Source organism: Pseudomonas sp. Irchel 3A5, assembly GCF_900187575.1.
GTDB classification, from domain to species: Bacteria; Pseudomonadota; Gammaproteobacteria; order Pseudomonadales; family Pseudomonadaceae; genus Aquipseudomonas; species Aquipseudomonas folii.
The window spans coordinates 1-57,355 of record NZ_FYDU01000013.1 but is presented as its reverse complement, the minus strand read 5'-3'; the positions used below and the strand labels follow the sequence as shown (position 1 = coordinate 57,355).

Below are 57,355 nucleotides of genomic sequence, written 5' to 3'. Positions count from 1 at the left end.
CCGTTGCTGCGGATTTCGGCGAGGCTGCGCATGTTGCGGGCGATGACGCTGGCCAGTTGTTCGGGGGCCATGTTCTGCGCCAGCAACTGCTGCTTGAGCGTGGTGACGTCGGTTTGCAGACGCTGCGCCACCGGGAGCAGGCCTTCAACGCTGTGCTGGTCGAACAGTCCATATTCAAGGCGATGGAAGCCGCTGAATCCTGGGTCCTGCTCGCGTTTTTCGTAGTAGTCGGCGCGGGCGTTGATTGCGTTATCCAGCTCTGCCAGACGCTGGGCAGCGGGGGCGATACGCTGATAAGCCGCCCGGGCCGGAAGATAGGCCGCCTGTGCCGCGCTCAAGTCGCCCGCTGCGATAGCATCCTGAAGGGCGTTCACCGCCTTGATCAGCGCCGAACCCTGGGTGCTCAGGTAAACCCGGTATTCCGACAACGGACCGATGAAAGCAACCATCGAAGGGCGCGCCTTGGCATTGGCTTCCGACTCGGCGGTCGGCGTCACGTGTAGGGTGCCGCGCGGATTGCTCAACAGTCCGCAGGTGATCGCGTAGTCGCCGGGTTGCAGGTTGGCATTGATCACCTGACTCAAACCTGGCGCAATGTTTTCCCGTTCTTCAATCACCAGCACGCCATCGAGAATCTCCCATTCAACGGCCCGCTCGGAACGGTTGACGATTCGGAAGGCGTTCTTGCCCGCTGGCACAGTTAGCGCATTGGGCTCACAGGCATGGGCATGAATGGTGACCACGGTCTCGGCGCTGTTGTTGGCGGCGCGCTTTTTGGTCGCGCTTTGCGAGGCGTAATAAAACAGCCCGCCCGCAGCGATCATGAGCACCACGGAACCGGCGACAGCCAATTTCAAGGCGCGAGGTGGCTTGGCTTTATCTGAAAGCCCTGTAGGACGATTCGACATGGATTGCCTTATTCGTTTGTAGCGGAAGAGGGATGCGAATGCGCCGGTCGGGTGGGCAAATTCACTACCCGAGCGTGGGGCATAAAAAACAGCACCAGCGCGAAGATCAGATAAATCAGGTAAGCGCTGAGGGTGCTGATAGTCGGCGCGTCCTGATAACCGAACATGCCCGCCAGTACCGAGCCTGTTGGGCCATCCATCGGCAACGTTGCGCTGATATCGAAGACCACGGTTTGCAAGTGGTTCCAGACCCCGGCTTCATGCAGCGCCTGCACCGAGTTGGCGAGAATCCCGGCCGCCACCACGAGGATGAACAGCCCGGTCCAGCGGAAGAACAGGCTCAGGTTCAAACGCATGCTGCCGCTGTAGATGGCGAAACCGATCACCACTGCGAGGATCAGGCCGAGCAGGGCGCCCAGTGGTGCGCTGGCTCCCTCACTCTGCTGGAAGACGGCAAGCAGGAAAAACACCGTTTCCAGCCCTTCGCGGGCCACGGCAAAGAACACCATGGCAATCAACGCGTAGGTCTGGTTTTTCGAACCCGCGAGGGCGGCGTCGAGAGATTCATGCAGAGCGTGCTTGATCGAACGCGCCACTTTGCGCATCCAGAACACCATGGAGCTGAGGATCACCACAGCCACCAGGCCGACGACGCCTTCAAACAATTCCTGCTGCTTCTGCGGGAATTCGGCACTGACCAGTTCCAGTCCGCCGCCGACAAACAGCGCCAGGGCGACGGCCAGGAATACGCCAATCCACACGGCCGGCATCCACTCGCCACGGCCGGTCTGCTTCAGGTAACTGGCAATGATGCCAACGATAAGCGCGGCTTCAATCCCTTCGCGCAGCATGATCAAAAAAGGAACGAGCATGTTTCACCAGGGTTAATGCATTAGGCTGATCTGCTTCAGGGCGATAAAAGACACACGCCTGAAACAATGCGTAACATAATGATACTCATTATTGAATGCGCATAGTTGTTTTTTCGCGCTGGATCGTATTTGGATTTTTTATTCAGGTGGGGTTCAGGTGGGGAGAGATGCCTGTAGGAGCTGCCGAAGGCTGCGAATCGGTGTGTCAGGTAAAATCAATCGCAGCCTTCGGCAGCTCCTACAGGGATAGAGTGGTTATTTCAGTTCCCGCAAAATCTCATGCGCCAACTTCACCCGCGCTTCATTGGGGTAATTCTTGTTGGCCAGAATCACGATGCCGACTTTCTTCTCCGGAACAAATGCCACATAGCCGCCGTAGCCAGTGGTAGATCCGGTCTTGTTGATCCAGGCATTTTGCTGCGGTTCGAGCGGCGGATTGATCGGGCTGGCAGGCTGGGTTTCGAAAGCCATCTTGTACGAGTTGCCCTCCTGCAGCGTCTCAACAGTGACCGGGTAGGGGTACTGCTCCCAGATCAGGTCCTGAGTCATTTTCCCCACTTTGAAATAACCCACATGCGTATCAGTAATCGCCTTGGCTAACGCACTGTCTGTCTTGCCAGCGTTGATGTTCAGCTCAACGAAACGCAATAAATCCTTGCTGCTGGATTTCATCCCGTAGGCTTCATTGCCGAGCACACCGCTCTGCAAACGGACCGGTGCGTCCTGTTTGTTATAGCCCTGCGCGTACAAGCTCATCTTGTCGGCAGGCACATTCAGATAGCTGTTGGTCAGTCCGAGTTTTGGGAACAGTTGCTGTTCCATTGCCTGCTCGAACGGGGTGTTCATCGCCTTGGCGGTGATCATCCCCAGCATGCCGATGCTCGGGTTGGCGTAGGTGCGTTTGCTGCCTGCCGGGTATTGCGGTTGCCAGGCCTGCAAGTACGTCATCAGTTGCTCGTTGTTCTGCACCTCGTTGGGCACCTGCAGGGGAAAGCCGCCTGCCGTATGAGTGGCCAGATTGATCAGGCTAACGTTGCCGAAAGCACTACCCTTGAGTTGCGGCAGGTATTTGCCCGGATGATCGCCAAGGGATAATTGGCCGTTGGCCTGGGCGTACGTCGCCAGGGTCGCCGTGAAGGTTTTACTGATTGATCCGAGCTCGAACAGCGTGTCACTGCTGACAGCCTGGGCTGTTTCTCTTGAAGCAACGCCATAGTTGTAGAAATGCTGTTGCCCATTGGACGTTACGGCGATGCTCATGCCGGGAATGTTGTATTGCTGCATGACCTGCGAGGCGGCGTCGCGCACTTTGGCATCAAATTCCGGCTCAGCCTGGGCAGCCCCTGCCAGGTGAGTGAACGAGAGGCTGAAGGCGAGCATCAGCAAAGTGGGGAGTGAATGCATCGGGGTTTCCTTGGATTCCATTCAGGGGAGGGCAAATAAACAGTTGGAGGATCGGCCTTCAGTAAACGTTCTGTCGCAAGGTGTTTCTCAGAAGCTCGATAAACTGCCGTGCCGCCGGGCTCAAGCCCCGGCCGCTTCGGGTGATCAAACCGATGTCTCGATTGACACCAGGATGGTCCACCGGGACGCAAACCATATCATCCCGGCCTTCATCAGCTGACTCCGGCAACAGCGTCATCCCCAGGCCCTGACGAACCAGCGCCAGCACTGTGGACATGTAATTGGCTTCCAGCCCGGGCACCAGTGTCAGTTGCTCATCGGCGAACAATTGCTCCACTCGCTCGCGCACGCTGCTGTCCCGACCGGTCAGAATAATCGGTTGATCGGCCAGCTCTTCAAGTTTTATTGACGTGTGTCTGGCCAGCGGATGATTGGCCGGCAGGAACAGACACAAACGGTCGGTCAGTACCACTTCGAAGTCCAGGCCGTGGCCCATTCGCGCGCGGACTCCCAAACCGAAATCTACTTCACCTTCCCGGACCAGCGCGTCGATGCGTTGCGCCACCACATCGCGCAAGCGTACTTCGACGCCCGGGAACTGATCACGAAACAGGCGCAGTACGGGCGGCAAGGTGCTGGAGCACATGGAGGGCAGGGCGGCGATGGTGACTACGCCACGGCGCAATGCCGCCAGATCGCGAGCGCCGCTGACGATGTTGTCCAGGTCCAGCAGCAATTTCTCCATGGGCAGTAAGTTGCTTTGCCCCGCCGCGGTGAGGCTCACATGGCGCGGGCTGCGCTCCAGCAACGGTACGCCGAGCCATTCTTCGAGTTGCTGGATCTGCACGGTCAGTGCCGAAGGGCTCAGATTCAGTTTTAGCGCGGCCTTGGCAAAGCTACCGCTGTGGGCGACCGCAAGAAAGGCGCGGATGTGCTGGATGGAGTTCTTCGCATTCGAGTTATTCATTTTGTTTTTCCGAATACAGGGTGCTGAACATTTCAATTTACAAAGCTTACCTGTGTTTTCAATACTCGTTGAAAACAACAACAGCTCATTCGCCGCGCCAGCGGACAGGATGACGAACAGGAAGTACCTATGCTCGCCACGCTCGGTGTCATTACCATTCTCTGTCTGCTCGCTGCCGTCATGAGCAAACGCCTCTCACCCCTCGTCGCACTGATTGCCTTACCGATTATTGCTGCCCTCATCGGCGGTTTCGGTCTGCAAACCAGCGGCTTCATCATCACCGGCATCAAGAACGTCGCCCCTGTGGTGGGTATGTTCGTGTTTGCCATTCTGTTCTTCGGGGTGATGACCGACGCGGGCATGCTCGACCCGATCATCGACCGCATTTTGCGCACCGTCGGTACTCGGCCGACACGCATTGTGATGGGCACCGCACTGTTGGCGCTGCTGGTGCATCTGGACGGCTCCGGGGCCGTGACTTTTCTGGTGACCATCCCGGCGATGCTGCCGCTGTACACACGACTCGGCATGGATAAACGCATTCTGGCCTGCGTGACGGCCATGGCCGCCGGGGTCAACTTTTTACCGTGGACCGGCCCTGTTTTGCGTTCTTCTGCGGCCTTGCATGTGCCGGTGGCGGACCTGTTCCAGCCGCTGATCCCGGTGCAACTGGTGGGGCTGGCATTCGTATTCTTCTGTGCCTTCATGCTCGGTCGTCGGGAAGAAAAACGCCTCGGCCTGGGGGCTGGCACCAACGTGGACGTAGTGCCAAAGCGGGTGTTGGCTGATCACGAAGAGATCCTGCGTCGCCCGCGCCTGTTCGGGCTCAATCTGATCCTGACCATCGCAGTGATGGGCGTGATGATTTCCGGCCTGGTGGATCCGGTGGTGATGTTCATGCTCGGCACGGTCGTCGCGTTGTGCATCAACTATCCGAACGTCGACGCCCAGCGGGCTCGTATCGATGCGCATGCCAAAACCGCGCTGACCATGGCCAGCATCCTGCTCGCGGCCGGGGTGTTCACCGGCATCATGCAAGGCACCGGCATGCTCAAGGCCATGGCCGAAGTGGCGGTGGCGCAGATTCCTGCGGGTCACGGCAAGCTGATCCCGATGGTCGTGGGCTTTATCTCCATGCCGCTGAGCATGCTGTTTGATCCGGACTCGTTCTATTTCGGCGTCATGCCGGTGATTGCCGAAGTCGGCAAGGCGCTGGGCGTCGATCCGCTGCAAGTGGCCCAGGCCTCATTGCTTGGCGTACACACCACCGGCTTCCCGGTCAGCCCGCTGACCCCGGCAACGTTCCTGCTGGTGGGCCTGTGCAAGATCGAATTGGCTGACCACCAGCGTTTCACCATTCCGTTCCTGTTCGCCGCCTCGGTATTGATGACCCTGACGGCGCTGCTGCTGGGTGTGTTCTGACCGGAGCCCCCCGAAGTCGCGCTGCATACACGGGGCCTATGTGGGAGCGGTGCTTGCCCGCGATAAGAGCACCACGATTTATCCTGAACCGCGTCGCCCTTATCGCGGGCAAGCACCGCTCCCACATGAAAACCGCATTTATTCAGTGATTTATATTTTGTTTGTCAGGAGTACCAACATGAAAACCTTACGCATCGGTTCCGGCGCCGGCTATTCCGGCGACCGTATCGAGCCTGCCGTCGAGTTGGCTGAACACGGTGATCTGGATTATCTGGTCTTCGAATGCCTCGCCGAGCGCACCATCGCGTTGGCGCAACAGGCTCGACTGGACAACCCCGAAACCGGCTACGACCCATTGCTGAGTGAGCGCATGCGCCGAGTGCTGCCGTTTGTAGGCGCAGGGTCGAAGCGGCGCTTGCGGGTCATTACCAACATGGGCGCGGCCAATCCGTTGGCGGCGGCACGGGAGGTGCGGCGCCTTGCTGCCGAGTTGGGTCTACATGGCCTGAAAGTCGCTGCTGTGACCGGCGATGACGTGCTGGCTGCCTTGCAGGTGAACCCGCAACAGTTTCTGGATAACGGCGCAACCTTGGGTTCGCTGGGCGAGCGGCTGATCTCTGCCAACGCTTACATGGGCGCCGAAGGGATTGTCGAGGCACTGCGGGCCGATGCCGATGTCGTGATCACCGGGCGGGTTGCTGATCCGTCGTTGTTCCTTGCACCTCAGCTGTTTGAGTTCGGCTGGGCGGCGGATGATTGGACGTTGCTGGGCCGTGGCACCCTCATCGGTCACTTGCTTGAATGCGCGGGGCAGATCAGTGGCGGTTATTTTGCCGACCCTGGCTACAAGGACGTGCCGGACCTGGCGCGCCTGGGCTTTCCTTTGGCTGAAGTGGATGCATCCGGTTCTGCAGTGATCAGCAAAGTCGCAGGTTCAGGTGGGCGTATCGACACCGCGACCTGCACCGAGCAGCTTGTCTATGAAGTACACGATCCAGCGGCGTACCTGACGCCGGATGTCTGTGCAGATTTTTCGACCGTCGGGTTTGAGGTTGAGGGGCTGGACCGGGTTCGGGTCAGTGGCGCGCAGGGCAAGCCAAGGCCCGAAACCTTGAAAGTCTCGGTGGGTTTTCTCGATGGCTGGATTGGCGAAGGGCAGATTTCCTATGGCGGGCCGGGTGCGTTGGCGCGGGGCAGGCTGGCCCGGGATGTGGTGCTGGAACGTCTGAAACTGACCGGCGTCATCTATGAAGACATCCGTGCCGAGTTGCTTGGCGTGGACTCGTTGCACGGTGACGATCTGGGTTCGCGCACCGCGGGTGAGCCTTGGGAAGTGCGTCTACGCGTGGCCGCCCGTTGTGCCGACAAGGCCCAGGCGATACGCATCGGCAATGAAGTCGAAACCCTGTACACCAACGGTCCCTATGGCGGCGCCGGGGCAACTAAAGGCCTGCGTCAGGTGGTGGCGGTCGCGTCGTTATTCGTGCCGCGTTCTGCGGTCAAAGCGCAGGTACACTTGGAGGATGCATCATGAGCAAGCCGGTAAAACTCCGCGAGCTGGCCCATTCCCGAACCGGCGACAAGGGTGACACCTCGAATATCTCGGTGATTGCCTATCGTGCTGAAGACTATTCACGTTTGTGTGAGGCACTGAGTCCAGAGCGGGTGGCTGAATATTTCGCCGAGCTGCTGGACCCGAACTCAGGCTCCGTGCGCCGTTATGAGCTACCCAACGTTCACGCTCTGAACTTTGTCCTGCCCGGCATCCTGCGCGGCGGCGTAACTCGCTCACTGGCGCTGGATGCACACGGCAAGGCGCTGGGCGCGGCGTTGCTGGATATCGAGGTATAACGGATTGCTTGTCGACAACACGAATGACTGGAATGCCCAAAGTGCTGGCGCAATGTCGTGGGACCGGCTTTAGCCGGGAAGAGGTCGTCACAGGCGCTAAAAATGAGCCGTTAGAAATACCGCTTTCCCGGCTAAAGCCGGTCCCACGTCACACATCAGCTTGCGGATCCAAAATAGCATCCGCCACAGAGGCTGCATTCAACCAGCCTCACCCATGCTGCACATCGGTCCGCTTGAGCAACTGCTTGCAACGATTCGACAAATGCACCACGCGCAGGTGCTTGCCTGCCTTGGTGTAGCGCTCGCGCAAAGTCTGCAAAGCCGACACCGCCGAGTAATCGACAAAGCTCAGGTGGCGGCAATCCAGAGTGACCTGGGCAGGGTCTTCAGCCGTGTCGAACTGGTTGAGAAAGCGCGTCGTGGAGGCAAAGAATAGCGTGCCGTGCAGGGTGTACACCTTGCTGCCGTCAGCCTCCAGATGCGTATCCGCGTATAACTCCCGCGCCTGTTGCCAGGCAAAGTTGAGCGCCGCGATCACGATCCCGAACATCACCGCCGTGGCCAGATCGGTCAATACCGTCACCACGGTCACGGCGATGATCGCCAGCACGTCGTTGACCGGAACCTTGTGCAGCACGCGCAACGACGCCCAGGCGAAGGTCTGCTGGGCCACCACGAACATCACCCCGACCAGCGCGGCCAGCGGGATTTCTTCGATCAGCGGCGACAAAAACAATACGAACATCAGGATCATCAACCCCGCGACCACGCCGGACAAACGACCCCGGCCACCGGAGCTGAGATTGATCACAGTCTGGCCGATCATCGCGCAACCGCCCATGCCTCCGCACACGCCTGAAGCCATGTTGGCCACGCCCAGCGCCACGCATTCACGGTCAGGGAAGCCACGGCTCTCGGTGATTTCATCGGTCAGGTTGAGGGTCAGCAGGGTTTCCAGCAGACCCACCAGCGCCATCAGAATCGCGTAAGGCGCGATGATGCGCAGGGTTTCCAGATCCCACGGCACTTCCGGCAAGGCCAGGCTCGGCAGGCCGCCGGCGATATGCGCCATGTCGCCCAGGGTATGGGTCGGAAGATCAAGCAGGTAGACCAGCAGACCGACGCCCAGAATCGCGATCAGCGCAGGCGGTATCGCCTTGGTCAGGCGTGGCAGCAGGTAGACGATGGCCATGGTCAGCGCCACCAGACCGATCATCAGGTACAACGGTTTTCCAGTCAGCCAGGCGTCGCCCACCTTGAAGTGTTCGAGCTGAGCCATGGCGATCACAATTGCCAGGCCGTTGACGAATCCGAGCATCACCGAATACGGCACCATCCGTACCAGCTTGCCCAGGCGCAGCACGCCAAACAGGATCATGATCAATCCGCCCAGCAGCACCGTCGCCAGCAAATACTGCACACCGTGTTGCACTACCAGCGCGACGATCACCACTGCCATGGAACCTGCCGCGCCGGAAATCATCCCCGGCCGCCCACCGAACAGTGCGGTCAGCGTGCAGATGATGAACGCGCCATAAAGGCCCATCAGTGGGTTGAGGTGAGCGACCAAGGCAAAGGCGATGCACTCGGGCACCAGAGCGAAGGATGTGGTGAGTCCGGCCAGGACATCGGCGCGTATACGGGCTGGTTTCATGAGTTACCTGAAGGGGAAATGCCGGAAAGCAAAAAGAGGGGATGTTACTGAATGTGGCTGGTGGGTGCTAACGAATGCGACAGAAAACTTGTAGGAGCTGCCGAAGGCTGCGAACCGCGGTGTGTCAGATATGACGCTTTCGCAGCCTTCGGCAGCTCCTACAGGTTGTGTCAGCGTTCGTATATGCTTTGCACCCCCTCCCTCAACCGAGCGATGCACCACCCATGAATGTCGTGTCCCCTTTGCAGGCCTATGAGCGGGCCGTCGAGCAGTTGGGCTTCCAGCCGGACGCTGCGCAGTTGCAGGCGGTTCAACAGCTGCAGGCCTGTTTTCAGGCACTGAACGACAACCCGAAAACGGCTCAGGGCGTATACCTGTGGGGGCCGGTGGGGCGGGGTAAAACCTGGTTGATGGATCGTTTTTTCGAAAGCCTCAGCGTTCCGGCCCGGCGTCAGCATTTCCATCACTTCATGCGCTGGGTTCACAAGCGCATGTTCGAACTGATCGGCACCTCCAACCCGCTGAAAGTAGTGGCTCATGAGCTGGGGCGTGATGTGCGGGTGATGTGTTTTGACGAGTTATTTGTCACTGACATCGGCGACGCGGTGATCCTCGGCGGTTTGCTGCAAGCGATGTTCGAAGCAGGCGTGGTGCTGGTCTGCACCTCCAACCAGCCACCCGAGCAGTTGTACAGCCATGGTCATAACCGGGAGCGATTCCTGCCCGCTATTGCAGCGATTCAGCGTTACATGCAGGTCGTCACGGTGGATGGCGGCGAAGACCATCGCCTGCATCCGGGGCTGCTGCATCAGCGGTATTTCGTTACCACGCCGGGGCAGAGCAGTGCGCTGGCATCTGTATTGGAAACGCTCAAAGGTAATGAAGCCGTGTCCAGTGGCGCAGTACCTGTGGGCCATCGCAGCATCAACAGCATTCAGCACAGCGACTCAGTGTTGTGGTGCCGCTATGGCGACTTGTGTGAGCAGCCGCTGGCCGCCATGGACTTCATCGAGCTGTGCGACCGCTTCTCGACGATATTGCTCAGTGAAGTTCCGGCCCTCAGTGCGCCACAGCGCGAAGCGAAAATTGCCCGTGGCACTGAGGACGCAGTCGAGCAAGTGGTCGCCGGTGATCGCGAACTGCCGCAGCTGTCGCCCCACGATGACGGAGTCCGACGTTTCATCGCGTTGGTCGACGAATGCTACGACCGTCGCGTGCCTTTATATGTCGAGGCGGCAGTGCCCATGCACGAGCTCTACACCCAGGGTTATCTGTCGTTCGCGTTTCGTCGCACCCTGAGCCGTTTGCAGGAAATGCAACTGGAGCGCTTTATCCAGTAATCAGCTCCGACGCTGCGCCAGTACGTGTTTGCAGCCTTCTAAAATCAGCACCAGCACCGCCAGCCAGATCGGAATGTAAGTCATCCATTCGTCGCGGCCGATGCTCTCGCCCAACAGCAATGCTACGCCGACCAGCAACACCGGCTCGACATAACTGAGCAGGCCAAACAGGCTGAATGGCAGCAGGCGGCTGGCGACGATATAGCTGACCAGTGCCGAGGCGCTGATCAGCCCCAGCACTGGAATCAGCAGATACAGCATCGGGAATTGTTCAACCACGGAGGCATCGCCGTTGACGATGAACCATACGCTGATGGGCAGCATGAAGGCCATGTCGAACCACAAGCCGCCCAGGTTATCGGTGGCCAATTTACGGCGCAGCACGAAGTACAGTGGATAGCCGACTGCTACCAGCAAGGTTTCCCAAGCGAAACTGCCATGATTGAGCAACTCGTTGGCGACACCCACCATGGCGCAGAAGGCGGCGATTTTCTGCAACCGCGACAGCCGCTCGCCATAGACGATGCGCCCGGTGACGACCATCGTCAGTGGCAGCAGGAAATAACCCATGGACACCTGCAGGCTGCGGCCATGCAGCGGCGCCCACATGAACACCAGCAACTGCGCGCCCAACAGCAGTGAGCACAAAGCGATACCAATCAGCAGTGCCGGTTGCTGGCGGATACGTCCGGCGATCTTTCTGACCAGATGCCAGTCGCCGCTGAACAACAGAAAGACGGTCACACACGGCACCGTCAGCAACATCCGCCAGCCGAAGATCTCTTCCCCACCCAGTGGCTTGAGCAGCGACGTATAGAAATACATCACCCCAAACAGCACTGAAGCCAGGACCGACAGCACCACACCTTTATACACAGCAGCCTCTTCACGTCGCGGGCAATTGCAGGGCGGCCCGGTTCAAAATGGTGCGTAGTTTAGCTGCGCAAACCTATTGGAGCGAGCGTGATCCCGGCGGGAAATTTGCGAATGGGATTTCCAGGCTGATGCATTTTCCTTGTGGGAGCGGTGCTTGCCCGCGATAAGGCTGGACGCGATCTAAAGTGAATCGCGTCCAGCCTTATCGCGGGCAAGCACCGCTCCCACAGGGAAATGCGCCAACCTAAGATACCCACTCCTCCATACCCATTTGGTTAACCCCCAACCTTTGTTAGTCTGCACTCCATTTCCGGACCTCTTGGTCCGCCGTTTTTCAAGGAGCCTGCATGACTTCCATCAGCACCTCGGCACCGGTTGTGCCGGGTCGACTGGAGCAATTCTCCACCCGTGTGGCCTTTTTTATTGCCGGTTTTGCCATTGCCGCCTGGGCACCGTTGGTGCCGTATGCCAAAGCCCGGGTCGGGCTGGATGAGGGCACTTTGGGCCTGTTGCTGCTGTGTCTGGGTGTCGGTTCTATCATCGCAATGCCCTTGGCCGGTGCGCTGGCAGCGCGAATTGGCTGTCGCCGGGTGTTGCTGATTTCTTCGGCGATCATCTGTCTGTGCCTGCCGCTGTTGGCCACGGTTTCGCATCTGCCGTCGTTGATTGCCGTGCTGTTTATCTTCGGCGCCGCCATGGGGGCGCTGGATTGTGCGGTGAATATCCAGGCGATCATCGTCGAGCGTGCCAGTGGCAAAACCATGATGTCCGGTTTTCATGGCCTGTTCAGCCTGGGTGGCATCGCCGGTGCAGCGGGAGTCGCCGGTTTGTTGAGCGTGGGCGCGTCGCCTCTGGTGTCGATGTTTGCCGTTGTCGCCGTTTTACTGATCGCGCTGCTCAAGGCCGCACCGCATTTCCTGACTTACGGCAGCGAAACCGATGGCCCGCCATTCGCCATCCCACGGGGCGTGGTGCTGTTCCTCGGCCTGCTGTGTTTCACGGTGTTCCTGTCCGAAGGCGCAATGCTGGACTGGAGCGCGGTGTTCCTCAGCGAGTTGCGCGGTGTTGAAACCTCCTACGCGGGGCTGGGGTACGCGGTATTTGCCTTCACCATGACCCTGGGCCGATTGTTCGGCGATGCCGTGGTGCGGCGTGTCGGGCCACGGCACATCGTCATTCTTGGTGGCTTGTGTGCGGCGGCGGGGCTGGCGTTGGCGACCCTCATACCGTCATGGCAAGCCGCACTGCTCGGTTACGCGTTGGTGGGCGCGGGCTGTTCGAACATCGTGCCGGTGTGCTACAGCGCGCTGGGCCGACAAAAGAGCATGCCCGAGAATGTCGCAGTCCCGGCGTTGACCACCCTGGGTTACGCCGGGATTCTGATCGGCCCGGCAGCGATTGGCTTCATCGCCCACGCCAGCAGCCTGGAAGTCGCGTTCATGGTCGTCGCCGTGATGCTGGTGGGCGTAGCCATTGGCGGTTCACGGCTCAAGGTCTGACTTACAGCTTGCGAGCCATGCCGGAAACCCGGATCGAACTGCCTTCCTGCTCCGGGCTGCCTTGTTCCGGAATCTGCGCCCGCAGTATCGAGCGACTGCCCATGTCCTCGCCCTGCACAATGTCGATATGCCCGCCGTGGGGCCATTCAAGATCGCGCAGATAACCGGCGAACGCCGCGGTTGCAGCGCCAGTGGCGGGATCTTCGTACACGCCGCCCCACGCGAACGGATTGCGGGTGTGGAACAGCTGCAGGTTTTCCGCATACGCTAGCAATACCGTGACCCATCCGGCTCGGGTCATCAGCTCGTGTCCGGCCTGTTGGTCATATTCCATGGCCCGCAGTTTTTCCCGGCTGTTCAACACCAGCACCAGATGCTGCGCGCCACCGTTGATCAATGCCGGTGGAATGCGCGCATCCAGATCGTGTTGCGCATAGCCGAACATCGCCAGTGCTTCGTGCAGCAAGGCATCATCAACAGGGCCGCTGTGAGTCGGTGGTGATTGCAGAGCGGCTGAAATCAAATCGCCCTGGGCGTGGCCTTCGACGCTGATCTGCGCCTGATTCAGCGTCAGATTAAACACCCCATCGCCATGCTGCCCGGCCAGTGCCGCACCGAGGGCAATCGTCGCGTGACCGCAGAACGGTACCTCGGCTTCAGGCGAGAAATACCGCACCCGAAAGCCCTCGGCGATGGGTGCTGCAAACGCAGTCTCGGAAAACCCTACCTCGGCAGCAATCCGCTGCATCGTTGCCTCATCCGGCAAAAAATCACCGAGCCATACACCGGCGGGGTTGCCGCCCTGGTCGCCGTCGCTGAAAGCAGCCAGTTTTAGAACGTTGTTGGTCATGTTGGTAAGGGCCTGTAATAAGAGTGCCGGCGAGTTTCCTCACAGCCGGGGCTGTACTCCAACCAATAGTCCTTATGTGAAGCATCTGCAAATTTGATCGATAGATGAGCAGCGCACAATTCCTGTAGGAGCTGCCGAAGGCTGCGAAGCGGTGTGGCATATAAACCGCGATTCGCAGTCTTCGGCAGCTCCTACAGGAGATTGCATTGAATCAGGCGCCGAGCTTGTCGAGCCGGACTTCCATAATCTCAAGCACCTCGCAGCTGTCCTGCAGCAGCAGGTGAGCGGCATTGGCAAGGCTGGCTGTGTCGGGTTCTTTGGCGTCGCTGAGGCTGTTCATCAGGTCTTTGACGGCACGCAGGCGTTGCACGGCGAAGTGGTGCAGGTCGGGCAGCGGGGCGTCGGGGTTGATGAACAGGACGGTATTGGGGGATTGGGAGAGCGGGGTGTATTGAGGCATTCGGTTATTCCATCTATGTGATTTCAAACCTGCCCCGGTTTCGTCGCCAAACAAAATCAGGTGGCAGCTGTACGCAGGTTGGCGAACCGGTCACATATACCCGGCAGACCCGAAGGTCTCCCACGCACAGCCGCCATAACTGTTGCCCACACAAGTGAAGACAACCAAGCATTGGAGCTGTTGCGTATATGTAGTCCGGATCGCCAAATCCGATCGCTGATGTGCAGCGACGGGGCGAATCATAGGGGGGAGGGCTGTCGGGTGCAACCGATGGCGGGGTGATGCGCAGAGTTAGCAGGCGCTGCTTTCTGTAGGAACGGTGAGATTGAAATATTGGAGAGAATGACGTGGGACCGGCTTTAGCCGGGAAGGCGGAGTTTCTGACGACACGAATGCATCGTCTGGAGTAGCCTCTTCCCGGCTAAAGCCGGTCCCACGACATCACATTCCCACAGGCAGGCAGCATTCCAGCTTGGGCTTTACGCTGGCACCATCGCAAACCCGACGCCAAAACGGTTCCAGGCATTGATCGTCGCAATCGCGAGGGTGAGGTTGACCACTTCGCTGTCGCTGAAATGCTCCTGTAATGCCAGGTATTGTTCCTGCGAGGCTTGCTGATTGGGCAACAGCGTCATGGCTTCGACCCACGCCAGCGCCGCTTTTTCCCGAGGAGTGAAGAACGCGGTTTCACGCCAGACGCTAAGGGTTTGCAGGCGGGATTCTTTTTCCCCGGCGCGGCGGGCGTCGTTGGCGTGCTTGTTGATGCAGAAGGCACAGCCGTTGATTTGCGAGGCGCGCAACCGGACCAATTCCAGCAGCGAGCTTTCCAGTCCGGATTTGACGACGGCCCCTTCAAGGGCCGCCATGGCGCGGTAGGCTTCGGGGGCCACGGTGGCCCATTGGATGCGTTCGTTCATGGTTGATCTCTCGTAGGTTCACTGCCCAATCGGGCGATGGCGCCAACCTTAACGTCGGGGGTGAGCGATGTGGATAGCCAATCCCCGGCGTTTCGAAGAGACCAATTCCCTCAGTAAGCTTCACCCACCGCCAGAATGGTCGCCACCAATGCCTGAGCGCGGGGCACGAGGGTGTCCAGTTCCAGGTATTCGCGGTCGGTATGCACCTTGCCGCCCACCGGACCAAGGCCGCACAGGGTCGGAATGCCGAGGCTTGCGGTGAAGCCGGAATCGGCACAACCACCGGTGAATTCGCCTTCGACACTGAAGCCCAATGTCTGCGCCTGCTGCTGATACAGCGCCAGCAAGCGAGTGCTGTGTTGCGCTTCCATGGGCAGGAAGGTTGTGGCTTCTTTTAAAACGGCAGTGGTGCCGGGCAATTCTTCTTCGGCGACGATCTTCTGAATCGCTTCGAATATCTGGTCCCAATGCTTGAGCTCAATGAAGCGCACGTCCAGCTTGGCCGTGGCGCTGGGCGCGACAGTGTTGCTGGAGGTGCCGCCGGAAACCAGACCCACGTTGGTGGTGATGCCTGCCGGGTAATCTGTCAGGGCATGCAGTTTGACGATCTTGCGCGCCAGGGCTTCGATGGCGCTGGCACCGTCGGCATGGTTGACCCCTGAGTGCGCCGCGCGGCCGGTGACTTCGATGATCAAGGTCGCACCGCCTTTGCGGGCGCTGACCACGTTGCCGCTGGCTCTGCCGGGTTCAGTGTTGAGCACGGCGCGGGCCGCACGCGCCGCGGTTTCGATATGGCCGCGAGCACTACCGGAGCCGATCTCTTCGTCACCGGTATACAACACCTGAACCGGGTAGGGCAGTTGACCGGCGCGCTTCAGCGCTTTGAGGGCAAAGCAGTTGAGGACCAGACCGCCTTTCATGTCCGCCACGCCCGGCCCGTAAGCGAGGGAGGCGTCGCGGCTATAGCCCCGCGTCGTGGTGGTGCTTTTGGGGAAAACCGTGTCGCGATGACCCAGCAGCAATACCGGCTTGCCCGCAGCGCCGGAAACCTCAGCGAGCATCACATCGCCAAAGCCCTCCACGGGCATGCGTTCGAGCAGGATGCCGTCGGCTTCCAGTTCCGCCGCAAGCAGCGCACCCACCGCATCGACACCGGCTTTGTCGTAGCTGTTGGAATCGGTGTCGACGATGCGTTGCAGCAGGGACTCCATCGCCTCACCCTGGCCCGCGAGCCAGTCCAGCGCCTGTTGTCGAGGGTCGCTCATTTGGCTTGCTCCCGCTGTTGATGTTCTTGCGTCAGTCGAGCGGCATCGTTGCCCAGGTCCCAGAACAACCCGGCCATGATTTGCAGGCTTTCCTTCACTACGGGGGCGAGCAAATGTTCGTTGGGCGCATGCTGCGAGCAGGCCGGGTACGAATGTGGCACCCAAAGCGTTGGCAAACCGAGCACATCAGCAAAGACGTCGTTAGGCAGCGAGCCGCCGAGATTGGGTAGCAGGGCCGGTTTTTTGCCGGTGGTTTCGGCCAGGGAGTTCAGCGCCCAGCCGACCCACGGGCTTTGCGGGTCAAGACGGGTGGCGTTCATCATGTCGATGCGGCCCTGTTTGACTTCCACCTGAGTGAAACCGTGGGCATCCAGGTGCGCGCGCACCGCCGGGATGAAGGTGGTGTAGTCGCTGTCCACCACAAAGCGGATGTGGCAGTGGGCGTTAGCTTTACCGGGGATCGCATGCACCGGCGCATCTGGGTTGCCGGTCTTGAAGGCGATGACGTCGAGGGTGTTCCAGCCGAAGACTTTTTCGCTCAGGGTCAACTCGGGGTTGCCCCAGTTCGGATCGATTTCCGGGTCGCCGGGACCGCCACCGACTTCAATATCCGCCAGCGCCAGGCGGACGGCTTCGGGCACTTCTTTGGGCATCAGTGCGGGGATTTTTACCCGGCCCTTTTCATCGACCATGCTGGCAATGGCGTTGGCCAGAATGATCCCCGGGTTGGACAGCAGCCCGCCCCAGTTGCCGGAATGGTGCGCGCCTTCACGCAGGTTGACGCTGAGTTCGAAGTTGAACACGCCCCGTGACCCGAGAAATATCGTCGGGCGCGAAGCCGCCAGACGCGGGCCGTCCGAGGCGATGAAGACGTCAGCCTTGAGTTCTTCAGGATGCGCTTCGCAGAACGCACGCAAACCCGGTGAGCCATCCTCTTCGCCCATTTCCAGCAGCAGTTTAACGTTGAAACCCAGCTTGCCATCGCGAGCCTTGAGGGTTTGTTCCAGCGCCGTCAGGTTGATCAGGTGCTGGCCCTTGTTGTCCGCGGTGCCGCGACCGTACCAGCGCTCGCCATCCACTTTGACTTCCCAGGGCGACAAGCCTTCACGCCATTGCGCATCGTAGCCGTTAACCACATCGCCATGGCCGTAGCTGAGCACCGTCGGCAATGCCGGGTCTTCAATACGGGTGGCGATCAATAGCGGTCCGCGTTTGGGCAACGGGTTGTCGTAGACCTGCACGCTGAAGCCCAGCGCTTCGACGTGGGGCGTGATGAATTCCTTGAGGTAGCGGTAGAGCTCCGGCAGTTGGTCTGGAATCTGGCTTTCGGTGTGCAGGGCAACGCTGCGTTCGAGCAGGGACAGAAAGGCGCCGTTGTCGAACTGCTCGGTAGTGTTGTGGATGGCCTGTGAGCGACTCATGAGTGGACGAGCTCCAAAGTTTGGGCAGGACTGTCGTGGAGGTGGCAGCGTACTTTGCCGCCGATGATCGAATCATTGGCCGGGTAGGCCGTCTTGCAGGGCGCGAAACAGCTCGGGCAACGCGGATGGAATGCGCAACCTGATGGCGGAGACATGGGGTTGGGGAAGGTGCCATGCAGGCCGATGTCGGGGATGCCCAAACGCGGATCGGGGGTGAGCACCGAATCGAGCAGCGCACGGGTGTAGGGGTGGCCGGGCGCGGCGAACAAGGATTCGCGGGTGCGTTCTTCGACGATCCTCCCCAGATACATCACCGCAACGCGATCAGCCAGATGTTCGATGACCGCCAGGTTGTGGCTGATCAGCAGGTAAGTCAGGCCGAATTCGCGCTTGAGGTCCTGGAGCAGGTTGAGGATTTGCGCCTGTACCGAAACGTCCAGCGCTGACGTGGGCTCGTCGCAGATCAGCACGTCCGGGCGCATGATCAAGGCGCGGGCAATTGCCACACGCTGGCGTTGGCCGCCGGACAATTGGCTCGGATAGCTGTCGATCACTCGCTTGGGCAGACCGACCACGTCGAGCATTTCTTCGGTCTTCTTGCGACGCTCGGCAGTGGTGCCGATGTCGTGGACGATCAGCGGCAGGGTGACGATTTCCCGCAGCGTCTTGCGCGGGTTCAGCGACGAATACGGGTCCTGGAAAATCGGCTGGATATGCCGGGACATTTCCTTGCGATCGGTGGCCGCCAGATGTTTGCCATTGACCAGTACATCGCCGCTGGTGGGCGGTAGCAGACCGAGCAGCATTTTCGCCAGCGTGCTTTTGCCGCAACCGGATTCGCCCACCAGCCCGAGGGTTTCGCCGCGCATCAGGCGCAGCGACACACCGTCCACGGCCTTGAGGGTGGCGGGGGCTTTGAAGAAGCCTTTGTTCATGCGGAACTCGCGACGGATGTCGCACAGCTCCAGAGCAATGTCCTTTTTCATGCGCGGGCACTCCCTTGCTGGAGCTGAGCCTGTTGGCGGGTCGGCTCCGGACCCGGCGCGGCAAACAGGCAGCGAGCCATGTGGCCGTCTCGCATTATTTCGGGAATGTTCTGCGCGCAGGCATCAACGGCCTGACCGCAACGGTTACGGAATGCGCAGCCTTGTTGTTCACCCACCAGACTGGGCACCAGACCAGGGATCGAACCCAGCGCTTCGCCGGGTTTGGTCTTCCCCGGGATCGGGATACTTGCCAGCAAGCCCTTGGTATACGGGTGCTGCGGGTTTTCGAAGAGTTGCAGGGCGGGGGCGGTTTCGACGATTTCCCCCGCGTACATCACCGCGACACGGTCAGCGATACGCGCCACCAGACCCAGATCATGGGTGATGAAAATCACCGCCAGACCGAATTCTTTCTGAATGTCGCGAATCAGCCGCAGGATCTGCGCCTGAATCGTCACGTCCAGTGCGGTGGTGGGTTCGTCGGCGATGATCAGGTCCGGCTCGCACATCAAGGCCATGGCAATGATCACCCGCTGCCGCAAACCGCCGGAGAGCTGGTGCGGGTATTGGCCGAGCCGTTCCGTGGCGTTGCTGATGCCGACTTTTTCCAGCATCTGCGCGGCGCGGGCCATGGCGTCTTTTCGAGAGACCTTGCGGTGTTGGGTCAGTACTTCGCTCAACTGATCACCGATGCTGTAAGCCGGGTTCAGCGAGGTCATGGGCTCCTGAAAGATCATTGCCAGGCGGTTGCCCCGCAGGTCGCACATGCGCCGTTCGCTCTGGGTGAGCATGTCGATGCCGTCCAGTGTGAGTCGGGTTGCGGTGCGTCTGGCCTTGCGAGGCAGCAGGTCCATGAGCGCCAGAGAGGTCAGGGATTTGCCGCAGCCGGACTCACCGACGATGCACAGCATCTCGCCGCGCTCGACTTCAAAATCCAGACCGCGCACGGCGTGCAGCATGTCATCCGGTGTCGGGCTGTTGCCCATGGGGATGTCGACGCGCAGGTTTTCAACGTGGAGTAGTGCCATGTTCGTGGCTCCTCTATCAGTTGCGGCCGTCGGGCAGGATCAGGTCGCGCAGACCGTCGCCGACCAGGTTGATGCCCAGCACCAGAATCATCAGGGCAACGCCGGGAATGGCGATGACCCACGGGGAAAAAAACATGTAGGGTTTGCCTTCGGCGATCATCAGTCCCCAGGACGGAGTTGGCGGTTGTACGCCCACCCCGAGGAATGACAGCGCCGATTCCAGCAGGATCGCGTGGGCCATTTCCAGGGTAGCGACTACGATCAGCGCGCCCACCAGATTGGGCAGGATTTCACTGGCGAGAATGCGCAGGGTCGAGCAACCCAAGGCTTGGGCCGAGGCGACGTATTCGGCATCGCGAATCTGCTGCACCGAAGCCCTGACGACGACTGCAAAGCGATCCCACAACAGGCAGCCGAGCAGCACGATCACGACTTTCAATGAGCCGCCCATCAGTGAAGCCGAAGCCAGTGCAACCATCACCACCGGCATCGCCAGTCGGGTGGTAATCAGATAGCTGATGAAGGCGTCGACCTTGCCGCCGTAGTAACCGGCCAACAGGCCCATGACTGTGCCGATAAAGCCGGAGATCAACGCGGCGGCGACACCGATGAACAGCGAGATACGCGCGCCGTAGAGCAAACGCGACAGGTAGTCACGGCCCAGCTTGTCGGTACCCAGCGGGTATTCCCATGTGCCGTTGGCCATCCAGACTGGCGGTTTCATGCGCAGCATCACGTCCTGGACGTAAGGGTCGTAAGGCGCCAGCCACGGCGCAAACAGCGCACCGATGAAGATGATCATCAGCAACACAATGCCGATGGCAAAACCGCGATGGCGAAAGCTTTTGCCCAACACCCGGCTGAGGCTGCTGGGCGGTGGCAGGTAATCGTTGATGGCGAGAGGGGCGGCAGGTGTGCTCATGGGAGCCTCCTTTCAGCGCGGCACAAATCATTCACAACTGCCTGAACTGAAATGCTTTCTATGTGGGAGCGGTGCTTGCCCGCGATGAGGCTGGACGCGATAGACCTGATATCTGCGGTGCTCTTATCGCGGGCAAGCACCGCTCCCACAGGTTTTGTGTTCGACATGAGCATTGGGTAGTCAGGATTTGAATGGCGTGTCTTCAAGAACATGGCAAAGCCTCCTAACGCACACGAATGCGCGGGTCGAGCAGTGCGTTGAGCACGTCGGCCAGCAAGGTGAGGATGATGTAGATAACGGCGATCAGCAGGACTACGGCTTGCACCACGGGGAAGTCGTCGCGGGCGATGGCGTCCCAGGCGAGTTGCCCGACGCCTTGCAGGGAGAACACGGTTTCAATCACCACCGAACCACCGAGCATGAAGCCGAACTCCACCGCCGCCAGCGCTACGACCGGAATCAACGCATTGCGCAACGCATGCTTGAACAGCACCCGCGCCGGGCGCAAACCCTTGGCCCGCGCGGTGCGGATGTAATCGGAATTGAGCACATCAAGCATGCCCGCGCGGGTCAGGCGCATGATCGCCGGGGTCGCGTAGTAACCCAAAGCAATGGCGGGCATCACGAAATGCAGGAACGTCGAGTTACCCGATACCGGCAGCCATTTCAGGGTGACGGCGAACACCACGATCAGCATCAGCGCAAACCAGAAACTCGGCATGGCCTGGCCCAGTACGGCGATGCTCAATGCCAGGCGGTCGATCCAGGTGTCACGTTTCACGGCGGCCAATACACCCAGCGGGATGGCCACCAACAGCGCGATGCCCAGCGCCATTGCGCCCAGACTCAAAGTGATCGGCAGGCGACTGGCGATCAGGTTATAGACCGATTCCTGAAAGAAAAAAGAGTCGCCCAGATCGAGTCGCAGCAATTCGCCCAGCCAGTTGAAGTACTGGGTTGGCAAAGGTTTGTCCAAACCGTACTGCACACGGATCTGTTCGATTTGTTCGCTGCTGGCCTCCGGCCCGCCAATGGCAGTGGCCAGGTCACCGGACAGGTGCAGAAGAGAAAAACTGATGATCGACACGGTAATCGCAACGCACACAGCGATACCCAGACGACGCAGAAGGAACCCAAGCATGGCAAGTTTCCTCGTATCCATTGGCTGAAAAAGTGGAGGTTTGCCGTGGCGCGATTACGCAGCACCACGGCAACGGTGGTTGTGGCTTATTTCCAGCTGGACAGCACGAAGCGCGGCAATTCGTCCGGATACGGCGTGAACTCAAGTTCGGAGGTGTAGGCGTAGTTCATCGAGTAGTTGAACAGCGGCGCCCAATAGGCTTGCTCGCTGATGCGCTGCAAGGCCTTGCGGTAGTTGTCCTTGCGCACCTGCGGGTCGAGGGCGTTGTCGGCGGTTTGCAGCCAGCCCTGGACTTGCGGGTCCTTGATATTGTCGTCCGGGTTGCCCTTGAACCAGGTGCCAGCCGAGGCCGAGGTGTCGAGGATCGAGAACGAACCCCAGGCCTGGAACGACATCGGTACTTTGCCACCGCGTTGCTGATCGCGCAGGGCAGCGTATTTCAGGTAGCGCAGCTTGGCGTTGATGCCCACGGCGCGCAGGTTGCCGATGATGGCTTCAACGTAATCACGGTCGCGGTAGGCGAAGATTTCTGTCTCGAACCCGTTTGGATAACCGGCTTCAGCGAGCAGCGCCTTGGCCTTGGCCGGGTCATAGTTGTAGACCGTCGCCGCCGTGGTATCGCAACCGAATTGCCCCGGATAGCACGCCACCTGCAGCGGCTTGGCTTCACCGCCCACCAGTTGCGAGGCCAGCCCGTCACGGTTGATGGCGTGGTTGATCGCCTGACGCACCTTGAGGTTTTTCATCGGTGAGTTTTCGCTGGAGGTGCCGCGAGCATCGAGAATCAGGAAACCAATACGCATGGTTTCGCCGCTGGTCACGGTCAGGTTCGGCATGCTTTTGAGGTTCTCCGACTGATCCGGTGCCACGCGCCATACCCAGTCGACACCGCCGGTCATCAATTCGGCGAGGCGTGTCTCGGCGTCCGGGATGACGCGGAACTTGATGTGGCCGATGTGTGGCAGGCCTTGCGGGCTGTCTTTGAAATAGTCCTTGTTGAGGTCCATGGTCACGCCTTCACCTGCCACCACAGAGACGGCTTTGTACGGGCCGGTGCCAATCGGTTTGCGGCTGAATTCAGCCATGCCGACTTTCTCGAAATAGTTTTTCGGGAACATCGGCACGGCGTTGGACAGGTATTCCAGGGCGGGCGGGAAAGGTTTTTTCAGATGGAGGCGGACGCTGTAGTCACCGGTTTTTTCGGCGCTCTTGATCCAGTCGACGTTTTGCACAGTGACGACTTTGGCTTCGGGCGACACGACGTAGTTGAGGGTGAACACCACGTCGTCGGCGGTGAATGCGTCGCCGTTGTGAAATTTGACGCCTTTGCGCAGTTCGAAATCGAGGGTGGTGTCGTCGACCTGTTTCCAGCTGGTGGCCAGCATGGGTTTGTATTCGCCGCTTTTGGGATCGCGGTACACCAGGTTGTCCCAGATCAGCCGACCGAGAATCACGCCTTCGCGCAGGTCGTTGTGATAAGGGCTGATGTTTTCAGGTTCGCTGTCGGAAGCGTAAACCAGTGTGTCGTTGGCTTTACCGGCGTGGGCCGGGAAGCTGCTGATGGAGCCCAGCAGCGCAATACTGAAAGCGAAACCTTTGATGCCCATGCCGTCGTCTCCGTTGGCGAGAGTGGTTGAATCAAAGGGCAGCTGTTCGCAAATGCGGAAAGGAAATCAGGCAATGTTCTTTTTGGTGTGGACACGAATGTAGGCGATGGTTTACCAATGCCACAAGCACAATCTTTCGATACTTGCTTTGCCAAAAAGGCAATCCATGGAGGTACTGATGCAGTTGTATGGCGTGCAGTCCACGGCCCTGCGCTATTTCCTCGAAGTGGCCCGCTGCGGTTCCATCAGCGAGGCGTCCATGCGCCTGAATGTCGCCGCTTCAGCGGTGAGTCGGCAGATCACCAAGCTCGAACTCGCCCTGGACGCCACCCTGTTCGAGCGCCGCGCCCGGGGCATGGTGCTCAGTGAAGCCGGCACGCGGCTGGCAGCTTACGCGCGCAAATCGCAACTGGAAGCGGAGCAGGTGGTGCTGGAAATTACCGAGCTGCACGGCCTGCAACGCGGGAATGTGAACATCGCCTGTTCGGAAGGTTTCGCGCTGGATTACATGCCCCACAGCATCGCTGCATTTCGTCGCGAGTATCAGGGCATTCACTTCACCCTGGAAGTGTGCGCACCGGCTGAAGCCACAGAGAAAGTCCGCTCTGGCGAGGCTGATCTGGCATTGACCTTCAGCCTGACGCCACAAAAGGAAATCTGCGTCGAGCACGTCATGAGCGGGGCGATCTTTGCCGTGGTTGCCAACTCCCATCCGTTGGCCGGACGCGACGCGGTCAGCCTTGCCGAATTGCAGCCTTACCCGATTGCTCTGCCAAGGCCTGACACGACACTGCGCCAACTGTTTGATATTTGCTGCGGTGTACAAGGCCTGATGTTCGAGCCGGTGCTGACCAGCAATTACATCGGCGCGCTGTACAGCTTTGTGCGTGAGGAGGGAGGCATCAGTCTTTCGAGTGAAATGACCCTGCACAAACAGGTCGTCGGCAAAGAATTGCGCTGTTTGCCGATTCTCGACGAAGGCATGCAGGCACGGCGGATCGAAATGCAAAGCATGGCCGGACGTAACCTGCCGGCGGCCGTGTCTGCGTTCAGGGATTTTCTGATCGCCGAGCTTGCGAAAACCCTTGGCGATTAGCCTGGCGGCGCTGGATTACACGCTCCCGAAGAGCGTCGTATGCCCAGTTGAAGATCAAGGTGTACGGCAAGAACAGCAACAGCAGACCTATATCCAGCAGGAACGCTTCCAGCAGACTGATCGACAGCCACCACGCTGCCAACGGCACGATCACCAGAATCAGGCCGCTCTCGAAACCCAATGCATGCAGTACACGTGTACCCAGTGATAGCCGCAAGCCCCATTTGCGCCGCAGGCCATCGAACATGGCGTTGAACAGCATGTTCCAGAGCATGGCTACGGTGGAGATCATGACGGTCATTGCGCCCATTTTGGCCAGCGAATGCCCCATGACCCAGGCGAGCAGCGGGGCAAACAGCAGGACGCCGATGATTTCGAAAAGAAACGCGTGGAAGGCACGTTCCTTGATGGATTTGGTTGGCATGAGGTTGGCCTTTTTGGATTACCAGAAACTGCTGCCTTGAAGTGCATTCCCTGTGGGAGCGGTGCTTGCCCGCGATAAGGACAACGCGATCTAAAGTGAACCGCGTCCAGCCTTATCGCGGGCAAGCACAGCTCCCACAAGAGATCGCATTGCAATGTTGAGCTGACGTGCATTCTCATCGGCCCCTGCGTTAAAGTGAAAATCGTTTCCATCGGTAAAACCGATACGAGGTTCACATGAGTTATTCACCGGAAGCCCTGGAAGCGTTTGCCCAGACGGTTGCGCTTGGATCGTTCAGCGCGGCGGCGCGGCGTCTGGGCAAGAGTCAATCAACCATCAGCGAGGCCATTGCCCGACTTGAGATCGACCTGGGACTGGCGTTGTTCGACCGTTCCTCGAAACACCCGGTCCTGACTGAAGCAGGCAGGGCCATGCTCGGACGTATCGAAGACGTGTTGGCCGCTTCGGACAAACTGCGTCGAACCGCTGGAAGGCTTGCCGGGGGAATGGAGGCACGCCTGACGCTGGTGTTGTCCGACGCCAACCAGTTCGCCGATTTCGAACTGCGCATGACAGAGCTGGACCATCAATTCCCCGAGCTGGAACTGGAATGTGTATTTGCCGAGCACGGCGACGCTATCAGCCTGATTCAATCAGGCCGCGCCTGTCTGGGCCTGCTTTCGGCACAGGCCAGCTACCCGCCTGAAGTCGGTTACGCCACCATCGCCGAGCGGGCGGATTTCGGTTTGTTCGTGGCCCACAAACATCCGCTGGCTCAGTTGGAGAAGGTCGATTATCAACATCTGGCGCAGTACCGGGCGCTGCGCTTGAACACCCTGGTGGACCAAAGCGTGCCCACCGATGATTTGCCCATCAGCGGCCATCGCCCGTGGTCGGCCCCCAACTATTTGTTGCTGATGGACATGGCTGCGTTCGGTTTCGGTTGGGCTGCATTGCCACGCTGGCTGGTGTCGGGTTATGCCAGCGGCAAGCTCAAGGAACTTGACGTACCTGGCTGGCCGCGCAGTTCGGCGGTGGACGTCATCTGGTCTCGGCAACGTAGTCTGGGGCCGGCGGGGGCGTGGTTACTGGAGACTTTCACCCGGCATCGGGGCGATTGATCGGCTAGGATGACGCTCCACTCGCTGACCGAACGCTGAATATGTCTGCTGTAGAAATCGTTGCTGTAGCACCTCAAGAGATCCCCGCCGTGGTGGATTTTGTCCTGCGAGCCCGTGCAGAAATCTTCCCGAAGCTCGATTCGGCAGGCATGCCAGCCGATCTGGCGAACTTTGCTCAGGTGTACAGCGAGCAAGGCGGCGGCCGGTTTCTGATTGCCCGAAGCCACGGGCAAATCGTCGCTGCAATCGGTTACTTGCCGTACGACGGCCGCTTCCCTCAGTTGGATTACGGGCAGCGTAAGGCGGTGGAGATCGTCCGGTTGTTCGTGATTCCGGAGTATCGCCGTTCAGGCCTGGCGACCACGATCTTCCAGGCCCTCAAAGCGCGTGCCGTTGAACAAGGCGTGGACGTGCTTTACCTGCACACCCATCCGTTTTTGCCGGGGGCGATTGGCTTCTGGGAACGGCAGGGTTTCCGGGTAGTGGATGTGGAAAACGATCCGGTGTGGCAGACGACGCATATGGAGTGCGGATTGGTATAGGTTCGAGGTTTTGCGCGCACCCCTGTGGGGGATTCTATGTTCGCCTGCAAGCTGATTGACACCGTGGGACCGGCTTTAGCCGGGAAGGCGGTATTTCTCCAGATAAAGATTCAGTGTCTGTCCTGGCCTCTTCCCGGCTGAAGCCGGTCCCACGGGCCCGCGCCATTGACTGACTTCTTCAGCTTTACGACCTGAACCGCAATATTCGCGTCCCGTCATACGGATCGGTCAGGTAGTGCGCTTCTACACCAAACGTCTCGCGCAGCAACTCGCAGGTCAGAACCTCGGACGGTTCACCGATGGCGATCAGTGCGCCTTTGTCCATCACGGCCAGTCGGTCGCAGGCCAGCGCCTGATTCAGGTCGTGGAGGGCGATCAGGGTCGTAACCGACAATGATCTGACAAGCCCCAGAATGCTCAACTGATGCTGGATATCCAGGTGGTTGGTGGGTTCATCCAGCAACAGGATCTGCGGTCGTTGAGCCAGGGCGCGGGCGATGTGGACGCGTTGTCTTTCGCCCCCCGACAGGCTGTGCCAGGCGCGCTTGGGTTTGTCGGCCATGTCGACATCGTGCAAGGCCTGACGAACAATGCCATCGTCTGCGGCTGACCAGGGCTCCAGCGCTGAAAGCCAAGGCGTGCGGCCCAGTTCTACAGCGTCCAGCACCGTGATCGCGTCCGAGGTTTCCGCCTGCTGCTCGACAACCGCAATCATCTGCGCGACATCGCGGCGTTTCATGGCGGCAAGGTTAATGCCGTTAAGGTAGATCTCGCCGCTGGCCGGGGTGCGGATGCCAGACAGCAACTTCAGCAGGCTGGATTTGCCGGAGCCGTTGGGGCCGATCAATCCCAGGGTTTCACCGCGCCGTAACTGCAACGCGACATCCCGAACAATGGGCACACCCTTGATCGACCAGTTCAGACCGGAGCACGACAACACGTCGCGGTCGATGTCGGTCGCTGGCTGTTTGAGAATGCTCATCGACCCCCCTTGGCCTTTATCAGAATCACGGCGAATACCGGTGCGCCGATCAGGGCGGTGATGACTCCGACGGGCAAGACCTGGCCCTTGATCGCCGTGCGGGACAGCACATCGGCAGCGATCAGAAAGACCGCGCCGGCCAGGGCACTGACCGGGATCAAACGACCATGACGCACGCCGACCAGCAAGCGCGCCGCATGGGGCACGACCAGGCCGACAAAACCGATGGAACCCACCAGCGAGACCATCACCGCCGTGACCAGCGCCACCGTGGCGATCAATATCACTTGAACCCTACGCACCGGGATGCCCAGGGCCGCGGCGGAATCACTGCCGAACATGAACGCATCCAGCGAGCGCCGATGCCACAGGCAGACCGCCAGACCGATCAACACCACCGGCACGGCCAGCGTGACTGATTGCCAGCGCACGCCACTGAGGTTGCCCAGCAGCCAGAACATGATGCCGCGTGCCTGTTCGGAGTTGGCTGATTTGGTAATCAGGAAAGAGGTCAGGGCGTTGAACAGTTGCGAACCGGCGATGCCCGCGAGAATGATCTGCCCGCTGCCACTGACAGCGCCGGTACTGCGCGCCAGCAGGGCGACCAGCACAAAAGCGGCCATGGCCCCGGCAAACGCCCCGGCTGACAACGAGATAGCGCCTGCGCCCACGCCGATGATCGCTACCAGGACCGCGCCGGTCGAGGCCCCGGCGGAAATGCCCAGCAGGTAAGGATCGGCCAGGGGGTTGCGCAACAGTGATTGCAAAACCACGCCCGAAATAGCCAGGCCCGCGCCGCAGGCCGCTGCGACGAGGGCGCGGGTCAGGCGATAATTCCAGACGATGCCTTCATCGATAGGGTCGAGCACGAAGCCTGCGCCCCATAGCTTGTTGGCCAGCACCTGAAACACCAGCGACAGGCTGATCGGCGTTTCGCCAATGGCAATGCCCGCGACAATCGCCACCAGCAACACCGCCAGCACCCAGGCTCCGTGCAGGCAAATCTTGCGTAACAAGCGACCGGCGAATTGCGCTGTCATGGGTGCAGATCAAATTTGTCGATGGCGTCCGCCAGTTCATCGATGCCGTCGAAGGTACGAATCGTCGCTTCCATGGCTTGGGCGTCCAGAATGACAATCCGGTTGTTCTTGACCGCGTCCATGTTTTTGGTGACAGGGTCGGTCTTGAGGAATTCCAGTTTTTTCTGGAAATCATCGGCCGGGAAGCGGCGGCGGTCCATGCGCGCCAGTACCAGAATGGTCGGGTTGGCCTTGGCGATGGTTTCCCAGCCAACCGTCGGCCATTCCTCATCGGACTGCACGATATTGCGCAGACCCAGGGTGTCCATCATGAACGCCGGAATGCCTTTGCGACCGGCGACATAAGGGTCGACGTTCAGGTCTGCGCTGGAGAACCAGAATACTGCCGAGGCGTCCTTCAGGTGTTTGCCTTTGACGCTGGCCTGAGCCGTGGCGAGACGTGCCTGCAGGTCGGCGTTCAACTCGGCACCACGGGCCTGGACGTCGAAGATTTGCGCCAGTTGCGTGACGGTCTTGTACAGGCTGTCGATCGAAAACGGGCGCAGGCGCGTGCCATCAGCACCTTTCAGATTGTCTTTGCCTTCGCAGTCCGACGGCATGAGGTAGGTGGGGATTTTCATTTCGTTGAATTGTTGCCGGGTGCCCACCACGCCTTGGGGGCCGACCATCCATTCGAATTGCACGGCGACCAGTTCCGGGCGCTTGTTGATCACCGCCTCGAAGCTGGGATCGTTATCGGCCAGACGCGGGATCTTGTCGTTCAGGTCCTTGAAACGGGGCAGCACGTTGTTGAACCACAGCGAAGTCCCGACCACTTTCTCGGCCAGCCCCAAGGAATAAAGGATTTCAGTGGCTGACTGGCCAATGGTCACAGCTTTGCCGGGCGCCTTGGCGAAGGTCAGCGGCACGCCGCAGTTATCCAGAGTCAGCGGGTAGGTTGTCTGCATGCCAGAGGGTTGGGCCGGGTTGGCCGCCAGGGTCAGCGCAGAAAAACCCAGTCCAGCAAGCAGAACAGCAAAACGAGGCAAAGACATGAAAAACGATCTCCATTCGAACGGTTATCCGCACGATGGTGTTCTGGCTGGATACACATCACGACTTGCTGCTGGCAAAGGCTCGGCAGGGTCAATCAGTCACGGCTGTGCCGCCGTGCTGACGGATGTACTCCCCGGACACCCCGCCGGTGGGTCAGTTGCCAGAAAGTGCGGCCGCTTTATTGGCTGCGGTGCAGCTTTCTGATGTCGGCAGGTCTCCTGACTGACGCATCATCGCCGTGCTCGGGCCTTCCCGGAGTGACCCAGTGGCATCGATGGAGCAGGGCTCAGCGCCTACAGTTGCGGGGGCAGTTCCGGTTGACGACCTTGAGGTCATCACGGATTCCCTATTAATCCCGTTTGGAAACCGACGGGCGGCATGGTAATGGATATGTTTAAAAGAGTGGGGATTTTTCCTATATTGGTCGCTGGCAGGCATTTTTTTATCGTGCGTTTCGCTTGCTCGGCGCATGATGCAACCCTGAACTGGCAGGGCGTTAACACCGTCCGGCGGTGAACCTTATCGACCGATGGCCGGTCGATAGTCCGTCCAACCAGGTTTACACTGGTCCGCTACACCTTTTGGAGACATTTTCCTGTGATATCGACTCAACGAGTGGCCTGGCTTAAAGCCTGGGGTGCCCACGGTTTTACCGCCACCGGCGTGGTCATTGCATTTCTGGCGACCATTGCCCTGTTCGATGATCAAGCCAAGGCATGTCTGTTGTGGCTAGGCCTGGCGCTTGCAGTGGATGGCGTCGATGGTTCGCTGGCGCGCAAATTCAACGTGCAGTCGGTGTTGCCGGGCTTTGACGGTTCAGTGCTGGACCTGGTCATTGATTATCTGACGTACGTGTTTATCCCTGCGTTGTTTATTTATAGCTACATCCCGCTGCCGCCTTATACGTTGTTGTTGAGCACTGCGATCATTCTGGTGTCGTCGCTGTTCTGTTTCTGCAATCTGGAAATGAAGAGCAAGGACAATTACTTTCAGGGCTTTCCGGCGGCCTGGAACGTGGTGGCGCTGTGTCTATACATCATTCAGCCATCGCCTTGGGTGACCTTCCTGACCATCATCGGTCTGGCGTTGCTGACGGTGACACGGATGAAGTTTCTGCATCCGTTCCGAGTGCGTCGTTTCATGCCGCTGAATATCCTGGTGACCACCATCTGGTTGATCAGCAGTGCGTTGCTGATCATCAACCATCCCCATAACGGGCCAGTGGTGATGGGCGTGTGGTTCACGATGTCGGCGTACTTTATCGGCATCTGCCTGTGGCGCACTTCGCTGGAGTATTGGGGTAAGTGGCGGGCTTGAGTACTGTTTGAAGGATCTGTAGGAGCTCAGGAGCACCGCGAGGCAGCGATGGCGTTCTGTCTGATACACCGCTATCGGGGCCTCGCGGTGCTCGTGCGCTCCTACAGGTCCAATGTTTGCCGCACGACAGCGATTGCATTTCTGACAATTTTCCCCCACCAATACCGACTATCAAGAGCAGTGATTTCTACGTAAACGACTCCGGGCGTAACCTTTGTTCATTCCCGAAATGAACCCGATCCGGAGGCTCTCATGAACCGCATTTACGCTTTTGCCCTGTTATTGACCGTTGCTGTTGTCTCCGGTTGCTCCACCCATCATGCCGTTGAATTGCGTCCTTACACCGCCCAGGAAACACATCAGTTAGCGCTGGAAGATTTGAATCGTCGCGGGCTGACCTTCGACGAGTATCAGATCGCCAAGGCTAAACTGTTGGCTGATCCACAGATGCAAGCTGTTCGGGCATTTGATAATCGCGGTGAGATCAGTGCTGATAACGCTGAAGTCAGCAAGGATCGTCAAGGCTAAGCGCTCAAGTACAGTCCCGATAAGTCCTTGGTTATCCAGAACTGTACCGGTTGTATTTTTACCTGACTGTTCGTGTGTTTTTGGGCGTTGGTTCGTTAGGGTGAAGGCCTGCCCTTTGACGTCTGGACCGCTCCATGTCGCTCTCTCTCGATCTACTGCTTGCCTTCGCCTTGTTTGCATTCGTCACGTCGGTGACGCCGGGCCCCAATAATATGATGCTGCTGGCCTCTGGTGTGAACTTCGGATTCAACCGGACGGTGCCGCATATTTTCGGTATCAGCTGTGGTTTTTTCAGTCTGGTACTGGCGGTGGGTCTTGGGCTCGGCGCTGCGTTTCAAGCTTACCCACTGCTGTATTCGATCCTGCGCTACGTCGGCGCTGCCTATCTGTTGTACCTGGCGTGGAAGATCGCCACTTCTGGCCCGGCGTCTGACGCATCAGGACATGAGGGCAAGCCGCAGACGTTTATGCAGGCTGCGCTGTTTCAGTGGGTCAATCCCAAGGCGTGGGTCATGGCAGTCGGTGCGATCAGTACCTACACGCCGCTGCAGGGTTACTTCACCAATGTGGTGATTATTTCTGCGGTGTTCGCGCTGATCAACGCACCGAGTGTTTGTGTCTGGGCTGGGTTTGGCAGCCTGCTGCGCAACGCGTTGCGCGACCCGTTCTGGTTGCGGGTGTTTAACGGGGGGATGGCGCTGCTGTTGGTGGTTTCGCTGTATCCGATGTTGAAGGGGTGATTAGCGTTCACTTTAGATCGCGTCCAGCCTTATCGCGGGCAAGCACCGCTCCCACAGGGGGAATGGGATCTCATGTGGGAGCGGTGCTTGCCCGCGATACATTCAACGCAGGACTTTAAATCACAACGCCAACCGCAAATGCCCCCCAGCCTGTTTATGCCGCGCTTGAACGCGATGCTGCAGACCCAGGTAAAAATGCTCCAGTCCCTCCTGCAAACGCTCCTGAAGAATCTCGTCCAGGTCGCCGCCTTGCTCGTTGTCGGCATAGCTGATCTGGCTGTCGATGGCGAAAATCCCGTGCAGGACTTCCTGGCATTTCAGCGCCGATAACACCGGCTTCAGCGCGTAATCCACAGCCAGCATATGCGCGATGCTGCCACCGGTTGCCAGTGGTAAAACTACCTTGCCGTGCAGAGAGCGCTCAGGCAGCAGGTCCAGCAGGGTTTTCAGCGCACCGGAAAACGACGCTTTATAAACCGGTGTACCAATCAACAAACCGTCGGCCTGCTTGACGGCTTCGATGAAGGCCAGCACTTGCGGGCTGTCGAAGTGGGCGAAGATCAGATCTTCAGCGTTGAAATCGCGGATACGCAGGGTCGTCACATCAACGCCCTTGGCGCGTAACCAGCGACCGGCGTGTTCCAGGACTACGCCTGAACGGGATTTGAGAGCAGGACTGCCCGACAGTGAAACTACCAACATGCTGAATTCCTTTTAAAAGCGTAAGCAATTCAAAGCAGCATGCATGCCAGTACGAATTAATCATTCAACTCGTTGAAATTAAACATAAATATATGAACGCCCACGCTCCTGTCGACAGGCCTAAATGCTCAATGTCACACCCAAGTGTTGATCCACTGTTGCTGCATCAACACTTGCAGGCAAATCGCAGGCAAAAAAATCCCCGCGATCAACCGATGCGGGGACGTTTGTTGTGGGTATCAGTTTCTGAAAGCAGCGCCTGTCTGAATGACGTTGGCCGAGCCGAGTAACTGGCTGACGAAACGGCTCCAGCGAGTGATGTCCGCCGGGCCGACGAATATGACGTCCTGGGCCTGGAGTTCAAACTCCTTGGCCAGCAGGTAAGCCGTCGGTTTTTTCGCCAGCAGGTGATAAACCGTAGAACGCGCATTGGCCTGATTTTCGGCCCCACGGATCACGTAGACGGCGTCACCGTCGGCGCTTTCCGGATTCAGTCCGCCGGAATTTCCCAGGGCTTCGAGCAATGTGACGCTGGTGGTGCCAAAGGAAATGACCTGCGGGCGCTGGACTTCGCCCAGCACGTAGATCTTGTTCTTGGAGTTGCTGTTCAAGTGCAGATAGTCGCCGTCTTTAAGGAAGATCTTGCTCAATTGCGAGTCTTTGCGGTTCAGCGCGTCGACGTCGATCACGTAATCCTTGCCGTCGCGGCGCAAGGTCAGACCCGCAAGGTTGGCGTCGGCCAGATCAAGGCCAGCGGTGCTGATGGCCTGTACCAGACTCAACGGGATGTTGGTGATGGGCTGCGGGCCGGGGCTTTTGAATGAACCCGAGAGCAGGATGCGCTGGCTGTTGTAACGCAACACTTTGACGTCAACCTTGACCTCGGTGTACTGGGGCGACAACCCCATGCGCAGTTGTTCGCGGATCTGCCCGACGGTTTTGCCACCCGCCTGGATTCTGCCCACGTAAGGGAAATAGAGCGTGCCATCGCTCAATACTTCCCGGCTGTTGGCGTCGAGTTGGTCCTGTGAGCCAGGCGCGGTCAACTCAGGGTGTTCAAACACAATGACCAGCAACGTGTCGCCGGGGCCGACGATGTATTCAGGCGTTTTGTAATTGAGCAGTTCGACAGGCAACGGCCTGGAGCTGGCGGCGGCTTGTTGTTTTTGCTGCTTGAGGGTTTGCGGGGTGATCTGTACCAACTGAACATCCGGACCGTCCGGATCTTTTGCTTCAACATCTCCTGGGGTCATGTGCTGCCCGGGTGCAAAAGCACAGCCTTGCAAAATCAGACTGGAGAGCAGCACAACAGCTAGGGTTAGCTTCATATATTGTTCCTTCCTAAAGGTGCGTTGGCACCACAGTGATTTCATTGCTTCCCTTACCAACACCGAGTGTTACGGGTCTTTTTTGATGGATGCACGCACCTCCTCCAGCGCCTCTCGGGCCGGGTTTTCATGTATTGAGAAAGGTTTTTCGAAGGGCAGAACTAGAAGGCGTTCTTGTGCAGAAAGCCTTTGAACAGGGTCAGCAGAATGATTTTCAGGTCCAGCCACAGCGACCAGCGTTCGATGTATTCCAGGTCGTATTCGACGCGCTTCTGCATCTTGTCCAGGGTGTCGGTTTCGCCACGCCAGCCGTTGATCTGCGCCCAGCCGGTAATGCCCGGTTTGACTTTGTGCCGCAACATGTAGCCGCTGACCTGCCTGCGGTATTGCTCGTTATGCGCGACAGCGTGAGGACGCGGGCCGACGATGGACATGTCGCCACGTAATACATTGAAGAACTGCGGCAGTTCGTCCAGCGAGGTACGCCGCAGGAACGCGCCCAACGGCGTGACGCGTGCATCGTTGCGGGTCGCCTGGTTCACCACCTCGCCGTTTTCCTGAACGCTCATGCTGCGGAATTTCCAGACCATGATCGGTCGGCCATCCAGCCCGTAACGGCGTTGGCGAAACAGCACCGGCCCGGGCGAGGTCAGCTTGATCGCGACGGCAATCAGCAGCAGGGGCAGGGCGATCATGCTCAGGATCACGCAGGACAACACAATGTCCTCGACACGTTTCACCAGGCTCCAGGCACCGTCCATGGGGGAGTCGAAAATGCTGATACTCGCCAGACCGTTGATGCTTTCGCTACGGGCATGCAGCAGCTCGAACATGAACACGTCCGGAATCAGGTACACCGAAGCGGTGGTGTCGCTGAGCCCTTTGACCAGCTCCTGAACATGGGGCTGGGCGGTGAGTGCCAGGGTGATGTAAACCTTGTCGATCCGGCCTTCGCGAGCGTCGTCGATCAACTGCTCCAGATCACCCAGTATTCTGATGTCGGTTGCGATGTCGGGACCGGTTTCGAGCCCTTTATTCGAGGGTTTCGGCAGGTCATAAAAGCCCAACACACGCAGGCCCATCCAGGGCGCGCTGGAGATCGACTTGGCAAGCCGTACGCCAACCTGCCCGGTCCCGACAATTGCCACGCGCCGGGTATTGAATCCGCGTCGCCGCAAGCCGTGCAGTACGCTGCGAATCAGCAGGCGATAGCCGCAGAGCACCGCCAGCACTGAAGCGAACCAGGCCATCTGGGCGTTATCCGGCATGTCGGCATGGTTGAGCAGCAGGTAGTCCATGGACAACAAAACCACAAAGGTCAGCGCCCAGTAATTGAACACTTTGATCAGCTCACGCAGGATTCGCTCGCCACGCCACGAGCCATACATCTGGTGATATTCACTGAGCCAGTGGAAGACCAGCACTGCCAGCAGGATCTGAATCCAGGCCTCGGCGCTTGATGCACCGGGACTCAGCTGGCTCTGCCAGTAGCCGCCCAACACAATGACCGTCAGATCGAGCAGGCGGTGGGCAACCGATAACAAGGATTGATGCGCGTGAAGAATGCCGGGAACGGGATTACGCATGGCAGTGCTCGCTCAGACGGATTTGATCGGAATGACCCGGGCGGTCTGTTCGTTGCTGACCAGAATCGGGGACGCCTGAAGCGTTCTGTGCCGGGCGGGCTGACGTGCCAGGCGTGTTGCTGCGAGGCGGCTTTCGACAAAGCTCTTCATTTCATCTTCGAAGCGTTGCGCGCCAAACCGCTCGGCGTTGGCGCGGCAGGCCTGGGCACTGATACGGGGTTGCGCTGCTTCGAATTCGCCGACCGCGGCCACCAGTGACGACACTGTCTGTTGGTCGTAGAACACGCCGGTCGGCTGCGGATGGTCCAGGCCGCAGACGGTCTCCAGGACGCCGCCTTTGCCAAAGGCAATCACCGGCGTACCGCAGGCCTGTGCTTCGACCGGGCTGATGCCAAAATCTTCTTCGGCGGCGAAAACAAAGGCTTTGGCATTGCGCATGTGTTCCAGCAACACCGCGAACGGCTGAAAACCCAACAGCGTGACGTTGGGCGCATGAATCAGCTTTGCCTTGGCCATTTCCGGGCCGTCCCCGATCACGATCAGGCGTTTGTCCGGCATCGCCGCAAACGCTTCGATAATCATCGGCATGCGTTTGTAAGGCACCATGCGCGAGGCGGTGAAGTAGTAATCCTGTTTGCTGTCTTGCGGGGTGAAGTTCACGGTATCCACTGGCGGGTAAATGACTGTGGATTCCCGGCGGTAGGCTTTTGAAATGCGCCCGCCGATGAAGTGCGAGTTGGCCACGAAGTCGTCGACGCCGGAGGAGGTGCGCTGATCCCACATGCGGATGTAATGCAGGATCATCCGCGCCACTTTGCTTCTGAAACCGCTGCTCATGCCCGACTCCAGCAAGTACTGGTGTTGCAGGTCCCAGGCGTAGCGGATCGGCGAGTGCACGTAGCTGACATGCAATTGATCCGGGCCGCTGAGCACACCTTTGGCCACGGCGTGGCTGCTGCTGATGATCAGGTCGTAACCCGAGAGGTCCAGTTGCTCAATGGCCAGCGGCATCAGCGGCAGGTAACGCTGGTAGTGTGTTCTGGCCTTTGGCAAACGCTGGATAAAGGTGGTCTTGGCTACTTTGCCTTGCAAGTGGGCGCGGTCCTGATCGCTGAGAAAGTCGATTACTGAAAACAGATCGGCCTGAGGCCAGATATTGATCAGTGATGCCAATACGCGTTCGGCACCGGCATACGTCACCAGCCAGTCGTGGACTATTGCGATTCTCATTGAGGTTCCCTTCTGTATGCACAGGCTCTACATCAGGCGCGGGCGGGCTGCGTCTTGGCGTGGCGGTTGTTGAGGCGTTTGCCCCACTGGATAAATGGCGTTTCGATGCAGCGGAAGGACAAATGGGCGATGCCCAGGGTGAGTACGGTTGCCAGCACGGCGTCGTATAGCGGTGGTAATTGCAGGCCGCGCAGCAGGTACTCGGCCAGCATCAGCATCGACGGATGCAGCAGGTACAGCGAGTAACTGACGCTGCCGAGCCAGACCAGCAGCGGGTGATCAAAGCGGGCACGACTGGTCAGCAACAGAAAGCTGATGATCGCCAGAGCGTAGGTGAACAGGTAGCGTCCTCCCGCTTCTCCTTCAATCACGTTTTCGCCGTAGGCCAACAGCAACGTGGGCGGTAATAACAGCAGGTAAGCACTCAGCATCACGACCAGACATCGAGTCAGTTGGCGGCTGTGTTCAGCAAGCAACCATTGACGCCAGATCGAGCCAAAGAACATCAATGACAGCGCCAGCGGCAGAGCCACGGGGACTTTGCGCTCGGTGAGTTCGCGGGCCACGGCCAGTAGCAGACCCAGCACGAGCATGCCCAGCGCACAGCGGGTCCGCACGCCGACGTCATAGAGCTTGCCACTGAGAAACAGCGCCAGACACAGGCCGTAGAACACCAGTTCGATGAACAGCGTCCAGTACAGGCCGATCACGTCATCGAAACCCATCAGCGCCTGGACCATGCTTATGTTGGCGACGACTTGCGGCCAGGGCGGAAACAGTCCGCCGGACAGTTGCAGCAGGGCCAGATACACCAGCAATGACAGCCAGTAAGCCGGATACAAGCGCATGAACCGCGAAATCACAAAACGCCGGGCACCCTCGGGACCGGGACGCAGGCTGAACGGGATGACCACGCCGCTGATCATGAAGAACCACAGCACGCCGAGTTTGCCGACATCCAGCAGTTCGCGAAGCAGCCAGACGTCGCCCAGCAGCGGGGCATAGAGGTGAGTGAACACCACCAGCAATGCCGCGATGCCGCGCAGGGCATCAAGATAAGCCAGGCGTTTCATGTCAAGACTTGCCCGAAGTGGATTCAACGGCTTGCGGCAGCGGGTCGGACAGCGGATTGATTTGCGTCAATGCGTCGATGCGCCGGGAAACGTGGCGAGCCGACTCCTCCCAGGAAAAGCGTTCGACATTGCGCAGCCCGCGACGGCGTAACGCCTGGCGCAACGGTTCGTCCGTGAGAATGCGCTCCATGGCCGAGGCTATGTGTGACACGTCCAGCGGGTCGAAATACAGCGCGCTGGCCTGCAATACTTCCGGAATGGACGCCGCATTGGCGGCCAGCACCGGGCAACTGCAAGCCTGGGCCTCCAGTGGCGGAATCCCGAAGCCTTCATACAGCGATGGAAAGACAAATGCCGTTGCGCCCTGATATTGCTCGATCAGTTCGGCATCGCTGAGACGCCCGAGAAAGCGGATGCGCGGGTCACGGCAGGCCAGACGTTGCAGTTCCGGCGCGGCGAAGATTTCGCTGGCAGCACCGACGATGTGTAATTGCAGGTTGTCATGGCCGCGCAAGGTCAGGAATGCCTGAATCATCCGGTTGAAGTTCTTGTGCGCACTCGGTGAGGACACGGCCAGCAAATAGCGAGAGTTATCAGCGGGTGCGACGCCGGGGCGAAAGGCATCGCTGGTTGCATTGGGCACGACGAAAATACGCTGTTCCGGGTAGCCGTAGAATCGGGCTATTTCGCCTCGTGAAAAATTGCTGACAGTGAGCAGCGACTTGAGTCGCCATAAAAGAATCGGCGTCACGGTGCGGTAAACCGCGCGGAACATTAGCGAGTAGCTTTGTGGGTGGCGCACGTAATTGATGTCGTGGTGCGTAGCGATCTGATTGGCGTAAAACATGGGCGCCGTACTGGACAGCGAAACCAGCAGCGGCCGCCCGTGGCGCGTCAGGTACAGCGGCAAATCCACCTGCTCCCAGAGGTGACCGCTGTTGCGGCCGATGCACTGCACGTCCAATGCCCTGGCGCTTTCGCTCATTTTTATGCCATGGGGAGCGACGAAAACCAGATCGTTGCGCAACTGCTTGAGCGCCAGGCATATCTGCTCGGCAAAACGCTGAACCCCACGCATTTCCTGGGTAAGAAAACGGGCATTGATCACAATCATGGGCGAAGGTCTCTGCGCAGAATGGGGGAGGAGTGGCAGGTTTGCTCTACATGCTGGCCCCGTAGGACCGGCTTTAGCCGGGAGGGCGTCAGGCCGAGGCGGTGTGTCAGGATGAACGCTTCGCAGCCTTCGGCAGCTCCTGCAGGAAACATGTATTGACGGGAGCTGTGTATCACTGAGCAAACAGCGGCGGCTTGCTGCCCAGCCGGATGATTTTCGGGAACTCGTTGAGGGGCACCTGGGCTGAGCAGCGGCTGTCGTTACAGCTCCAGGGGATTGCGGTGTCCTGTTGACCTCGTTCCGGTTGGCCGCTGTCGGTCAGCAATACGTTGCCGGCCTGGACGCTGCTCGCATCAACCGCAATCGAGCGCGGCTGCCCGGTGCTCCAGGCCACCAGAATCTGCTCCGCTCCTTTGGCAAATCGCAGCAGGTAGACGCTATCCAGCTCCCGACTTTTTTCTGCGTCGTAACGGTAGTCGTGCAGAAACGGGCTGATGGCTTTCAGGGTCAGATATGACGGCTTGACCGACAGGTCCTGATTGAGCAACCCGAAATTCTGTTCCGGGTCGCCGGGATCCTGGCCGTCGTCGAGCAAGTCGTACCACCACAGGCCCTTGATGTCCGGCACAGTCTGGGCCAGGAAAAAACTGCGGGCCAGCCAGGCCGCCTGGGTCTGCTCGCTGACGCCGCATTTGCCGGTATTGCTCGGCCAGCCCATTTCGGTCAGGTAAAGCGGAACAGGTCGCGCGACCAGAGCCCTGAGGTCGGCATCGATCCAGCGTAACCAGGCAATCCAGCGTTCCGGGGTTTGCCGCCCCTCCTGACGACAATGCACATAGGGATGCAGTGACAAGCCATCCACATGATCGAGCAATCCGGCCGCCACCAAACGGTCGGCAAACCCCAGGTCCATCCCCTGGCTGGTCACTGCACCGGCCAGAATCTTCAGCGGTTTTTTTTGTTGTCGCAATGTGCTGGCGGTTTTTTCGATCAGGCTGCTGTAGTCCCGGGCGAGATTTTCATCCACCGGGTTCTCTTTGTCCCACTCATTCCATATCTCGTAAAAGTTGACGCTGTCGACCAGTTCGCGGCTGACGAAGTTGACGTAATTGTCGAAGCCTTCCCTGATCGGCGAATGACGCGGTTTGGCGTAGTTGCCGTAGTTCGGGTTGCCATAGCCCAGCACCAGCAGGGGGCTTAGTTTGTGCTCCCTGGCCTTGCTCAGATAAGCCCGCCAGGGAGGGTCGATCTGCAACTGGCCGCGATGGGATTCGGCGATCGACCAATAGGCATCATCGCGAATCGAGTCGACGCCAGCAGCTTCGAGCAGTTGCAATGCTTTGGCCGAAGGGCCGCTTTTGTTCATCAAATGAGTGGCGACACCAATGATGAAACGTTCGTCTGCTCCGGCAGGGCAGCTCAATAACAGGCCCAGGAGCAACATTTTCAGTGGCTTTCTTGACCGGATTCGTGACGGCTTGCGCATGTTTTGTCTCAATGAAGAGGCACGGTCCGGAGCGCTGGAGTCCCGGCTCGGGTTAGTCACGGGCCGATGGGTGACACTGCTGGCTGGATCAGACGTTGTGTTTCAGGTCAGGCGTGATACGCAAGGCTTCATATGGCGCGACTCAGTGTCCAGCAAGGTCTGTTCGAGAATGCTTTCGTAACTGTCGAGCATCAATTGCAGGTCTGTCAGCGACCCGACACTGATTCGGGCCTGGGCGCTCAATCGGGCCAGCAGGTCAGGTTGCTGATGCAATTTGAGCATCGCCACACCCAGTGAATCCGGATCGTCGGGGCTGCATAACAAACCGTTGAGCTGATCCTGAATGATCTCCGGCAGCCCACCCATGCGACTGGCTATCACGGGCACCGACCAGGAGCAGGCCTCAACGGCGACCATGCCGAAGGGCTCGTTCCAGATCGACGGCACGATGGCCACGTCGATTTGCTTGTAGAAATCTTCGGGAGCCTGATAGCCGACGAAACTAATCCTGGGCGACTGAGCCAGTGCCTTGAAGCGCTCTTCATCGTCAAGCTGGCCACGGCCGGCAATCTGCAACGTGGCGTCGATGGGCAGTTGCTGAAATTGCTCGATCAGCCAGCGCAACCCTTTGGGCTCGGACAATGTGCCCATGTAGCCGAAGCGCAACGGTGCAGGTCCGGCCAATGTTGCTTCTGCGCTTTCATGCTTGATCGGTATCACCGGGCAGGGGCTGGCGTTGTGCACCACGTAGCCACGGGCTCCTTTGAAATAACCCTGGGCTTGCAGTGTGTCGAGCATGAAGCGGCTGACGCCGACGACTGTGTTGACTTGCGCCGAGCGTGCATCGTGGCCCTTGCGAAAGCGTTCGCAGCGACCACATTGGTTCTTGCAGCTTTGACCTTTACTGAACATGGTGCTGCCGGGACACAGCAGGTAGAGATCATGCAGCACCTGAACGATGGGCAATCCCGCAGCGGTGATCTCGTCCCAGGCTGAAACCGACCAGCCGGTGAGGTTGTGGCAAACCACCAGATCCGGTTTTTCCAGGGCAATCACTTGTTTCACGTAATCGCGCATACCCGAGTTGTAGCGGTCTCGCAGGTGCCAGCCCAGCCGCGCCAGTTTACCGGGGCGCTGGGCATTGAAGTGCCAGTAGAAATTACGCAGTCCGGCGCGGTAAACCTTGATCAGATTGACGGTCTCTTCGACCAGCCCTGACTGTGGGCCGGTGGCAAGTACTGCCACCTGATAGCCTCGTTGCTGCAAGCCTTCCACCGTGCGTTGCAGGATGATTTCCGCGCCGCCGCCAATGTCCGGGGCATACAGGCTGCTGATGAACAGGGCCTTCATAGCGGATACGACTTGTGCAGGCCCAACACACCGGACTCGCCATCGGCGATGGCTTGTTCGATCAGGCTCAAGCGCTGTTCGGCACCGCGCCGTTTGGCAATCAGCCGCAACAGACGAAAGAACACCCAGCGATTGAAGCCGTAGAGCCATTCCGACGAGGCCCAGACGTTCTTGTCGAACCAAGCCTGATTACGGGCGCCGTAATACGCCCGAAGATCGGAGCCGCCCAGTAGAAAACTCTCATAGATATTGCTGGTGCGCGCTTTGATGTTCCATGAGTCTTCAAGATCATCCAGCAGCGCATCCGGCACCAGAAAAATGCGTCCGCCCGCGGCGGTAATGCGCCAGGTGTATTCGCTGTCGTCGGCGTACAGCATCAACGCATCCAGGGGCAGGCCGATACGCTGGTACAGGCTGCGATGGGCAAGCAAACCGCCGTAAGTGGCGAAGGGCAGTTGCACCGTTTCGATCTTTTTGTATTTGCCTTGTGGATGGCCCCATGGCAAGCGTCGCCAGATTTTGTAAGGCAGTTGCGCGATGTGAAAGCCGAAGAAGCTTGAGCGCCGCTGGATAGCAAAACGCCGCGGAACACCGGCCGCGATGTCAGCCTGATGAGTAGGGCGAAAGCCCAGCACGGCGGCCTTGTCCTTACCATCGATAGCCTGGCGCTGACCCAGGCTTTGATGCAGGGTCGCGATGGCATTGATCGTCGGTGCGTTGTCGTCATCCATCAGCCAGATGTATTCCGCGCCAGCGTCCAACGCGGCTTGAATGCCCACTGAGTAGCCTTTGGCAGAACCGGTATTGCTCTGCAGGTAAATCACTTCCACCTGACCCGGCCAGATTGCGCACAGATTTTCCAGCGGCGCGACCGAGGCATTGCTGACGATGATCACCCGATTGATCAGCGGACTTTCCAACGATCGGCTGACCAGCGTATGCAGATAGTTGTAGCGATCGCCATAGGTCAGCGTCACCAGCGTTGTAAGTTGGGTCATGGTGAGGTTCCGGTAAAAGAGATCAGAGAGCTGGATGGCGCGATCTTGTGGCTGCCGATTGACCTGTGCAGCGATTCACACTGTGGGACCGGCTTTAGCCGGGAAGTGGCCGATACAGTCACAACATTTCTATCGTCGGAAATATCGCCTTCCCGGCTAAAGCCGGTCCCACGTCACCTTGCAGTCATGCAAATAATTCCCCGCAGGGGTCTCATTTCAAATCAGGAAACAAGGCGTCAGTTCAAGCATCAGACCCGCGCCTCCATCCGCAGCAAGCTACTGATAGGCAGCACCACTTTCTGTTCGCGCTGCAGCAGGTTGAGCAGGATGACGGCGCGTTCAGTGCCGTCGCAGGCAAGGAATATCGCTTCGATATCGCACAACTCGCCCGCCTTGATCAGCACGTGTTCACCGCGCTTGAACTCGGCCTTCGGCGGGGGAGTGCTCAGGCGCAGTCGAATCTGGCCGATCAGCTCATCCTGCACCGGAATCGGATGGCCTCCAAACGTCACGATTCTGGCAACGCCCCGCGTGGAGCGGATCGGGTACCAGTTGTCATTGATCTGGTCCATGCGAATGAACAGATAGCCGGGGAATAACTCTTCTTCATTCATCGGTCGGGTGCTGCGCTTGGTCGCGGCACCCGGCTTGAGCGGGCGGTAGCACTCGAAGTTCTGACGCTGCAAGTGTTCCTCGGCGCGTGCTTCCTGGCGGGGTTTGGTCTGAATCAGATACCAGCGGGCGGGGCTATCGAAAGACATGGCAATCACTCCGCAGCAGCGTGGGAAGGCAGGATGTTTGGCAGCTTGGTGTCGGGATTGCGGCCGTCATCGCAGACGCTGTAGCAGGCGAACATTGCCTGGACCTGTTCGACGCAGTTGAACATCAGCACATCGATGATCGACAGGCTCGGCACGAAAGGCTGATTGAATTGCCGATAGACAACCGGGTCCATCTTGAAGAAACGGATCAGCAGGCCCTGACGCGCGAAGTGGTCGCGGTCGTAAAGTTCGGCTCCACCGATGGGGTTGAGAAACGTAGTGGCGGCCAGGGTTCGCGAGATATTGATCACGCGATCCTGCTTGTCGAGGCAGGACACCAGTTTGATCTCCGAGCCGCGCAGAATGGGCGTGACGATATGCAGGTAGGCGCACAGCTCGCGAATCGCGTGCTCGGTGTACAACGCGAGGTTTTGTTGCGGGAAGCGGATCAAGCGCTCCACCAGAGGCATGATCTGATCGAAATACGGAGCCTTGCGATAACTCTGGCTAATCAGATTGACCAGCCGATCGGCTTCCCCGCTGAAGTTGTCGCACAATTGGCGTTTCATGATCGGCAGATCGAAGCTGTCTTTCTTCAACGGGAAGGTAATGAGCTTTGCTTCGCCGTTGTGCAGAATGCGATTGCGATTGACCCACCCGGAGCGAATGTATTGCAGATTGTCGCCGAGGACGAACACGTCCGCCGCTGCAATCAACTGAAAGTAGCCTAGGTAGGGGAATAGATAGGGCTGCATCATTGCAATAGTCCGTGCCATATGTAACTCCTTGAGCGAGCGGGGAAAGAGGAGAGCGACCGAAGCTACTTGCGGACCGGGCTGTAGTTGTAGCCGTAAGCGGCGCAGTCATAGTCAGCGGTGGACGCCTTGCGCAGGACGCCGTTGAAGATCGCGCCTTTGATCAGTACGCCGTTCTGGCCAAGGCGACGCTTGCAGGCTTCGATCTCTTTAACAGTGGTCAGGCCGAAGCGGGTCACCAGCAGGCAAGTGCCCGCCTGACGTCCGACCAGGGTGGCGTCGGTGACGGCCAGGATAGGTGGCGTGTCCACTAGAATCAGGTCATAGAGCGGAGAAAGCTCAGCCAGCATTTTGTTGAAGTTGTCATGCATCAACAGCTCCGAAGGGTTCGGCGCGGCAAAGCCGCAAGCCATCACGTCCAGATTGCGCACTTCGGTGTGGTTGATAGCGTCCGCGCTCTTCACGCGAGCGGCCAGGGTGTCGGATAGACCGTGTTTGGGGTTCAGGCCGAAGATCTTGTGCTGATAGCCTTTGCGCATGTCGGCGTCGATCAACAGCACGCGCCTTCCAGCCTGGGCAATGATCACCGCCAGATTGCTGGAGACGAAAGATTTGCCTGCACCGGGCGACGGGCTGGAAATCATCAGGACGTTGTTACGCGCCTCAAGCATCGCGAAGTGCAGGCTGGTACGCAGGCTGCGCAAGGATTCGATGGCCAGTTCGGTCGGCGCGGAAACACTCAGCAGTTTCGATTCCTTGCTGCGCCCCTGAGTGCTCTTTTCCAGTCGATCCTGCTGGCGCGAGTAGGGTAGCGATGCGTAAACCGGCATGCCGATGTTTTCGATGATCTCCGGGTTTTCCACGCCACGATAAAACGCCTGGCGCACGAACACGGTGCCGACGGCCACCACGACACCCAGCAGGGCGGCGAGGAGCACGATGAGTTTTTTCATCGGTTTGACCGGCTGTTCGACGTTGGCGTCGGCGTTGTCGATGATCCTCACGTTGCCGATGCTGCCCGCACGCAGGATGTCTTGCTCCTGGCTCTTGTTGAGCATCAGCGTGTAGGTCTGGCTGGTGACCTGCATGTCGCGGGTCAGGCGCAACAGTTCCTGCTGGGTTACGGGCAGCGCTTCGATCTTCTTCAGCAAGCCCTGTTTCTGCGCTTCCAGCTGGCCCATCTGGTTCATCAGGCCGCGATAGGTTGGGTGTTCGCGGGTGTACAGCCGCTCGATCTCGACGCGCTTGAGCTTGAGCTCCGAGAGCATCGAGTCCAGCTTGACTACCTGATCCAGAATGCCTTTGGTTTCGATGCTCAGGTCCACGGACTTGGCGCTGGTCTGAAAGTCGTTCAGGGCCATTTCCGACTCTTCCAGTTGCTTGCGCACTGCTGGCAGTTGCGAGCGCAGAAACTCAAGACGTTGTGCGGCCTCAGCCGAGCTGCGCTCAACGTTCTGGCGCACATAGAGGCGGCTGACTTCGTTGAGAATGTGGTTGGCTTTTTCCGGATCGGGGTCCTGGATGGCCAGGTAGATGATCCCGGAGTCCTTGCCCGCTTCGGTGATTTTCAAGCGGTCCTGATAAATCAGTGCAGCCGTCAGCGTGCGCAGTTTAGCGACGATGAATTCGGTGCCCGGTCGTGCATTGAGCGTAGCCACCTGTATTTTCGCGCCCTTGCCCTCGACGGTCTGGTTGATGGCGCCGCTCAGGATCAACGTACGATCTTCGTCGTACAGGGAAAAGAAGCCCGGCTTGCCCGCTACCAGAATCAGGCTCTCGCCCAGCAGCCCTTCCGGCACCTCAAGTTGAAACACGTCAATCTTTTCCCCGCCCCAGGCATAGGCTGTCTGGCCGAACAATGGCTCCGCCAGTGCATTGGGTGTCTCCTGCTTGAACGTGCGATTCAAATAAGGGCCAATCACCGGGAACAGTTTCGGAAGCTGCACGATGTTGAGTTTCAGGTCTTCGACGACTTTGCCCAGAACCGCACGGGATTTGATCAGCTCGATCTCAGTCGTGGCCTGGGACACCGACATGGGTTTGCCGGACACTTCCGGGGTGCCCTCGATGCCGATTTTTTTCGGCTCGATCTGAATCATTGCGTTGGCCTGGTAGATCGGTGTCGAAAGCACCGCATACGCCACGCCCGCCAGACCGAAGAGCCCGACGATCAGAATGATCAGGCGCTTGTGGTCGAATAATGTGCGCAAGATAGTTGCCAGATCGATCCGGGAGTCCTGGTAGTAGTCCAGGGAAGAGCGGTTCATAGCGGTCATTTATCTTGTTTCTCCTGACTGAAGAAAAGGTAGCCAGTCGTCGACGCATCTCGAGAGCTGCTCGTAGGTCTTTTCAAAGGCTAATTGGGGTTGCCGGTAGGGGTCGGCGATTTCCAGCTGGTGCTGCCATTTGCCAATCAGAAACGTTTTGCCACGCACTTCGGGAGCCAGCTTCAACACGCTGTTCAGCTGCGAAGACTCCATCAGCAGAATCAGCTCGGCCCGATGCAACAGGGATCTGTCTATCTGACGGGCTTGATGCCGAGGTGCCGGGACTTTGTGCATTTGCAATACCGCTTGCGCCAGCGGGTCCATTGGCGAGCCGAGTACGGCGTGAGTCCCGGCGGAAGCCACCTGTACGTGTGGCGCAATACGTTGGAGCAACAGCGCCTCGGCCATGGGGCTGCGGCAGATGTTGCCAACGCATATCACCAGCACGTTACTGAACATGGCCTTTGCTGATTGAGGGCAGCAAACGCTTGCCAAGGTTGAAGCTCATGTTGCGCAGGGCCATTAGCAGTGCCTGGAATTTGTGCATGGGGCCGAGTGCCGACAGGGACAGGCAGAAGACCTGCTTCAGAAAATGTTCGTATAACGTCTGATTACCGATGCGATGGTAGTAGTTGGCCAGGCTGCTGCTGGTTTGCAGGCTCATGTGCAGCTTGCGTTTGTTGCTGCGCATGGAAAAGATTCCGCCCGGATGCACCCGATAGGCCGCCGGTTTGATCTCGGCCATGAACTTGCCTTTACCAAAGGCGCCCAACAGCGACCACCAGCACATGTCATTGAGCGGGGCGACGGGCATCAGTAGTTCGGGTGGCAGGGTGCTCAGCAGATTACGAAAGCACACCGTCAGGGTCGAAATGGGCCGTGCTTTTTGCAGGTCCAGCGCACTGGCATCGCTGCGCAGATTGCCTTTGAGCTGGATGCCTCGCAGGCCGTTTTTGTCGAAGGCCATGGCGTCGTGATAGGTCATCACGTAGTCCCGATTGGCCTCGAGGAAATCCACCTGGATCTGCAGTTTGTGTGGGTCGGTCCAATAGTCATCAGCCTCGCAATAGGCAATGTAGTGACCGCGCGCCTTGGCAAACAGGCCTGGCACACACGGTCGGCCATGCTGGAACTGGTTCACCTGCGCATAGAAGGGCCGGATGATGTGCGGGTAACGTTGGGTGTACTCGGCGATGATCCGTGCCGTGCCATCTGTAGAGGCATCATCATTGATCAGGATTTCGAAATTGAAGGTCGTCTGCTGTGCTAGAAAACTGTCCAGTGTCTGAGCGATAAAGGCTTCCTGGTTGTAGGCCGGGCACACAATGCTCAGTAATGGCGGTGCGCTCGGGTCAGTTTTTGTAATCTCATCCATGGCTCATGTACTCGGTTTGCTGAACAAAACGAAAATTTTGGCTGCCACCGGTTTGTAGCTGGCGGCGACGATCAGCAGGGTGATCAGGCCGCTGACTGCCAGGCCCAGAAACACACTGAGGCGATCATCTCCGGCGATCAGCAGGAACAAGGGTTCGCTGAGTGTCAGACCCACCGCTGTCATGACGCTGATACGTAAAATGTCTCGCAGCCATTGGCCATGGATGCCGGGCGCCAATCGGCGATGAACGATCATCGGCCAGATGGCGAACGACACCGCGCGCAGAAGAAACCAGGAGATAGCAGCGCCATAGGCGCCGTGGTAACGAATGGCGAAGAACATCACCGGGACGGTGACGAGGGCGGAAACCACGCTGTACCAGATATGCAGACTTATCTGCCCATAGGCGTACTGCAGGTAGAACTGGAAGGCGCTGACGGCCATGATCGCGCTGCCCAGGGAGTACCAGCACAGGATCTGATGGCTCCATTGCGCCGCGACCCAGTCGCCGGTCCAGGCAAAGATCAGGTACTTGCCATGCAAGCCGATCAGCGCTGCCAGCGGAAACAGAAACGTGCAGGCAAAGCGGTTTGCGGCCAGTAGCAGGCTGTGCATCTCGTTTTGACGACCCTCGGCTACCATGACCGTCATGCGCGGCAGCAGCGCCTGCACCAGTGGATTGGTAAGCATCATGATGCCGGTGGTGGTCAGGGTCACCAGCGAAAAATAACCGTATTGATCCAGTGGCAGCAGATCGGACAGCAACACCTTGTCCATCTGGGTCAGGACAATCCACAGCACTGACGTCAGGGTCATGCTGGCGGCAAACGGGATAATCGGCTTGACCAGTTGCCAATTGAACCCCGTGAAGAAGTGCGGGGTTGGCATTTGCTGGTAGGCCCGGGCAGCAAACATCAGGGTCTCGATCAGCCCGACCAGGACTTGAAATTTAAAGTAGTCCTCGGGGTCCTGAGAGTAGGTACTGACTAACACCAGGCCACCGAAATAGCGCAGGGTCGCGATGATGATGTTGGCGATATTCAGCCATGCGTGTTGTTCCAGGCCCTGAATGCCGCTTTTATACAGCGTCGCATACAGACGCAGACCAACCACCAGCCCCATCAGGCTGATGCAGTTAATCAGTGTCTCGGGCCGCAGGTCTTTAGCGTTGAGCCACTGCAAGGCAATCCACGGACTGCTCAGGTAAATACCGATGCAGCACAGCAGCGCCATTGGCAGGAAAATGATTTCGAATGACCGCAGCAACTGCCCAGAGCTGCGTTCGCGGGCAAGCGTACCCTGCTGGTGAGCGACGGCACGCACCAGGCTGGGTGACAAACCCGCATCGAGCAGCAGCAACCAGGTCTGCATCACGGCGAAGAACCCGATCAAACCATAAGCCTCGGCACCGAGGTGCCCGAGGTAGAACGGCATGATCAGAATTCCCACCAGCAAAACGTAGGCCTGGCCGACATAGTTGAGTGCGGTGTTACGAATGACCGAGCGACTCTGCGCCATGGCGATTAAATTGCCTGAGCGATGCGTGGGCTGCGGTAGTGCACGTTGCTCACGCTGCACTCTTCGATCAGTGTATTGATGACCTTTTCCTGATCGCTTTTCTGCAGGCCGGGATAGATCGGCAGACACAGCACCCGCTCGCTCAAGGCACGAGATTCGTGCTGAGGGATTTGCGGCTGTAGGTACTCAAGGGTGTCCAGCGACGGGTAGAAGTAACGACGTGGATTGATGTCTCGATGATTGAGTGCAGTGCGTACGCGCAGCAGTTGCTGCTCGTCGCGCAGGGCAATCGGGTAATAGCTGTGGTTCAGCTGGCTGTCCGCCTCGGTTTGCTGCAAGTCCAGGTAGTTCTCCAGCCGGGACGTATAGCGGTAAGCAATTTCAGCCCGCTCCTCGAGAATGTTCTCGATGTCATCCAGGATGCAAAGACCCATGGCTGCTGAAAATTCGTTGAGCTTGGCGTTGATGCCGATGCCGTCGATCTTGTCGACGTCCGAGATGCCGAAGTTGCAGAGCAGATAGGCACGTTTGGCGATTTCGTCATCATTGGTGATGATCGCGCCGCCCTCAATGGTGTGGAACAGTTTGGTGGCATGGAAGCTCAAGGTGCTGACGTCGCCCCAGTTGAGTACCGACTGACCCGCATGACGCACGGCAAAAGCATGCGCACCGTCATAGACCACTTTGAGTTTGTGCTTGAGCGCGATCTGTTGGATGCGTTCGACAGCGCAGGGGTTGCCGAATACATGGGTGCCGACAATGGCCGTTGTGTCGGCCTCGATGCGGCGTTCGATGTGGTCCGGCGAGATGTTCCAGGTGTCGGGGTCAATGTCGGCAAACAACGGCCGTATACCTTCCCACTGCAAAGAGCTGCTGGTGGCGACGAAACTGAACGGTGTAGTGACTGCGCTGCCACTCAGGTTCAGTGCACGATAAGCCACTTGCAATGCCAACGTGCCGTTATTGGTCAGGATGATGTGTTTAACGCCCAGATAGTCTTTGAGGCGAGCTTCCAGTTCACCCAGTAGAGGCCCGTGATTGGTCAGCCAGCCCCGGGCATAAATGCCTTCTACGTAAGTCTTGAACTTGCCGATATCGCCCAGGTAACTCTTGGTCACGTTGATCATCGAAGCCTCCATGTTTGACGTATAACGCAGGTGTCAGAGCGATTTGCCAGGTGTGACTTCCGTAGGTGCAGTGCCCGCTTTGATGCTGGCGCGTCGGGCGCGGCGTTGATTGATGTGCAGGATCAGCCGGGTAGTCAGGCTGCCTGCATGGGGGTCGCCGAAATGAAAGATCGCCGTCGCTCGGGTGATCTCGGGGCCGCAGGGCTTGTTGGCATGCAGGGTTCGGTAACCCCAGAACACGTAGATATCGCCGGGCTTGAGCGTCAGCGTTTCGGGCTTTAGCCAACCTCGCTGGATGGCCATGACCAGCAACTTGCGGCTGAAGGCGTTCTGCACCAGGGCTTTCTCAACCGCGTTGAACACCACGTTGTGCCGCACTTTGCGCAGGTTGGGGAACAGCATGAGATCACCGCGCTCGTCCCCTTCGACAGGGATGAACACCGGCACCAGCACCGTGACCAGGCTGGCGTCGAAATGAAAACAGTTGGATTCACGGCGGCCCTGGTTACCCTGAACACAGCGCAGTACCGGAAAAATTTTCGGACTGGCGGGGTCCATGCCAGTGGCCGAGCGATATAGGCTGGCCAGCATTTGCTGGAAGTCCGCAGACTCCCACAGCGATCGCAGCGGACTTTGCGACAGTAACTGCTCACCGTGGTGAGCAAAGTATTCACCCCGATGCAGCTTCGCCTGGGCTTCAGTATAGGTGCGCACCAGTTGCAGGTCGTTTGCGTCGAGCGCGCCGCTTATCTGGCTGAAGCCCTGAGCATCGATCTGCTCAGCGATTTGCTTTATCTGCGGCTGATCCATGGCAAATGAAGATGGCATCAATTCAATCCCTGATATTGAAGGTGAGTTCGTCCACGCTACCGCCCGAATCCATTGATCCATTACGTGGGAAGCCTGATTGCATTTCCGACTCAACACGTGGCGCAGATGTCCGGGCCACGCTACCGCCATCCCGACTGCTTTCAGCAGCCGGGTTATTTTCTGTTAATCAAAGGACGACCACCGGCGCTAAAGTGCGCCGTGCAGATAACTAACGTGAGGCATTTCAAGAAGTGTGTTGGCTCGATATTTCCCGCGCATTACTCTTTGGTAACGCTGCACTGACCAGGAAATGTCTGACATGCGTATATATCGTTCTTGCCAGGGTTTCTGTCAAATTATTTCGTCAACATTCTGTTAAGTTTTTGATAAGTGGTTTTCAAAATCTTATAACCTGTTGATTTATAAAGAGTCAAAAAAACATCGCGCGCACTGCTTCGGTGCGGCGACATTTTTTGGGCACTTTTACAGCCTCTTTAAACTAAGCGAAATAACGGGCGTTATCGCTTTTTTAGCGCCAGAAGTTCGGCGTTTAAAAACTGAGGTATATAAAAGCCTCAAGAGAAATTGTTGTATTATTCAAACGAGTGTAACTATCGGCGCTCAATCCTTTTGAATGTATCTGTAGCAAGATGGAATACCGTAAAGGTTACCGAGCGTAGGAATGGAGGTGCTTCGTCCAGTTGTGATGAGTCCTGCCATTGGGCATGGAACGTGCGTGAAGTATCATGAGCCTGCAGGAACAATGGTCTTTATATTTCTTTTTTGAATATATAAATAATAATTAATAATTTTTTGATCTATGCCGATTCATGCATGATGTCCTACAGGTTCAGTTCGAGCGTCGCAAAAATCGCGACTCGTATTACGCAAACAGTCCGGCGTTCCGGGCTGCGCATTTGAAGGTGGTTTGATGAAAAAACTTGCGCTGTATTTTGACTACGCGGCTACCACTCCCGTTGATGAGCGTGTCATAGAGGTCATGGTGCAATGCCTGGGCAGGTCCGGCACGTTCGGTAACCCGGCGTCCAATTCACATGCTTATGGCCGCGAGGCGCGCTCTGCCGTTGATATCGCGCGGCAGCAGGTTGCTGATCTGGTCGGTGCTCAGGCGGAGCAGATCATCTGGACTTCGGGTGCAACCGAGTCGAACAACCTGGCGCTCAAGGGCGTTGCACAGGGTTATGCCGAGCGCCACGGGCGCACCGCCGGACACATTATTACCAGCCAGATCGAACACAAGGCGATCCTCGATACCGCGCACCAGTTGCAGCTTACGGGTGTGGAGGTGACTTACCTGACGCCTGACGCAAATGGCCTGATCTCTCCCGAGGCCGTGGTTGCTGCTCTGCGTGAAGATACTTTTCTGGTGTCGTTGATGCTGGTCAACAACGAACTGGGCACGCTCAACGATGTTGCGCAAATCGGTCTGCATGTGCGCGAGCATGGGGCACTGTTCCATGTCGACGCTGCTCAAGGGGCTGGCAAGGTCAGGATTGATCTGACCGAGCTGGCGGTTGACCTGATGTCGTTCTCGGCGCACAAGATCTATGGTCCCAAAGGCATTGGTGCGTTGTACGTCGGCCCGCGAGCCGAACAGCGCGTTGAAGCGCAGATTCATGGTGGGGGACACGAAAGTGGCCTGCGCTCAGGCACACTGGCAACCCATCAGATTGCCGGTATGGGCTCGGCCTTTGCGCTGGCGCAGACATTATTTGCCGAAGAGACGGCTCATATTCAGCGCTTGAACGAGCTTTTATGTACACGGCTGGCCGATGTTGCCGGCTTGCGCATCAATGGCGACGTGGTTCAGCGCATTCCTCATACCTTGAGTCTGACGTTCGGCAACCACGATCTGGACATTGCGGTTCTGAGCCACGGTCTGGCGTTCTCTTCAACTTCTGCCTGCAACTCGGCAAAAAACACCCCGTCACATGTTTTGCTTGCGCTGGGTCACGATGCCAGGGCGGCCAGTCAAACCATTCGCCTGAGTCTCGGACGCTTCACTACTGAAGAAGAAATCGAGCGTGCGGCTTCGCTGATCAAGGCTGCGCAAGTACAGCCTGCGTTCTGGGCGGTTGCTCAGTCCTGATTGGTGCTCCATTATCTGCCCGCATGAGATTAATTTATCGGGTCAGCAGGAGAACCAATGAGTACGCAATCGAAACCCAGCGCAGCCGTCGCGCAACGTTTGGCGCAGACACGGGCCTTGATGAGCCGCGAGCGTATCGATGCTTATCTGGTGCCCTCCGCCGACCCGCATCTTTCCGAATACCTGCCAGGTTACTGGCAGGGACGACAGTGGTTGTCGGGTTTTCAGGGTTCAGTCGGAACGCTGATCGTTACTCAGGATTTCGCCGGACTATGGGCGGACAGCCGTTACTGGGAACAGGCCACTAAAGAGTTGGCTGGCAGCGGCATAGAACTGGTCAAGCTTCAGCCGGGACAACAAGGGCCCCTGGAGTGGCTGGCTGATCAGGCCAGGGCCGAGACGGTTGTGGCGGTCGATGGTGCCGTATTGGCGGTTGCATCCTCCCGGACTTTGGCGAGCAAGCTTTACGAGCGCGGCGCAAGGTTGCGTACCGATCTGGATTTGCTGACTGAGCTGTGGACAGACCGTCCAGCGTTGCCGGTCTGTCCGGTCTATGAGCACTTGCCGCCTCAGGCCTCTGTAAAGCGTGGGGATAAGCTCGCCCGTCTGCGTCAGGTCATTACCGAACGTGGTGCAGATTGGCATTTTATTGCAACGCTTGACGACATTGCCTGGCTGTTCAATCTGCGCGGATCGGATGTTTCCTACAATCCCGTGTTCATTTCCTTCGCTTTGATCGGGCCGAACAGCGTCAGTCTGTTTGTTGACTCGGACAAACTGAGTGCGGGCGTCCGCCTGAGTCTTGAGCAGGACGGCGTCACGATGCTGGAGTACACGCAGATTGGCGCAGCATTGCGCGAAGTGCCCAAGGATGCCCGCCTGCTGATAGATCCGGCTCGGGTGACCTGCGGACTGCTTGATTATCTGGACGCAGAAGTCACGCTGGTGGAGGGCCTTAACCCGACCACCTTGTTCAAATCCCAAAAAAGTGAAGCCGACACTGCGCATATCCGTCAGGCCATGGAGCAGGACGGCGCAGCGTTGTGCGAATTCTTCTGCTGGCTGGATTCTGCGTTGGGGCACGACGCTGTCAGTGAACTGACGGTCGATGAAAAGCTGGGGCAGGCGCGTCAGCGTCGTCCGGGTTACATCTCGCCCAGTTTTGCGACCATTGCCGGGTTCAATGGCAATGGAGCCATGCCGCACTATCGTGCCACTCCGGAGGAGTTCTCGCAGATCGAGGGGGACGGGCTGCTGCTCATTGACTCCGGTGGTCAATATCTCGGGGGCACGACTGACATCACGCGTATGGTTCCTGTCGGTACGCCAAGCGCCGAGCAGAAGCGTGATTGCACTCGAGTACTCAAAGGACTGATTGCCTTATCCCGTACGCACTTCCCTAAAGGCATCCTGTCGCCGTTGCTGGATGCAATCGCCCGGGCACCCATCTGGTCCGAAGGTGTGAACTACGGTCATGGCACTGGACATGGTGTCGGCTACTTTCTCAACGTCCATGAAGGACCCCAGGTTATTGCCTACCAGGCCCCGGCGACGCCCCAGACGGCCATGTTGCCAGGCATGATCACCTCAATTGAGCCGGGTACTTATCGCCCGGGTCGTTGGGGCGTTCGAATCGAAAATCTGGTGATCAATCGTGAGGCGCAGAGCACTGAGTTCGGCGACTTCCTCAGGTTCGAAACCCTGACCTTGTGTCCGATCGATACTCGATGCCTGGAGATCGGGTTGCTGACGCAGGAGGAGCGGGCATGGCTGAACGACTATCATGCCCAGGTGAATCAACGCTTGAGCCCACTGCTGCAAGGCGCAGCGCTCGAGTGGCTGCGGATGCGTACTGTCGCAGTCTGATCAGTTGAGGTTTATATGGCGGTGAATACAGCCGCCATATTTTCCGTTAGTCAGCGGTTTTTGCAGGCTTCTTGCAGATGATAATCATACTGCGGCTGGTGTAGCCGGCGGGGTTCAAGCCGAAAGGATAGTCACCAGGGTCTTCCAGGCCGTCGCCTGATTTGGCAATGACTCTGAAGTTTTTCGAAACGCAGGAGTCAGTCGCCACTTCATAGCATTTTTGCCACGAAGACGACAGGCCTGAGCAGTTGATATGAATCCCCCGCTTGGTTTGTTTGACGGGGGCCGAAGTAGCTGCGCAGCCTGTGATTATTAGTGTCGCCAGCGCTATAAAAATGTAATTCATTACCTTCCTTACTCTGGCCTTAGTTGAGCGCCAGTGCCCAGCCTGGATGCGGTTACTCACTCAGATGATTTGGCATTCTGCCGCAGCAGGAAAACGGCCGCGGCGTTGCCATGCCCTAAACATGGCTTAACATCGCTAAAAACGCCAGTGACATCTCATATTTGAGAAGGGGAGGCTCAGTCGGCAGGGACCAGCTGTGCGGTTTCACGCCGTGCTGTAAGCGTCGCGCCTGCGGAGGCCAGAATAATTGCGCCAATGGCCAGCCATTGAGTGAGGGTCAGGTTCTCGTGAAGAAAAAGCATGCCTGATAACGCTCCGAATGCTGGCTCCAGGCTGGCGAGGGTTCCGAATGTCCGGGTAGGCATTCGGGTCAGCGCGACCATTTCCAGGCTATAGGGGAGGGCGGTGGACAAGATGGCGACGCCGATGGCGGTAGGAATCAGACCAATATCGAAGAGCGCCCAGCCAGCATGCACAGCACCGATCGGTGCAATGAACAGGGCGGCAATGAGTACGCCCAGTGCTGCAGTCTGAATGCCGTTGTCTTCGCCCGCTTTCTGTCCGAACAGGATGTAGCCTGCCCAGCAGACCCCGGCACCCAGCGCATAAGCCACCCCGGTCATATCCAGGCTGGCGCTTTCTGTGCCGGTCGGGATAAGCAGCAATAATCCTGTTACGGCGAGCGCGATCCAGACGAAGTCGAGTGGCCTGCGTGAACCAAACAAAGCAACAGCCAGCGGCCCGGTGAACTCCAGGGCTACGGCAATCCCCAGCGGGACGCTGCGCAATGACATATAGAAGAGGAAGTTCATACCGCCCAGCGCTATGCCGTAGAACAGGACTGTTCGCAATGACTTCGCAGTGAATCTGGCACGCCACGGGCGGAGTACCAGCAGCAAAATGATGCTGGCGAAGATCAGCCTTAAAGAAGTCGTGCCCTGCGCGCCTACTAAAGGAAACAGCGTCTTCGCCATTGAGGCCCCGGTCTGGATGGATGCCATGGCAATAAGCAGTAGTCCGATAGGGAATAGCGTGTGGGAAAGAGGGCGCAGGTTGTTGCTCATCGGGAGGGTGTTCCAGTCAGCGGGCAGTTGGTTCAAAGGCTATATGATGCTTAAGAAGATCGCGTTGCGCAATATAATGCACAGGGCAAGGTGTTCTTCTTTATATAGGAAGGGCATTTATAGCTTTTTTGGAAAAACTGGAATCTGGGGGTTGACGGCCTCTCAGATCTCTCTATAATTCGCACCTCTTCTGGCGCAGGCAGAACGAAAAACTCCTTGATAATCAATGAGTTGGACGATTCAGTTGGCGCAGAAGAGGCTTCGATGAAGTTGA

The 57,355-nt window shown here is 58.4% G+C and carries 52 protein-coding genes and 1 riboswitch (1 of these 53 cut by a window edge); of the genes, 13 read left to right on the top strand and 39 right to left on the bottom strand.

All coding sequences use genetic code 11. From position 1 onward, the window contains the following. The 4 genes from efeO to CKW31_RS20740 all read right to left on the bottom strand — a co-directional run. On the bottom strand, positions 1-908 hold the 5' portion of the coding sequence (gene efeO / locus CKW31_RS20755) for an iron uptake system protein EfeO (protein ID WP_095099413.1). It extends 301 nt beyond the left edge of the window; 908 of the gene's 1,209 nt are visible here — the first part of the coding sequence; the start codon lies at positions 906-908; its stop codon lies beyond the left edge, outside the window. 8 nt (positions 909-916) lie between these two features. Further along, positions 917-1,780 carry an iron uptake transporter permease EfeU gene (gene efeU / locus CKW31_RS20750; RefSeq protein ID WP_095099409.1) on the bottom strand — a complete coding sequence of 288 codons (864 nt, stop codon included), beginning with the start codon at positions 1,778-1,780 and terminating at the stop codon, positions 917-919. 255 nt (positions 1,781-2,035) lie between these two features. Then, positions 2,036-3,184, bottom strand: coding sequence for a class C beta-lactamase (ampC, locus tag CKW31_RS20745; RefSeq protein WP_095099404.1), 1,149 nt, complete (start codon positions 3,182-3,184; stop codon positions 2,036-2,038). Positions 3,185-3,242: 58 nt separating this feature from the next. Continuing rightward, positions 3,243-4,151 (bottom strand): LysR family transcriptional regulator, encoded by a 909-nt coding sequence (locus CKW31_RS20740; RefSeq protein ID WP_095099401.1) that lies wholly within the window; start codon positions 4,149-4,151, stop codon positions 3,243-3,245. 129 nt (positions 4,152-4,280) lie between these two features. On the opposite strand from CKW31_RS20740, the gene CKW31_RS20735 reads away from it, so the two are divergent. The 3 genes from CKW31_RS20735 to CKW31_RS20725 all read left to right on the top strand — a co-directional run bounded on the left by CKW31_RS20735 (position 4,281) and on the right by CKW31_RS20725 (position 7,424). Continuing rightward, positions 4,281-5,573 (top strand): CitMHS family transporter, encoded by a 1,293-nt coding sequence (locus CKW31_RS20735; protein WP_095099399.1) that lies wholly within the window; start codon positions 4,281-4,283, stop codon positions 5,571-5,573. Positions 5,574-5,751: 178 nt separating this feature from the next. Then, positions 5,752-7,107 (top strand): acyclic terpene utilization AtuA family protein, encoded by a 1,356-nt coding sequence (locus CKW31_RS20730; protein WP_095099398.1) that lies wholly within the window; start codon positions 5,752-5,754, stop codon positions 7,105-7,107. Then, positions 7,104-7,424, top strand: a complete 321-nt coding sequence (locus CKW31_RS20725; RefSeq protein WP_095099397.1) for a hypothetical protein — start codon at positions 7,104-7,106, stop codon at positions 7,422-7,424. Before CKW31_RS20730 ends, CKW31_RS20725 begins: the two co-directional genes overlap by 4 nt. A 208-nt stretch (positions 7,425-7,632) precedes the next feature. On the opposite strand, the gene CKW31_RS20720 is transcribed toward CKW31_RS20725, so the two are convergent. Beyond that, positions 7,633-9,078 carry a SulP family inorganic anion transporter gene (locus CKW31_RS20720; protein ID WP_095099395.1) on the bottom strand — a complete coding sequence of 482 codons (1,446 nt, stop codon included), beginning with the start codon at positions 9,076-9,078 and terminating at the stop codon, positions 7,633-7,635. 224 nt (positions 9,079-9,302) lie between these two features. On the opposite strand from CKW31_RS20720, the gene zapE reads away from it, so the two are divergent. Beyond that, positions 9,303-10,418: a cell division protein ZapE gene (zapE, locus tag CKW31_RS20715; protein WP_095099392.1), complete on the top strand. Its 1,116-nt coding sequence runs from the start codon at positions 9,303-9,305 to the stop codon at positions 10,416-10,418. On the opposite strand, the gene rarD is transcribed toward zapE, so the two are convergent. Beyond that, complete coding sequence (rarD, locus tag CKW31_RS20710) at positions 10,419-11,294, bottom strand: EamA family transporter RarD (RefSeq protein WP_095099390.1); 876 nt, start codon at positions 11,292-11,294, stop codon at positions 10,419-10,421. It abuts the gene before it with no gap. 347 nt (positions 11,295-11,641) lie between these two features. On the opposite strand from rarD, the gene CKW31_RS20705 reads away from it, so the two are divergent. Beyond that, positions 11,642-12,793, top strand: a complete 1,152-nt coding sequence (locus tag CKW31_RS20705; RefSeq protein WP_095099388.1) for an MFS transporter — start codon at positions 11,642-11,644, stop codon at positions 12,791-12,793. A 1-nt stretch (position 12,794) separates the two neighbouring features. Here CKW31_RS20705 and CKW31_RS20700 read toward each other — a convergent pair whose 3' ends face one another. From CKW31_RS20700 to CKW31_RS20650, 10 genes are all read right to left on the bottom strand, one after another. Next, positions 12,795-13,643, bottom strand: a complete 849-nt coding sequence (locus tag CKW31_RS20700; protein WP_095099386.1) for a PhzF family phenazine biosynthesis protein — start codon at positions 13,641-13,643, stop codon at positions 12,795-12,797. A gap of 211 nt (positions 13,644-13,854) precedes the next feature. Continuing rightward, positions 13,855-14,103, bottom strand: a complete 249-nt coding sequence (locus CKW31_RS20695) for a hypothetical protein (protein WP_095099384.1) — start codon at positions 14,101-14,103, stop codon at positions 13,855-13,857. A gap of 479 nt (positions 14,104-14,582) precedes the next feature. Further along, complete coding sequence (locus CKW31_RS20690; protein WP_095099381.1) at positions 14,583-15,020, bottom strand: carboxymuconolactone decarboxylase family protein; 438 nt, start codon at positions 15,018-15,020, stop codon at positions 14,583-14,585. Between the two features lie 110 nt (positions 15,021-15,130). Next, positions 15,131-16,285 carry a M20 family metallopeptidase gene (locus tag CKW31_RS20685; protein WP_095099378.1) on the bottom strand — a complete coding sequence of 385 codons (1,155 nt, stop codon included), beginning with the start codon at positions 16,283-16,285 and terminating at the stop codon, positions 15,131-15,133. Beyond that, positions 16,282-17,706 carry a M20 family metallopeptidase gene (locus tag CKW31_RS20680; protein ID WP_095099375.1) on the bottom strand — a complete coding sequence of 475 codons (1,425 nt, stop codon included), beginning with the start codon at positions 17,704-17,706 and terminating at the stop codon, positions 16,282-16,284. The genes CKW31_RS20685 and CKW31_RS20680 overlap by 4 nt, the downstream gene beginning before the upstream one ends. Continuing rightward, entirely contained in the window at positions 17,703-18,692 is a 990-nt protein-coding gene (locus CKW31_RS20675; RefSeq protein WP_095099372.1) for an ABC transporter ATP-binding protein, read from the bottom strand. Before CKW31_RS20675 ends, CKW31_RS20680 begins: the two co-directional genes overlap by 4 nt. Beyond that, positions 18,689-19,720: an ABC transporter ATP-binding protein gene (locus CKW31_RS20670; protein ID WP_095099369.1), complete on the bottom strand. Its 1,032-nt coding sequence runs from the start codon at positions 19,718-19,720 to the stop codon at positions 18,689-18,691. The genes CKW31_RS20675 and CKW31_RS20670 overlap by 4 nt, the downstream gene beginning before the upstream one ends. A 16-nt stretch (positions 19,721-19,736) precedes the next feature. Then, on the bottom strand, positions 19,737-20,642 hold the full coding sequence (locus tag CKW31_RS20665; protein WP_095099366.1) for an ABC transporter permease: 906 nt from the start codon (positions 20,640-20,642) through the stop codon (positions 19,737-19,739). A gap of 223 nt (positions 20,643-20,865) precedes the next feature. Then, positions 20,866-21,783, bottom strand: coding sequence for an ABC transporter permease (locus CKW31_RS20655; RefSeq protein ID WP_095099360.1), 918 nt, complete (start codon positions 21,781-21,783; stop codon positions 20,866-20,868). An 86-nt stretch (positions 21,784-21,869) separates the two neighbouring features. Further along, the gene (locus CKW31_RS20650; RefSeq protein WP_095099357.1) at positions 21,870-23,390 is read right to left on the bottom strand and encodes an ABC transporter substrate-binding protein; all 1,521 of its coding nucleotides are present in this window, start codon (positions 23,388-23,390) and stop codon (positions 21,870-21,872) included. 178 nt (positions 23,391-23,568) lie between these two features. On the opposite strand from CKW31_RS20650, the gene CKW31_RS20645 reads away from it, so the two are divergent. After that, a complete protein-coding gene (locus tag CKW31_RS20645; protein WP_095099354.1) occupies positions 23,569-24,486 on the top strand; it encodes a LysR substrate-binding domain-containing protein in 918 nt (305 codons plus the stop codon). Here the strand turns inward: CKW31_RS20645 and CKW31_RS20640 are convergent. After that, positions 24,440-24,910, bottom strand: coding sequence for a multidrug/biocide efflux PACE transporter (locus CKW31_RS20640; protein ID WP_095099351.1), 471 nt, complete (start codon positions 24,908-24,910; stop codon positions 24,440-24,442). The genes CKW31_RS20645 and CKW31_RS20640 overlap by 47 nt on opposite strands. Before the next feature lie 236 nt (positions 24,911-25,146). Here CKW31_RS20640 and CKW31_RS20635 point away from each other — a divergent pair, with 236 nt between their 5' ends. Together CKW31_RS20635 and CKW31_RS20630 are read left to right on the top strand one after the other, a co-directional pair. Continuing rightward, positions 25,147-26,031 carry a LysR family transcriptional regulator gene (locus CKW31_RS20635; RefSeq protein ID WP_095099348.1) on the top strand — a complete coding sequence of 295 codons (885 nt, stop codon included), beginning with the start codon at positions 25,147-25,149 and terminating at the stop codon, positions 26,029-26,031. A gap of 41 nt (positions 26,032-26,072) precedes the next feature. Beyond that, positions 26,073-26,573 (top strand): GNAT family N-acetyltransferase, encoded by a 501-nt coding sequence (locus CKW31_RS20630; RefSeq protein ID WP_095099345.1) that lies wholly within the window; start codon positions 26,073-26,075, stop codon positions 26,571-26,573. A gap of 184 nt (positions 26,574-26,757) precedes the next feature. Here the strand turns inward: CKW31_RS20630 and CKW31_RS20625 are convergent, their stop codons facing one another. From CKW31_RS20625 to CKW31_RS20615, 3 genes are read right to left on the bottom strand one after another with little or no spacing between them, the layout of a single operon-like run. Next, the gene (locus CKW31_RS20625) at positions 26,758-27,555 is read right to left on the bottom strand and encodes an ABC transporter ATP-binding protein (protein ID WP_095099342.1); all 798 of its coding nucleotides are present in this window, start codon (positions 27,553-27,555) and stop codon (positions 26,758-26,760) included. Further along, the gene (locus CKW31_RS20620) at positions 27,552-28,595 is read right to left on the bottom strand and encodes an iron ABC transporter permease (protein WP_095099339.1); all 1,044 of its coding nucleotides are present in this window, start codon (positions 28,593-28,595) and stop codon (positions 27,552-27,554) included. Before CKW31_RS20620 ends, CKW31_RS20625 begins: the two co-directional genes overlap by 4 nt. Further along, on the bottom strand, positions 28,592-29,629 hold the full coding sequence (locus CKW31_RS20615) for an ABC transporter substrate-binding protein (protein WP_095099336.1): 1,038 nt from the start codon (positions 29,627-29,629) through the stop codon (positions 28,592-28,594). The genes CKW31_RS20620 and CKW31_RS20615 overlap by 4 nt, the downstream gene beginning before the upstream one ends. A 191-nt stretch (positions 29,630-29,820) precedes the next feature. Further along, positions 29,821-30,016, bottom strand: a riboswitch (cobalamin riboswitch). A gap of 211 nt (positions 30,017-30,227) precedes the next feature. Here CKW31_RS20615 and pcsA point away from each other — a divergent pair. The 3 genes from pcsA (at position 30,228) to CKW31_RS20600 (ending at position 32,215) form a co-directional block, all read left to right on the top strand. Then, on the top strand, positions 30,228-30,947 hold the full coding sequence (gene pcsA, locus CKW31_RS20610) for a phosphatidylcholine synthase (protein WP_095099333.1): 720 nt from the start codon (positions 30,228-30,230) through the stop codon (positions 30,945-30,947). A 252-nt stretch (positions 30,948-31,199) separates the two neighbouring features. Beyond that, positions 31,200-31,475: a hypothetical protein gene (locus tag CKW31_RS20605; protein ID WP_095099331.1), complete on the top strand. Its 276-nt coding sequence runs from the start codon at positions 31,200-31,202 to the stop codon at positions 31,473-31,475. Positions 31,476-31,609: 134 nt separating this feature from the next. After that, positions 31,610-32,215 (top strand): LysE family translocator, encoded by a 606-nt coding sequence (locus CKW31_RS20600; RefSeq protein ID WP_095099328.1) that lies wholly within the window; start codon positions 31,610-31,612, stop codon positions 32,213-32,215. Positions 32,216-32,335: 120 nt separating this feature from the next. On the opposite strand, the gene ssuE is transcribed toward CKW31_RS20600, so the two are convergent. From ssuE to CKW31_RS20515, 17 genes are all read right to left on the bottom strand, one after another. Continuing rightward, positions 32,336-32,917: an NADPH-dependent FMN reductase gene (gene ssuE / locus CKW31_RS20595; protein ID WP_095099326.1), complete on the bottom strand. Its 582-nt coding sequence runs from the start codon at positions 32,915-32,917 to the stop codon at positions 32,336-32,338. A gap of 239 nt (positions 32,918-33,156) precedes the next feature. Then, positions 33,157-34,245, bottom strand: coding sequence for a polysaccharide biosynthesis/export family protein (locus tag CKW31_RS20590; RefSeq protein ID WP_095099324.1), 1,089 nt, complete (start codon positions 34,243-34,245; stop codon positions 33,157-33,159). Positions 34,246-34,406: 161 nt separating this feature from the next. Further along, on the bottom strand, positions 34,407-35,831 hold the full coding sequence (locus CKW31_RS20585; protein WP_095099322.1) for an undecaprenyl-phosphate glucose phosphotransferase: 1,425 nt from the start codon (positions 35,829-35,831) through the stop codon (positions 34,407-34,409). Between the two features lie 12 nt (positions 35,832-35,843). Next, positions 35,844-37,061, bottom strand: coding sequence for a glycosyltransferase family 4 protein (locus CKW31_RS20580; protein ID WP_095099320.1), 1,218 nt, complete (start codon positions 37,059-37,061; stop codon positions 35,844-35,846). 32 nt (positions 37,062-37,093) lie between these two features. Next, on the bottom strand, positions 37,094-38,134 hold the full coding sequence (locus CKW31_RS20575; protein ID WP_095099318.1) for an acyltransferase: 1,041 nt from the start codon (positions 38,132-38,134) through the stop codon (positions 37,094-37,096). A 1-nt stretch (position 38,135) separates the two neighbouring features. Then, positions 38,136-39,248, bottom strand: a complete 1,113-nt coding sequence (locus tag CKW31_RS20570) for a glycosyltransferase family 1 protein (RefSeq protein ID WP_095099315.1) — start codon at positions 39,246-39,248, stop codon at positions 38,136-38,138. A 172-nt stretch (positions 39,249-39,420) separates the two neighbouring features. Beyond that, entirely contained in the window at positions 39,421-40,692 is a 1,272-nt protein-coding gene (locus CKW31_RS20565) for a hypothetical protein (protein ID WP_256582681.1), read from the bottom strand. A 144-nt stretch (positions 40,693-40,836) separates the two neighbouring features. After that, positions 40,837-42,084, bottom strand: a complete 1,248-nt coding sequence (locus CKW31_RS20560; protein WP_095099311.1) for a glycosyltransferase family 4 protein — start codon at positions 42,082-42,084, stop codon at positions 40,837-40,839. Then, the gene (locus CKW31_RS20555) at positions 42,081-43,082 is read right to left on the bottom strand and encodes a glycosyltransferase (protein ID WP_095099309.1); all 1,002 of its coding nucleotides are present in this window, start codon (positions 43,080-43,082) and stop codon (positions 42,081-42,083) included. The genes CKW31_RS20560 and CKW31_RS20555 overlap by 4 nt, the downstream gene beginning before the upstream one ends. Before the next feature lie 248 nt (positions 43,083-43,330). After that, positions 43,331-43,843 (bottom strand): transcription/translation regulatory transformer protein RfaH, encoded by a 513-nt coding sequence (rfaH, locus tag CKW31_RS20550; protein WP_095099306.1) that lies wholly within the window; start codon positions 43,841-43,843, stop codon positions 43,331-43,333. Positions 43,844-43,848: 5 nt separating this feature from the next. Next, positions 43,849-44,619: a WbqC family protein gene (locus CKW31_RS20545; protein ID WP_095099304.1), complete on the bottom strand. Its 771-nt coding sequence runs from the start codon at positions 44,617-44,619 to the stop codon at positions 43,849-43,851. Between the two features lie 44 nt (positions 44,620-44,663). Further along, complete coding sequence (locus tag CKW31_RS20540; RefSeq protein WP_095099302.1) at positions 44,664-46,874, bottom strand: polysaccharide biosynthesis tyrosine autokinase; 2,211 nt, start codon at positions 46,872-46,874, stop codon at positions 44,664-44,666. Further along, positions 46,875-47,324, bottom strand: coding sequence for a low molecular weight protein-tyrosine-phosphatase (locus tag CKW31_RS20535; protein ID WP_095099300.1), 450 nt, complete (start codon positions 47,322-47,324; stop codon positions 46,875-46,877). Beyond that, positions 47,314-48,240 carry a glycosyltransferase gene (locus CKW31_RS20530; RefSeq protein ID WP_095099298.1) on the bottom strand — a complete coding sequence of 309 codons (927 nt, stop codon included), beginning with the start codon at positions 48,238-48,240 and terminating at the stop codon, positions 47,314-47,316. The genes CKW31_RS20535 and CKW31_RS20530 overlap by 11 nt, the downstream gene beginning before the upstream one ends. Positions 48,241-48,243: 3 nt before the next feature. Next, positions 48,244-49,758, bottom strand: coding sequence for a lipopolysaccharide biosynthesis protein (locus CKW31_RS20525; protein ID WP_095099296.1), 1,515 nt, complete (start codon positions 49,756-49,758; stop codon positions 48,244-48,246). A gap of 5 nt (positions 49,759-49,763) precedes the next feature. Then, positions 49,764-50,885, bottom strand: a complete 1,122-nt coding sequence (locus tag CKW31_RS20520; RefSeq protein ID WP_095099294.1) for a DegT/DnrJ/EryC1/StrS aminotransferase family protein — start codon at positions 50,883-50,885, stop codon at positions 49,764-49,766. A 33-nt stretch (positions 50,886-50,918) separates the two neighbouring features. Further along, the gene (locus tag CKW31_RS20515; RefSeq protein WP_095099292.1) at positions 50,919-51,713 is read right to left on the bottom strand and encodes a hypothetical protein; all 795 of its coding nucleotides are present in this window, start codon (positions 51,711-51,713) and stop codon (positions 50,919-50,921) included. A 913-nt stretch (positions 51,714-52,626) separates the two neighbouring features. On the opposite strand from CKW31_RS20515, the gene CKW31_RS20510 reads away from it, so the two are divergent. Both CKW31_RS20510 and CKW31_RS20505 read left to right on the top strand, forming a co-directional pair. Further along, positions 52,627-53,805, top strand: coding sequence for an aminotransferase class V-fold PLP-dependent enzyme (locus CKW31_RS20510; RefSeq protein ID WP_095099290.1), 1,179 nt, complete (start codon positions 52,627-52,629; stop codon positions 53,803-53,805). 57 nt (positions 53,806-53,862) lie between these two features. Then, positions 53,863-55,671 carry an aminopeptidase P family protein gene (locus CKW31_RS20505; protein WP_095099287.1) on the top strand — a complete coding sequence of 603 codons (1,809 nt, stop codon included), beginning with the start codon at positions 53,863-53,865 and terminating at the stop codon, positions 55,669-55,671. 46 nt (positions 55,672-55,717) lie between these two features. On the opposite strand, the gene CKW31_RS20500 is transcribed toward CKW31_RS20505, so the two are convergent. Together CKW31_RS20500 and rhtA are read right to left on the bottom strand one after the other, a co-directional pair. Continuing rightward, positions 55,718-56,017 (bottom strand): hypothetical protein, encoded by a 300-nt coding sequence (locus CKW31_RS20500; protein WP_095099284.1) that lies wholly within the window; start codon positions 56,015-56,017, stop codon positions 55,718-55,720. 176 nt (positions 56,018-56,193) lie between these two features. Next, positions 56,194-57,081 carry a threonine/homoserine exporter RhtA gene (gene rhtA, locus CKW31_RS20495; RefSeq protein ID WP_095099281.1) on the bottom strand — a complete coding sequence of 296 codons (888 nt, stop codon included), beginning with the start codon at positions 57,079-57,081 and terminating at the stop codon, positions 56,194-56,196. Between the last annotated feature and the right edge of the window lie 274 nt (positions 57,082-57,355).

Coding starts and splice junctions, on each gene's coding strand:
- efeU (WP_095099409.1), bottom strand. CDS start 1,780: ATGCTCGTTCCTTTTTTGATCATGCTGCGCGAAGGGATTGAAGCCGCG.
- ampC (WP_095099404.1), bottom strand. CDS start 3,184: ATGCATTCACTCCCCACTTTGCTGATGCTCGCCTTCAGCCTCTCGTTC.
- CKW31_RS20740 (WP_095099401.1), bottom strand. CDS start 4,151: ATGAATAACTCGAATGCGAAGAACTCCATCCAGCACATCCGCGCCTTT.
- CKW31_RS20735 (WP_095099399.1), top strand. CDS start 4,281: ATGCTCGCCACGCTCGGTGTCATTACCATTCTCTGTCTGCTCGCTGCC.
- CKW31_RS20730 (WP_095099398.1), top strand. CDS start 5,752: ATGAAAACCTTACGCATCGGTTCCGGCGCCGGCTATTCCGGCGACCGT.
- CKW31_RS20725 (WP_095099397.1), top strand. CDS start 7,104: ATGAGCAAGCCGGTAAAACTCCGCGAGCTGGCCCATTCCCGAACCGGC.
- CKW31_RS20720 (WP_095099395.1), bottom strand. CDS start 9,078: ATGAAACCAGCCCGTATACGCGCCGATGTCCTGGCCGGACTCACCACA.
- zapE (WP_095099392.1), top strand. CDS start 9,303: ATGAATGTCGTGTCCCCTTTGCAGGCCTATGAGCGGGCCGTCGAGCAG.
- CKW31_RS20705 (WP_095099388.1), top strand. CDS start 11,642: ATGACTTCCATCAGCACCTCGGCACCGGTTGTGCCGGGTCGACTGGAG.
- CKW31_RS20700 (WP_095099386.1), bottom strand. CDS start 13,643: ATGACCAACAACGTTCTAAAACTGGCTGCTTTCAGCGACGGCGACCAG.
- CKW31_RS20695 (WP_095099384.1), bottom strand. CDS start 14,103: ATGCCTCAATACACCCCGCTCTCCCAATCCCCCAATACCGTCCTGTTC.
- CKW31_RS20690 (WP_095099381.1), bottom strand. CDS start 15,020: ATGAACGAACGCATCCAATGGGCCACCGTGGCCCCCGAAGCCTACCGC.
- CKW31_RS20685 (WP_095099378.1), bottom strand. CDS start 16,285: ATGAGCGACCCTCGACAACAGGCGCTGGACTGGCTCGCGGGCCAGGGT.
- CKW31_RS20680 (WP_095099375.1), bottom strand. CDS start 17,706: ATGAGTCGCTCACAGGCCATCCACAACACTACCGAGCAGTTCGACAAC.
- CKW31_RS20675 (WP_095099372.1), bottom strand. CDS start 18,692: ATGAAAAAGGACATTGCTCTGGAGCTGTGCGACATCCGTCGCGAGTTC.
- CKW31_RS20670 (WP_095099369.1), bottom strand. CDS start 19,720: ATGGCACTACTCCACGTTGAAAACCTGCGCGTCGACATCCCCATGGGC.
- CKW31_RS20665 (WP_095099366.1), bottom strand. CDS start 20,642: ATGAGCACACCTGCCGCCCCTCTCGCCATCAACGATTACCTGCCACCG.
- CKW31_RS20655 (WP_095099360.1), bottom strand. CDS start 21,783: ATGCTTGGGTTCCTTCTGCGTCGTCTGGGTATCGCTGTGTGCGTTGCG.
- CKW31_RS20650 (WP_095099357.1), bottom strand. CDS start 23,390: ATGGGCATCAAAGGTTTCGCTTTCAGTATTGCGCTGCTGGGCTCCATC.
- CKW31_RS20645 (WP_095099354.1), top strand. CDS start 23,569: ATGCAGTTGTATGGCGTGCAGTCCACGGCCCTGCGCTATTTCCTCGAA.
- CKW31_RS20640 (WP_095099351.1), bottom strand. CDS start 24,910: ATGCCAACCAAATCCATCAAGGAACGTGCCTTCCACGCGTTTCTTTTC.
- CKW31_RS20635 (WP_095099348.1), top strand. CDS start 25,147: ATGAGTTATTCACCGGAAGCCCTGGAAGCGTTTGCCCAGACGGTTGCG.
- CKW31_RS20630 (WP_095099345.1), top strand. CDS start 26,073: ATGTCTGCTGTAGAAATCGTTGCTGTAGCACCTCAAGAGATCCCCGCC.
- CKW31_RS20625 (WP_095099342.1), bottom strand. CDS start 27,555: ATGAGCATTCTCAAACAGCCAGCGACCGACATCGACCGCGACGTGTTG.
- CKW31_RS20620 (WP_095099339.1), bottom strand. CDS start 28,595: ATGACAGCGCAATTCGCCGGTCGCTTGTTACGCAAGATTTGCCTGCAC.
- CKW31_RS20615 (WP_095099336.1), bottom strand. CDS start 29,629: ATGTCTTTGCCTCGTTTTGCTGTTCTGCTTGCTGGACTGGGTTTTTCT.
- CKW31_RS20605 (WP_095099331.1), top strand. CDS start 31,200: ATGAACCGCATTTACGCTTTTGCCCTGTTATTGACCGTTGCTGTTGTC.
- CKW31_RS20600 (WP_095099328.1), top strand. CDS start 31,610: ATGTCGCTCTCTCTCGATCTACTGCTTGCCTTCGCCTTGTTTGCATTC.
- ssuE (WP_095099326.1), bottom strand. CDS start 32,917: ATGTTGGTAGTTTCACTGTCGGGCAGTCCTGCTCTCAAATCCCGTTCA.
- CKW31_RS20590 (WP_095099324.1), bottom strand. CDS start 34,245: ATGAAGCTAACCCTAGCTGTTGTGCTGCTCTCCAGTCTGATTTTGCAA.
- CKW31_RS20585 (WP_095099322.1), bottom strand. CDS start 35,831: ATGCGTAATCCCGTTCCCGGCATTCTTCACGCGCATCAATCCTTGTTA.
- CKW31_RS20580 (WP_095099320.1), bottom strand. CDS start 37,061: ATGAGAATCGCAATAGTCCACGACTGGCTGGTGACGTATGCCGGTGCC.
- CKW31_RS20575 (WP_095099318.1), bottom strand. CDS start 38,134: ATGAAACGCCTGGCTTATCTTGATGCCCTGCGCGGCATCGCGGCATTG.
- CKW31_RS20570 (WP_095099315.1), bottom strand. CDS start 39,248: ATGATTGTGATCAATGCCCGTTTTCTTACCCAGGAAATGCGTGGGGTT.
- CKW31_RS20565 (WP_256582681.1), bottom strand. CDS start 40,692: ATGTTGCTCCTGGGCCTGTTATTGAGCTGCCCTGCCGGAGCAGACGAA.
- CKW31_RS20560 (WP_095099311.1), bottom strand. CDS start 42,084: ATGAAGGCCCTGTTCATCAGCAGCCTGTATGCCCCGGACATTGGCGGC.
- CKW31_RS20555 (WP_095099309.1), bottom strand. CDS start 43,082: ATGACCCAACTTACAACGCTGGTGACGCTGACCTATGGCGATCGCTAC.
- rfaH (WP_095099306.1), bottom strand. CDS start 43,843: ATGTCTTTCGATAGCCCCGCCCGCTGGTATCTGATTCAGACCAAACCC.
- CKW31_RS20545 (WP_095099304.1), bottom strand. CDS start 44,619: ATGGCACGGACTATTGCAATGATGCAGCCCTATCTATTCCCCTACCTA.
- CKW31_RS20540 (WP_095099302.1), bottom strand. CDS start 46,874: ATGACCGCTATGAACCGCTCTTCCCTGGACTACTACCAGGACTCCCGG.
- CKW31_RS20535 (WP_095099300.1), bottom strand. CDS start 47,324: ATGTTCAGTAACGTGCTGGTGATATGCGTTGGCAACATCTGCCGCAGC.
- CKW31_RS20530 (WP_095099298.1), bottom strand. CDS start 48,240: ATGGATGAGATTACAAAAACTGACCCGAGCGCACCGCCATTACTGAGC.
- CKW31_RS20525 (WP_095099296.1), bottom strand. CDS start 49,758: ATGGCGCAGAGTCGCTCGGTCATTCGTAACACCGCACTCAACTATGTC.
- CKW31_RS20520 (WP_095099294.1), bottom strand. CDS start 50,885: ATGATCAACGTGACCAAGAGTTACCTGGGCGATATCGGCAAGTTCAAG.
- CKW31_RS20515 (WP_095099292.1), bottom strand. CDS start 51,713: ATGCCATCTTCATTTGCCATGGATCAGCCGCAGATAAAGCAAATCGCT.
- CKW31_RS20510 (WP_095099290.1), top strand. CDS start 52,627: ATGAAAAAACTTGCGCTGTATTTTGACTACGCGGCTACCACTCCCGTT.
- CKW31_RS20505 (WP_095099287.1), top strand. CDS start 53,863: ATGAGTACGCAATCGAAACCCAGCGCAGCCGTCGCGCAACGTTTGGCG.
- CKW31_RS20500 (WP_095099284.1), bottom strand. CDS start 56,017: ATGAATTACATTTTTATAGCGCTGGCGACACTAATAATCACAGGCTGC.
- rhtA (WP_095099281.1), bottom strand. CDS start 57,081: ATGAGCAACAACCTGCGCCCTCTTTCCCACACGCTATTCCCTATCGGA.